The 57671-nt window shown below is 74.4% G+C and carries 48 protein-coding genes (1 of these 48 running past the window's edge); 28 read left to right on the top strand and 20 right to left on the bottom strand.

What is annotated here, in order from left to right; genetic code table 11:
• Window positions 1-808, bottom strand: the 5' portion of a protein-coding gene (locus ACQP60_RS15700) for an FAD-binding oxidoreductase (RefSeq protein ID WP_429734473.1). The gene continues 587 nt to the left of window position 1, outside the view; the window shows 808 of its 1395 coding nt (coding positions 1-808); it begins with the start codon at window positions 806-808; its stop codon lies off the left edge, out of view.
• A gap of 105 nt (window positions 809-913) precedes the next feature.
• Between ACQP60_RS15700 and ACQP60_RS15695 the strand changes: the two genes are divergently transcribed.
• The 3 genes from ACQP60_RS15695 to ACQP60_RS15685 all read left to right on the top strand — a co-directional run bounded on the left by ACQP60_RS15695 (window position 914) and on the right by ACQP60_RS15685 (window position 3936).
• Window positions 914-1843, top strand: coding sequence for a sigma-70 family RNA polymerase sigma factor (locus ACQP60_RS15695; protein ID WP_429734471.1), 930 nt, complete (start codon window positions 914-916; stop codon window positions 1841-1843).
• Window positions 1844-1966: 123 nt separating this feature from the next.
• Window positions 1967-2206 carry a hypothetical protein gene (locus ACQP60_RS15690; protein ID WP_429734469.1) on the top strand — a complete coding sequence of 80 codons (240 nt, stop codon included), beginning with the start codon at window positions 1967-1969 and terminating at the stop codon, window positions 2204-2206.
• Complete coding sequence (locus ACQP60_RS15685) at window positions 2203-3936, top strand: hypothetical protein (protein ID WP_429734467.1); 1734 nt, start codon at window positions 2203-2205, stop codon at window positions 3934-3936. Before ACQP60_RS15690 ends, ACQP60_RS15685 begins: the two co-directional genes overlap by 4 nt.
• A 19-nt stretch (window positions 3937-3955) precedes the next feature.
• Here the strand turns inward: ACQP60_RS15685 and ACQP60_RS15680 are convergent, their stop codons facing one another.
• Window positions 3956-4354 carry a phage holin family protein gene (locus tag ACQP60_RS15680; RefSeq protein ID WP_429734465.1) on the bottom strand — a complete coding sequence of 133 codons (399 nt, stop codon included), beginning with the start codon at window positions 4352-4354 and terminating at the stop codon, window positions 3956-3958.
• 141 nt (window positions 4355-4495) lie between these two features.
• Here ACQP60_RS15680 and hisC point away from each other — a divergent pair, with 141 nt between their 5' ends.
• Window positions 4496-5548: a histidinol-phosphate transaminase gene (hisC, locus tag ACQP60_RS15675; RefSeq protein ID WP_429734946.1), complete on the top strand. Its 1053-nt coding sequence runs from the start codon at window positions 4496-4498 to the stop codon at window positions 5546-5548.
• 22 nt (window positions 5549-5570) lie between these two features.
• Here hisC and ACQP60_RS15670 read toward each other — a convergent pair whose 3' ends face one another.
• Window positions 5571-7310: a pyruvate dehydrogenase gene (locus ACQP60_RS15670; protein WP_429734463.1), complete on the bottom strand. Its 1740-nt coding sequence runs from the start codon at window positions 7308-7310 to the stop codon at window positions 5571-5573.
• Between the two features lie 151 nt (window positions 7311-7461).
• Here ACQP60_RS15670 and ACQP60_RS15665 point away from each other — a divergent pair, with 151 nt between their 5' ends.
• From ACQP60_RS15665 to ACQP60_RS15650, 4 genes are read left to right on the top strand one after another with little or no spacing between them, the layout of a single operon-like run.
• A complete protein-coding gene (locus tag ACQP60_RS15665) occupies window positions 7462-8181 on the top strand; it encodes a thiamine pyrophosphate-dependent enzyme (protein ID WP_429734461.1) in 720 nt (239 codons plus the stop codon).
• Entirely contained in the window at window positions 8178-9104 is a 927-nt protein-coding gene (locus tag ACQP60_RS15660) for a transketolase family protein (RefSeq protein WP_429734459.1), read from the top strand. The genes ACQP60_RS15665 and ACQP60_RS15660 overlap by 4 nt, the downstream gene beginning before the upstream one ends.
• A 43-nt stretch (window positions 9105-9147) precedes the next feature.
• On the top strand, window positions 9148-9519 hold the full coding sequence (locus tag ACQP60_RS15655; RefSeq protein WP_429734457.1) for a cupin domain-containing protein: 372 nt from the start codon (window positions 9148-9150) through the stop codon (window positions 9517-9519).
• Window positions 9516-10232, top strand: coding sequence for a class I SAM-dependent methyltransferase (locus tag ACQP60_RS15650; protein ID WP_429734455.1), 717 nt, complete (start codon window positions 9516-9518; stop codon window positions 10230-10232). The genes ACQP60_RS15655 and ACQP60_RS15650 overlap by 4 nt, the downstream gene beginning before the upstream one ends.
• 4 nt (window positions 10233-10236) lie before the next feature.
• On the opposite strand, the gene ACQP60_RS15645 is transcribed toward ACQP60_RS15650, so the two are convergent.
• The 4 genes from ACQP60_RS15645 to ACQP60_RS15630 form a co-directional block, all read right to left on the bottom strand.
• On the bottom strand, window positions 10237-11442 hold the full coding sequence (locus ACQP60_RS15645; protein WP_429734453.1) for a Fic family protein: 1206 nt from the start codon (window positions 11440-11442) through the stop codon (window positions 10237-10239).
• A gap of 51 nt (window positions 11443-11493) precedes the next feature.
• Window positions 11494-12174: an NAD(P)H-binding protein gene (locus ACQP60_RS15640; protein ID WP_429734451.1), complete on the bottom strand. Its 681-nt coding sequence runs from the start codon at window positions 12172-12174 to the stop codon at window positions 11494-11496.
• Between the two features lie 82 nt (window positions 12175-12256).
• Complete coding sequence (locus tag ACQP60_RS15635; protein ID WP_429734449.1) at window positions 12257-14752, bottom strand: hypothetical protein; 2496 nt, start codon at window positions 14750-14752, stop codon at window positions 12257-12259.
• A gap of 38 nt (window positions 14753-14790) precedes the next feature.
• Complete coding sequence (locus tag ACQP60_RS15630; protein WP_429734447.1) at window positions 14791-16272, bottom strand: MFS transporter; 1482 nt, start codon at window positions 16270-16272, stop codon at window positions 14791-14793.
• 102 nt (window positions 16273-16374) lie between these two features.
• On the opposite strand from ACQP60_RS15630, the gene ACQP60_RS15625 reads away from it, so the two are divergent.
• Window positions 16375-17268 carry a helix-turn-helix transcriptional regulator gene (locus tag ACQP60_RS15625; protein WP_429734445.1) on the top strand — a complete coding sequence of 298 codons (894 nt, stop codon included), beginning with the start codon at window positions 16375-16377 and terminating at the stop codon, window positions 17266-17268.
• Here the strand turns inward: ACQP60_RS15625 and ACQP60_RS15620 are convergent.
• Complete coding sequence (locus ACQP60_RS15620) at window positions 17175-18476, bottom strand: multidrug effflux MFS transporter (protein ID WP_429734443.1); 1302 nt, start codon at window positions 18474-18476, stop codon at window positions 17175-17177. The genes ACQP60_RS15625 and ACQP60_RS15620 overlap by 94 nt on opposite strands.
• A gap of 63 nt (window positions 18477-18539) precedes the next feature.
• On the opposite strand from ACQP60_RS15620, the gene ACQP60_RS15615 reads away from it, so the two are divergent.
• From ACQP60_RS15615 to ACQP60_RS15590, 6 genes are all read left to right on the top strand, one after another.
• On the top strand, window positions 18540-19004 hold the full coding sequence (locus ACQP60_RS15615; protein ID WP_429734441.1) for a MarR family winged helix-turn-helix transcriptional regulator: 465 nt from the start codon (window positions 18540-18542) through the stop codon (window positions 19002-19004).
• Window positions 19005-19095: 91 nt separating this feature from the next.
• Entirely contained in the window at window positions 19096-20313 is a 1218-nt protein-coding gene (locus ACQP60_RS15610) for a pyridoxal phosphate-dependent aminotransferase (RefSeq protein WP_429734439.1), read from the top strand.
• Window positions 20314-20399: 86 nt separating this feature from the next.
• Window positions 20400-20870 carry an SRPBCC family protein gene (locus ACQP60_RS15605; protein ID WP_429734437.1) on the top strand — a complete coding sequence of 157 codons (471 nt, stop codon included), beginning with the start codon at window positions 20400-20402 and terminating at the stop codon, window positions 20868-20870.
• On the top strand, window positions 20867-21226 hold the full coding sequence (locus tag ACQP60_RS15600; protein ID WP_429734435.1) for an ArsR/SmtB family transcription factor: 360 nt from the start codon (window positions 20867-20869) through the stop codon (window positions 21224-21226). Before ACQP60_RS15605 ends, ACQP60_RS15600 begins: the two co-directional genes overlap by 4 nt.
• 5 nt (window positions 21227-21231) lie before the next feature.
• On the top strand, window positions 21232-21675 hold the full coding sequence (locus ACQP60_RS15595) for an SRPBCC family protein (protein WP_429734433.1): 444 nt from the start codon (window positions 21232-21234) through the stop codon (window positions 21673-21675).
• Window positions 21676-21775: 100 nt separating this feature from the next.
• Window positions 21776-24724 (top strand): DUF2264 domain-containing protein, encoded by a 2949-nt coding sequence (locus ACQP60_RS15590; RefSeq protein ID WP_429734431.1) that lies wholly within the window; start codon window positions 21776-21778, stop codon window positions 24722-24724.
• An 8-nt stretch (window positions 24725-24732) separates the two neighbouring features.
• Here the strand turns inward: ACQP60_RS15590 and ACQP60_RS15585 are convergent, their stop codons facing one another.
• Window positions 24733-27855 (bottom strand): family 78 glycoside hydrolase catalytic domain, encoded by a 3123-nt coding sequence (locus ACQP60_RS15585; protein WP_429734429.1) that lies wholly within the window; start codon window positions 27853-27855, stop codon window positions 24733-24735.
• Window positions 27856-28065: 210 nt separating this feature from the next.
• Here ACQP60_RS15585 and ACQP60_RS15580 point away from each other — a divergent pair, with 210 nt between their 5' ends.
• From ACQP60_RS15580 to ACQP60_RS15550, 7 genes are all read left to right on the top strand, one after another.
• A complete protein-coding gene (locus ACQP60_RS15580) occupies window positions 28066-29022 on the top strand; it encodes a carbohydrate ABC transporter permease (protein WP_429734427.1) in 957 nt (318 codons plus the stop codon).
• A 23-nt stretch (window positions 29023-29045) separates the two neighbouring features.
• Window positions 29046-29918, top strand: coding sequence for a carbohydrate ABC transporter permease (locus ACQP60_RS15575; protein ID WP_429734425.1), 873 nt, complete (start codon window positions 29046-29048; stop codon window positions 29916-29918).
• A gap of 82 nt (window positions 29919-30000) precedes the next feature.
• Entirely contained in the window at window positions 30001-31434 is a 1434-nt protein-coding gene (locus ACQP60_RS15570) for an ABC transporter substrate-binding protein (protein WP_429734423.1), read from the top strand.
• Window positions 31435-31489: 55 nt separating this feature from the next.
• Window positions 31490-34717, top strand: coding sequence for a right-handed parallel beta-helix repeat-containing protein (locus tag ACQP60_RS15565; RefSeq protein WP_429734421.1), 3228 nt, complete (start codon window positions 31490-31492; stop codon window positions 34715-34717).
• Complete coding sequence (locus ACQP60_RS15560) at window positions 34714-35709, top strand: LacI family DNA-binding transcriptional regulator (RefSeq protein ID WP_429734419.1); 996 nt, start codon at window positions 34714-34716, stop codon at window positions 35707-35709. Before ACQP60_RS15565 ends, ACQP60_RS15560 begins: the two co-directional genes overlap by 4 nt.
• Window positions 35706-37529, top strand: coding sequence for a heparinase II/III domain-containing protein (locus ACQP60_RS15555; protein WP_429734417.1), 1824 nt, complete (start codon window positions 35706-35708; stop codon window positions 37527-37529). The genes ACQP60_RS15560 and ACQP60_RS15555 overlap by 4 nt, the downstream gene beginning before the upstream one ends.
• A gap of 29 nt (window positions 37530-37558) precedes the next feature.
• A complete protein-coding gene (locus ACQP60_RS15550) occupies window positions 37559-39895 on the top strand; it encodes a beta-galactosidase (RefSeq protein ID WP_429734415.1) in 2337 nt (778 codons plus the stop codon).
• Here the strand turns inward: ACQP60_RS15550 and ACQP60_RS15545 are convergent.
• The gene (locus tag ACQP60_RS15545) at window positions 39876-40907 is read right to left on the bottom strand and encodes an acetylxylan esterase (RefSeq protein WP_429734413.1); all 1032 of its coding nucleotides are present in this window, start codon (window positions 40905-40907) and stop codon (window positions 39876-39878) included. The genes ACQP60_RS15550 and ACQP60_RS15545 overlap by 20 nt on opposite strands.
• Before the next feature lie 81 nt (window positions 40908-40988).
• Between ACQP60_RS15545 and ACQP60_RS15540 the strand changes: the two genes are divergently transcribed.
• Complete coding sequence (locus tag ACQP60_RS15540) at window positions 40989-41786, top strand: DeoR/GlpR family DNA-binding transcription regulator (protein WP_429734411.1); 798 nt, start codon at window positions 40989-40991, stop codon at window positions 41784-41786.
• 53 nt (window positions 41787-41839) lie between these two features.
• Complete coding sequence (locus ACQP60_RS15535; RefSeq protein WP_429734409.1) at window positions 41840-42232, top strand: VOC family protein; 393 nt, start codon at window positions 41840-41842, stop codon at window positions 42230-42232.
• 3 nt (window positions 42233-42235) lie between these two features.
• On the opposite strand, the gene ACQP60_RS15530 is transcribed toward ACQP60_RS15535, so the two are convergent.
• The 10 genes from ACQP60_RS15530 to ACQP60_RS15485 all read right to left on the bottom strand — a co-directional run bounded on the left by ACQP60_RS15530 (window position 42236) and on the right by ACQP60_RS15485 (window position 54462).
• Window positions 42236-43090 (bottom strand): LacI family DNA-binding transcriptional regulator, encoded by an 855-nt coding sequence (locus tag ACQP60_RS15530; RefSeq protein WP_429734407.1) that lies wholly within the window; start codon window positions 43088-43090, stop codon window positions 42236-42238.
• A gap of 80 nt (window positions 43091-43170) precedes the next feature.
• Complete coding sequence (locus ACQP60_RS15525) at window positions 43171-45465, bottom strand: FAD-dependent oxidoreductase (RefSeq protein WP_429734405.1); 2295 nt, start codon at window positions 45463-45465, stop codon at window positions 43171-43173.
• Window positions 45466-45538: 73 nt separating this feature from the next.
• Window positions 45539-46978, bottom strand: a complete 1440-nt coding sequence (locus ACQP60_RS15520) for a BNR-4 repeat-containing protein (protein ID WP_429734403.1) — start codon at window positions 46976-46978, stop codon at window positions 45539-45541.
• Window positions 46978-48297 (bottom strand): extracellular solute-binding protein, encoded by a 1320-nt coding sequence (locus tag ACQP60_RS15515; RefSeq protein WP_429734401.1) that lies wholly within the window; start codon window positions 48295-48297, stop codon window positions 46978-46980. Before ACQP60_RS15515 ends, ACQP60_RS15520 begins: the two co-directional genes overlap by 1 nt.
• Before the next feature lie 68 nt (window positions 48298-48365).
• A complete protein-coding gene (locus ACQP60_RS15510) occupies window positions 48366-49298 on the bottom strand; it encodes a carbohydrate ABC transporter permease (RefSeq protein ID WP_429734399.1) in 933 nt (310 codons plus the stop codon).
• On the bottom strand, window positions 49295-50242 hold the full coding sequence (locus tag ACQP60_RS15505) for a carbohydrate ABC transporter permease (protein ID WP_429734397.1): 948 nt from the start codon (window positions 50240-50242) through the stop codon (window positions 49295-49297). Before ACQP60_RS15505 ends, ACQP60_RS15510 begins: the two co-directional genes overlap by 4 nt.
• Window positions 50243-50454: 212 nt before the next feature.
• Entirely contained in the window at window positions 50455-51453 is a 999-nt protein-coding gene (locus ACQP60_RS15500) for a hydroxyacid dehydrogenase (RefSeq protein ID WP_429734395.1), read from the bottom strand.
• A 33-nt stretch (window positions 51454-51486) separates the two neighbouring features.
• The gene (locus ACQP60_RS15495; RefSeq protein WP_429734393.1) at window positions 51487-53697 is read right to left on the bottom strand and encodes an alpha-galactosidase; all 2211 of its coding nucleotides are present in this window, start codon (window positions 53695-53697) and stop codon (window positions 51487-51489) included.
• A 37-nt stretch (window positions 53698-53734) separates the two neighbouring features.
• Window positions 53735-53989: a hypothetical protein gene (locus ACQP60_RS15490; protein WP_429734391.1), complete on the bottom strand. Its 255-nt coding sequence runs from the start codon at window positions 53987-53989 to the stop codon at window positions 53735-53737.
• Window positions 53990-54021: 32 nt separating this feature from the next.
• Entirely contained in the window at window positions 54022-54462 is a 441-nt protein-coding gene (locus tag ACQP60_RS15485; RefSeq protein ID WP_429734389.1) for a RidA family protein, read from the bottom strand.
• Window positions 54463-54530: 68 nt separating this feature from the next.
• Here ACQP60_RS15485 and ACQP60_RS15480 point away from each other — a divergent pair, with 68 nt between their 5' ends.
• From ACQP60_RS15480 to ACQP60_RS15465, 4 genes are all read left to right on the top strand, one after another.
• A complete protein-coding gene (locus ACQP60_RS15480; protein WP_429734387.1) occupies window positions 54531-54797 on the top strand; it encodes a DUF805 domain-containing protein in 267 nt (88 codons plus the stop codon).
• 266 nt (window positions 54798-55063) lie between these two features.
• Window positions 55064-56218, top strand: coding sequence for a pyruvate dehydrogenase (acetyl-transferring) E1 component subunit alpha (gene pdhA, locus ACQP60_RS15475; protein ID WP_429734944.1), 1155 nt, complete (start codon window positions 55064-55066; stop codon window positions 56216-56218).
• Window positions 56215-57228, top strand: a complete 1014-nt coding sequence (locus ACQP60_RS15470; protein ID WP_429734385.1) for an alpha-ketoacid dehydrogenase subunit beta — start codon at window positions 56215-56217, stop codon at window positions 57226-57228. The genes pdhA and ACQP60_RS15470 overlap by 4 nt, the downstream gene beginning before the upstream one ends.
• 20 nt (window positions 57229-57248) lie before the next feature.
• A partial coding sequence (locus tag ACQP60_RS15465; RefSeq protein ID WP_429734383.1) for a biotin/lipoyl-containing protein occupies window positions 57249-57671 on the top strand: 423 nt, incomplete at its 3' end.

Below are 57671 nucleotides of genomic sequence, written 5' to 3'. Positions count from 1 at the left end.
GCGCGCCCGGCGCCTCGATCCGCGAGAGCCAGACGCTCAGCTCGGGCGGGGCCGCGGCGGTGACCTCGCGGAAGACGGCGAGGAGCTCGGCGGCGCGCTCGGCCGGCCAGGCGACCTTGCCGCCCGAGAACGCGGGCACCGGCTCCAGGTCGATCTCCATCGCCGTCACGACGGCCAGGTCTCCGCCCCCGCCGCGCAGGGCCCAGAACAGCTCCGGGTCGGAGGCGGCGGTGACGGTGACCTGCTCCCCGGCGGGGGTGACGACGTCGAACGACCGCACGTGGTCGGCCGCCAGCCCGTGCACGCGGCTGAACCAGCCCAGCCCCCCTCCGAGGGTGTAGCCGACGGCGCCGACGCCGGGGGCGCTGCCGAGCAGGGTCGTGAGGCCGTGCGGCGCGGCGGCGGCCTGCACCGCGCCCCACGACGCCCCGGCGCCGACGCGGGCGGTGCGGCGCGCCGCGTCGACCTCGACGGCGTCGAGCGTGCGGGTGCGCAGCAGGACGGTTCCGGCCACGTCCCCCGACGCGCCGTGGCCGGTGGACTGGGCCGCGACGGTGAGCCCGGCGGCCGCCGCGTGCCGCACCGTGGCGGCGACGTCGTCGGCGTCGGCGGCCTCGACGACGGCCGCGACGGGCTGCCGGACGGCGAGGTTCCACGGCGTGGCGGCCGCGTCGAAGCCGTCGTCGCCGGGGAGCAGCAGCCGGCCGCCGAGGTCGTGGCCGAGGGCCTGGGCGAAGGCGTCGACGGTGGCCGGATCGTTCGAGGTCAGATCGATCGAGGTCGGACGGGTCGAGTTCAGGCGGGTCATGCGGGCTCCTGGTCGGAAGGGCCGGTGTCGCACTCTCGTGGTTCGGTGGCACCGGCAGCGTGCGCTGTCACCTCTCTGACACGGCCCGACGAAGGAGTGTGACCGGTGAGCACGGAGCAGTTCGCAGCAGGTCAGTTCGCGGCAGGCTCGCTCACGGCGGACCAGTTCGAGGCGTTCCGGCCGCACCTGCGTTCGGTGGCGTACCGGGTGCTGGGGTCCACCGCCGACGCCGAGGACGCCGTGCAGGACGCCTGGGTGCGCGCGCACGCCGCCGGGACGGCGGGGGTGGAGAACCTCGGCGGCTGGCTCACGACGATCGTCGGCCGGGTGGCGCTCAACCTGCTGCGGTCGCGGGCCGCGCGCCGGGAGGCGGCGTGGGGCGGGCCGGCGGGGGACGGGCCGGGCTGGGACGGGCACCTGCCGGACCTGGTCGTGACGCCGCTGGACGAGCCGGACGACCCCGAGCGGCGGGCGGTCGAGCAGGACGAGCTCGGCGCCGCGCTGATGGTCGTGCTGGACACCCTGGCCCCCGCCGAGCGGGTCGCGTTCGTGCTGCACGACCAGTTCGCGGTGCCGTTCGAGGAGATCGCGCCGCTCGTGGACCGGTCGCTGCCCGCCACGCGCCAGCTCGCCAGCCGGGCTCGGCGCAAGGTACGCGACGGCGTCCCCGCGCAGGACGACGTCGCGCGGCGCCGTGAGGTCGTGGCGGCGTACCTGGCGGCGTCGCAGGCGGGGGACTTCGACGGTCTGATGGCGCTGCTGGACCCGGACGTCGTGGTGCGCCTGGACTACGGGCCGGGCGACCTGTCCCGCGTGCTGCGCGGCGCGGTGGCGGTGGGCGAGCAGGCCCGGCTGCACTTCGGGACGGCGCGCTTCTCGCGTCTCGCGCTGGTGTCGGGGTCGCCCGGGCTGGTCACGGTGCTCGACGACGGCACGGTCTACTCGCTGCTCGCGTTCACGGTCCGCGACGGCCGGGTGGCCGGCATCGACATCCTCTCCGACGCGGACCGGCTGGCCGGGGTGCTCGCCGGCTGACAGGCCTCGCGGGGGACGCGGGCGCGGAGCCGTGCCTTGCGGAGCCTGTCCCCAGGGCGGCGCCGTCCACAGCGCGCGACGGCGTGGGACGCCGCTGCCGGGGCGCGGCCTAGCGTCACGGGCATGACCTCGCCTGCCCCGCCCTTCTCGTCCCCGGCACCCGACCCCCACGCGGCGCGGGACGTCGTCCTCGCGGCACGGCGCGACGTCGACGACGCCGCCGCGACCGCCCGCCGCACCCTCGCGGTGGTGTGGGAGTCGCCGGCGGCCGACCGCTTCCGGGACGACGTCGCGGCCCTGCTCGCCGACCTCGACGCCGACCTGCGCCTCCTGGAGGAGGCCGCCGAGGTGCTGGCCCGGTGACCCGGGGGCTGCCGCCGGAGGAGACGCTGGACGTCGTGGGCGGGCGGAGCGTCTCGCGGGTCGACGCGGAGGCGGTGCAGGGCGCGGCGGTGCTGCTCGACGACGCGGCGGGGCGGCTGCGGCAGGCGTCGCAGCGGTGCCTCGGCGCGGCCGGGACCCTGCGCGGGGCGGTGTGGGCGCCGCGCCCGTTCGGGGCGCCGTCGCTCGCGCTGCCTGCGACGCCGGAGGACTCCGCGGCCCAGGCCACCCGGGCCGCGCTCCGGGAGCTGGCGGCCGCCCACCTGGACGAGGCGAGCACCCGGCTCGGCGCCCGGACCGGCGCCGTGGAGCGCTGCTCGCGGCGCCTGCGCTTCGCCGCCGGCCTGTACCGGGAGGCCGAGACCGTGGCGCAGCGCGTCGCTGACGGGGCGGTCACGGTGCTGTCGGGGGTGGCGGGGGCGTGGCTCGGGCTGCGCGTGCTGCCGGCACTCTCCGCCGGGTCGGGGACGGCCGGGCTGCTGCGTGCCTGGTGGCCCGGTCGTGCGGGCGGCACCGACCCCGCCGCAGGGCCGCCCTCGGCGCGGCGACCTCCCGAGCCGCCGTCGGCGCCCGTGACGACCAGCCCCGACGGACCCCTTGCGGACGCCTGGCGCGTCCTGGCACCGGTGTCGGACGAGGCGGTCGCGGGGCTCGCGACAGGGCTGAGTGCCACCCGGCCGCTGACCTGGCGGGACCTGCGACGCGTGGTCGACGAGGGGCCGGCCGCGCTGGACCCCGTCACGCGGGGCGCGGCCTTGCTGTCCGACGTCGTCGCCGCGCTGCTGCCGGACGCCGTGCCGCAGGTGGTGGCCCTGGCCGACGACGACGTCGCCGGGCCTCCGCCCCCGTGGGCCGCCCGTCCGGCGGGCACCGTCGCGGAGGCGCTCGCCCGCACCGCGGACCTCTACCCCCAGGGCAGCGGCGTCGTGGACCGGCCCGCGGCGGGCGTGCCCACGGGGACGCTCGCGGTGGAGGAGGTCACGCACGCGGACGGCAGCACGTCGTGGACAGTGCTGATCCCCGGCACGCAGAGCTTCCTGTCGACGGCGAACCCGTTCGACGCGGCGACCGACCTGAGCCTCATGGCCCACGAGACGGCGGACGTGTCCGTGGCGGTGGAGCAGGCCCTCGACGCGGCGGGCGCCGGCGAGGACGAGCCGGTGGTGCTGGTGGGCCACAGCCTCGGCGGGATCGCGGCGACGGCGCTCGCGGCGTCGCCGCAGTTCCGCGAGCGGCACCCCGTCGGAGGGGTGGTGACCGCGGGGTCGCCGACGGCGACGTTCGCGGTCCCCGCGGGGGTGCCGGTGCTGCACGTGGAGAACGAGGAGAGCCTGGTCGAGAACGTGGACGGCCGGTCCCGGGAGGAGGGGCCGGCCACGGCGGACCGGGTGACCGTCGGGCGCCGGCTCCTGGACTCGTCGGACCCGGCCGACGCCGCCGCCGCCGGCAGCATCGCCCTCGCCCATGCCATGCCCACGCACCTGCGCACCCTGGCGGCCGCGCAGCGGTCCGGGAACGTGCAGGTGGCGGGGGTGACGGCGCGGCTCGAGCGGCTGCTCGCGGGCACCCGGGGGCGCACCCGGTTCTTCGTGGCGCGTCGCGTGGACCCGGCCCCGCCGCTGGTGCTGGCTCCCGGCCCGGGGACGCTCGGCACCGTGCCCGGGACGACGTCGCCCCCGCCGGGGAACCCGACGGGGGCGATGCCCTGCTGAACGTGCTGATCGCGAGTGGTCAGCCCTTCTTCGGCGCGAACGCGCCGATGATCGCCTGCAGCACGGCGAGGATGAGGGCGATCCAGACGAACCACCAGAAGCCGCCGGACACCTCGACGCCCCAGTCGCCGAACCACCCCTGATCGGTGATCCACGTGGTGAGCCACAGCACGAAGGCGTTGATGACGAGGTAGAAGAGGCCCAGCGTGAGGATGAGCAACGGGATCGAGATGATGCTGACGATCGGCTTCACGAAGCTGCTGATGATCGTGAACACCAGCGCCACGCCGAGCAGCGCCAGGATGTACTCGAGCACGTTGTCGCCGTCGTACGGCGGCAGGATCTCGAGGTTGGTGAAGATCAGGTCGCTCAGCCACAGCGCCACGGCCGTGACGAGGGTGCGGACGATGAAGTTCATGCCGCCATCGTGGCACGTCAGCGCCCTCGACGGTGGGAGGGTGCGGCGCAGGTGGCATCCTTGAGCGCTGTGACCACGCCTGCTGACCCCACGGCTGTCCCTGACCCCGCCGTTCCTGTCGCCCCTGACCTCGCCGTCCCCCTGCGCGCCGCCGTCGCCGCGCTGCCCGCGTACGTGCCGGGCGCGCGGCCCGCCGAGGGCGCGAAGCTGTGGAAGCTGTCGTCGAACGAGAACCCGTACCCGCCGCTGCCGTCCGTCCTCGAGGCGATCACGCGCGCCGCGGAGGAGACCAACCGCTACCCCGACATGTACGCCACGGAGCTGGTCGAGGCGCTCGCGGCGCACGTCGGCGTCCCGGCCGACCAGGTCGTGGTGGGCAACGGGTCGGTGGCGGTCCTCGGGCACGTGCTGCAGGCCGTCGTCGAGCACGGCGACGAGGTCGTGTTCCCGTGGCGGTCCTTCGAGGCGTACCCGATCGTCGTCGCCGTCGCGGGCGGCACCGCCGTGACCGTGCCGGTGCGTGCGGACGGCCGGTTGGACCTGCCCGCCATGGCCGCCGCCGTCACGCCGCGCACGCGCGTCGTCATGGTCTGCACGCCGAACAACCCCACCGGGCCCGTGGTGCACGCGGACGAGCTGGAGGAGCTCCTCGCGGCCGTCCCGCGCGACGTGCTCGTGATCGTCGACGAGGCGTACCTCGAGTTCGTGCGCGACCCGCAGGCGCCCGAGGGTGTCGACCTGCTGCGCCGGCACCCGAACGTCGTCCTGCTGCGCACGCTGTCCAAGGCGTACGGGTTGGCGGGCCTGCGCGTCGGGTACGCCGTCGCGGAGCCGCGTCTCGCCGCCGGCATCCGGGCGGTCTCGACGCCGTTCGGGGTCAACCACGTCGCCCAGCGCGCGGCGCTCGCCTCCCTCGAGCCGGTGGCCCAGGACGAGCTGCGGCAGCGGGTGGAGGCCCTGGTCGCCGAGCGTCAGCGCGTCACCGCCGCGCTGCGCGAGCAGGGCTGGGACCTGCCCGAGACGCACGCGAACTTCGTCTGGTTCCCGCTCGGCGAGGAGACCGTGGCGCGTGCCGCCGAGGCGACCGCCGCCGGCGTCCTCGTGCGCCCCTTCGCCGGCGATGGCCTGCGCGTCAGCATCGGCGAGGTCGAGGCGAACGACGCCTTCCTCGCCGTGGCCGCCACCTGGCGCTGACGGCGGCACAACGACGGGCGGGTCAGCGGGGCAGGTTGCGCAGGTTGGAGCGGGCCATGGACATGACCTCGCCCATGCCGCCGCCGAAGATCTGCTTCGTCATGGCGGTGGCGAACCCGCGGATCTGCCCGGACGTGATGGACGGCGGGATCGACAGCGCGTTGGGGTCGGTGACGACCTCGATGAGCGCCGGGCCCTTGCGGTCGAGGCCGTCGGCGAGGGCGCGGCGCAGGTCCTTCGGCCGCTCCACGCGGACGGACGGGATGCCGACGGCGAGCCCGATGTTGCGGTAGTCCACGGGCGGGGAGTCGGTGCCGTACGACGGCAGCCCCTCGACCAGCATCTCCAGCTTCACCATGCCGAGCGTCGCGTTGTTGAACACGACGACCTTCACCGGCAGGTCGTAGGTGCGCACGGTGATGAGCTCGCCCAGCAGCATGGACAGGCCGCCGTCGCCGGCGAGGGCCACGACCTGCCGCCCGGGCTGCGCGAACGCAGCGCCGATGGCGTGCGGCAGGGCGTTCGCCATCGACCCGTGGAGGAACGACCCGATGACGCGCCGTTTCCCGTTGGGCGTGAGGTACCGGGCGGCCCACACGTTGTTCATGCCGGTGTCGACGGTGAACACGGCGTCGTCGGCTGCCGTCTCGTCGAGCTGCACGGCCGCGTACTCCGGGTGGATCGGCGTGTGCTTCTCCACGTTGCGGGTGTACGCGCCCACGACCTTGGTCATGAGCCCGGCGTGCTTGTCGACCATCGAGCGCAGGAACTTGCGGTCCTTCTTGCGCTTGATCAGCGGGTTGAGCAGCTTCAGGGTCTCGCCGACGTCGCCGTGCACCGGCAGGTCGAGCCGGGTGCGGCGGCCGAGGTGGGAGGCGTCGACGTCGATCTGCGCGGTGCGGACGTCGGCGGGCAGGAACGAGTCGTACGGGAAGTCGGTGCCGACGAGGATCAGCAGGTCCGCCGAGTGCATCGCCTCGTGGCAGGAGCCGTACCCCAGCAGGCCGGACATGCCGACGTCGTGCGGGTTCTCGTACTGGATGATCTCCTTGCCGCGCAGGGAGTGGCCGACGGGTGCGGCCGCCAGGTCCGCGAGCTCCAGGACGGCGTCGCGGGCGTCGCGCGCCCCGGCACCGACGAACAGCGTGACCTTCTTGGCCTGGTTGATCGCGTCGGCGAGGGCCTCGACGTCGGCGTCGTTCGGCACGACGCGCGCCGGGCACGCGCCGGGCACGAGGATCGGGGCGTCGTCGTCGGGCACGCGCTCGTCCGCGACGTCGCCCGGCAGGGTGAGCACGGCGACGCCGGGGGCGGCGAGCGCGTGCTGGATGGCGGACCGTGTGACGCGGGGCAGCTGGGCCGCCGTCGAGATCATCTCCGAGAACACGGACGCCTCGGTGAAGATCCGGTCCGGGTGCGTCTCCTGGAAGAACTGCGTGCCGATCTGCGCGCTCGGGATGTGCGACGCGATGGCGAGCACGGGCAGCCTGGAGCGGTTCGCGTCGTAGAGACCGTTGATGAGATGCAGGTTGCCCGGCCCGCACGACCCGGCGCAGACGGCGAGCTCGCCCGTCACCTCCGCGTCGGCGGCGGCCGCGAACGCGGCCGCCTCCTCGTGGCGCACGTGCACCCAGTCGATGCCGTCGGTGCGGCGGACGGCGTCGACGACGGGGTTCAGGGAGTCCCCGACGATCCCGTAGATGCGCTTGACGCCGGCGGCGACGAGCTGGTCGACGAGGTGTTCGGCGACGGTGCGGGCCATGACGAGACCTCCTGAGGACGGCGGCTGGTCCGTCTCGATCCTGCCTCCGACGCCGTGTTTCCGCAGGACGTCGGGACGTGAGGTGGCGCACCCGCTCGCCTCGTCCACCTGCTGTTGACCTCAACCTTGGTTCAGGTCGCACGATCGGGGCATGACGACGACCACGCCGGCGCACGCCGTCCCCACGAGCGTCCCGCAGCACGTCCGCGACCTCGTCGCGCGCGTCACGGGCGACGAGAAGCACGACCCGAGCGCGCACTCGACCCTCGACGTCGTGTGGACCCTGTACGACCGGGTGCTCCGCGTCGACCCCGCCCGCCCCGACGACCCCGACCGCGACCGGTTCCTGCTCTCCAAGGGCCACGGCCCGGCGTCCACGTACGCCGTGCTGGCGGCGAAGGGGTTCTTCCCGGCGTCGTGGCTGGACGACGTCGCGTCGTTCGACTCGCCGCTGGGCCACCATCCCGACCGCACGCTGGTGCCGGGCGTGGAGATCGGCAGCGGCTCGCTGGGGCACGGGCTGCCGCTCGCCGTCGGCCTGGCGCTCGGGCTGCGCGGCCGCTCGACCGCGCGCGTCGTCGTCCTCGTGGGCGACGCCGAGCTCGACGAGGGCAGCAACGCGGAGGCGATCCAGGTCGCGGGCCGGTTCGGGCTCGGCAACCTCACCTGCGTCGTCGTCGACAACCACAGCGACACCCTGGGCTGGCCCGGCGGCATCGCGCCGCGCTTCGCCCTCGAGGGCTGGGCGGCGGCCGAGGTGCGCACCCACGACCAGCCCCGCCTGACCGCCGCGCTGCGGCGCACCGAGACCGACCGGCCCACGGTCGTCGTCGTCGACACGACCGGCACGACCACCCAGGAGGCGGCATGACCACCCTCGCGACCGCGCCCGCGCTCGACCTGCGCACCCGCTTCTACGACGAGCTGGACCCGCTGCTCGACGCACACCCGGACGTCGACGTCGTCCTGGCCGTGATCGGCTCCGGCTACATGGGCCGCGCGATCGCGCGCCACCCCGGCCGCGTCATCGACATCGGCATCCGTGAGCAGGCGCTGATCGGCGTGGCCGGCGGCCTGGCGCTGGCCGGGCGGCGGCCGATCGTGCACACGTTCGCGTCGTTCCTCGTGGAGCGCCCCTACGAGCAGGTGAAGCTCGACCTCGGGCACCAGGACGTCGGCGCCGTGCTGGTCAGCGCGGGCGCGTCCTATGACGTCTCCGCCGGCGGCCGCACCCACCAGTCGCCCGCGGACGTCGCGCTGATCTCCGCGCTGCCGGGCTGGACCGTGCACGTGCCGGGCCACGCCGACGAGGTCGCCGAGCTGCTGCACCGCGAGGCCGCCGGCACCGGCCGGACCTACCTCCGGCTCTCCGGGCAGCGCAACGCCCGGCCCGGGCCCGTGGACGGGCGGCTGCACCTGGTGCGCGACGGCGCGATCGCAGCGGGCGGGCCGCTCGTCGTCGCCGTCGGCCCGATGCTCGACAGCGTGCTCGCGGCCACCGCCGACCTGCCCGTGCGCGTCGCGTGGACCGCCACCCCGCACCCGCTCGACGCCGAGGGACTGCGCGCGCTCGCCGGCCCGGCGCCGGTGCTCGCCGTCGTCGAGCCGTACCTCGAGGGCACGAGCGCCGCGCCCGTCGCGGCCGCGCTGGCCGACCGGCCCAGCCGCGTGCTGCACGTCGGCGTGCCCGGCGAGGCGGAGCTGCGCCGGTACGGCACGCCGCGCGAGCACGCCGCCGCGCACGGCCTCGACGCGGCGGGGGTCCGGCGGCGGGTGTCGGCGTTCCTCGGCTGACCGTCTCCGCCCGGCGGTGGGACCGCGCGCCTACGCTGACGGGGTGAGCACCGACGTGAGGAACATCCGGACCGCGCTCGAGAGCATCCCCGAGCCGTGGCAGCCGCACCTGCTGGCGAGCGTCAACGACTACGCGGTGAAGGTGGTCAAGCTCGACGGTGAGTTCGTGTGGCACACGCACGACGACACCGACGAGCTGTTCCTCGTGCTCAGCGGGCGGCTCACCATCCAGCTCCGGGACCGCGACGTCGTCCTCGGCCCGCAGGACGTGTTCGTCGTGCCGCGCGGCGTCGAGCACTGCCCGCGGGCGGACGGCGAGGTGCACGCGCTGCTCGTCGAGCCGACCGCCACGGTCAACACGGGGGACGCGGGCGGCGAGCGGACCGCGCCGCTGCGCGAGCTGGGCGGAGCGTGACGCACCCGAGCGTGGCCTATGCCGCGCGGGCCGACGAGTACACGGCGCTGTTCGGGTCGATGGACGCGGTGCACGACGACGACCGCGACCTCGTCGCGCGGTGGGTCGCCGGGCTGACGGGCCGCGTCGTGGACGCCGGCTGCGGGCCGGGCCACTGGACGGACTTCCTCTCCCGCCTGGGCCTGGACGCGGAGGGCGTGGACCTCGCGGAGCCGTTCCTGGCGCGCGCCCGGGCCGCGTATCCCGGCGTCCCGTTCCGCCGCGCCGCGCTCGACGACCTGGGTGTGCCCGACGGCGGCCTCGGCGGCGTGCTCGCCTGGTACTCGGTCATCCACACCCCGCCGGAGCAGCTGGCGGGCGTGCTCGCGGAGCTCGCCCGCGCCGTCGCGCCGGGCGGCGGGCTGCTGCTCGGGTTCTGCCGCGGCCCGCGGGTCGAGCCGTTCGACCACGCGGTGGCGACCGCCTGGTTCTGGCCCGTAGACGAGCTGGCGGCGCAGGTCGAGCGGGCGGGGTTCGACGTCGAGGAGACGGCCGAGCGCGACGACCCGGGCGTCCGCCCGCACGGCGCGATCAGCGCGCGGCGTCGGGCGGCCGGTCGTCAGGTGCGATCGTCAGGTGCCGGCTCCAGCGTGGCGCGCCCGCCCGCGAGCGGGTCGTCGGGCACGAGCTCCACGAGCTCGGCGACCGGCCCCGCGCCGGTCCGACCCCACTGACGCCCTATCGGCGCAGCAGGCTCTGGGCGTACTGGTCGAGGACGGTCAGAACGCCCGGGTGCTCCCATACCCGGTTGCGGCGCAGCCCGGTCCGCTCGATCAAGACGCCGGCGTCGGCGAGCTGGGCGAGGGCGTTCTGCGCCGTCTGCCCCTTCATGCCCAGGTGATCGGCGAGGAAGCGGGCGTTCACGACGGGGTGGGACACCAGGTGCGGCACCACCCGCCATGCCGCGGCCTGTCGCCGGAGCCCGCTGAGCTGGGCGCGGGCGGCGTCGACCTGCGCGGCGAGGTCGTCGACGAGACGGGAGCCTGACGAGGCCGCGAAGCGTGCGGCGTCGGCGAACCGCTCCACGATCGGCTGCGTGTCGCCGTCGCGATAGGCGGTCAGTGCCGCGAAGTACTGCTCGGTCTGCGTGAGCAGGCCTGCGGACACCGGTGCCGTAATGGCGGTCAGGATGCCCTTCGCCCTCAGGACGGAGTGCACCATGGCGCGGCCCGTCCGTCCGTTGCCGTCGACGAACGGGTGGACGGTCTCGAACTGCGCGTGCGCGACGGCCGCCTGGAGCAGGACGGGCACGTCGTCGCGGCGGACGAACTCGACCAGGTCCGCCATCGCAGCCGGCACGAGCGGCGCCTGGGGTGCGACGTGCGACGCGCCCCGAGGGCTGATCGCGCTCGTCCCGATCCACACGAGCTGGTCGCGCCAGCGCCCCGCGTGGTCCTCCCGGCCGCGCTGTCCCGACAGGAGTGCGCGGTGCATCTCCAGGGTCGCGTCGGTGTCGAGTCGGTCCGCCAGCGCGAGTGCGGCTTCCATGGCGCGGACGTTCGCGACGACGGTCCGGGCGTTCGCCGAGGTCGACTGCTCGATCTCGGCGAGGGCGAGCTGTCGGGGCCCGACGGTGAGGTCCTCGATCTGGGACGACGACGCGGATTCCGTGCGCAGGAGGATCGAGCACATCGGGCCGAGCGTCGGGCTCGTCGTCCCGAGGACCTTGGCCGCGTACTCGTCGAAGCGGCTGAGGGCAGCGGTGGCCTCCTCGACGTTCGCGGACAGGTCCGCGGGGATGTCCGGCACCCAGCCGGCGATCGTCGCCGGGATGGTCGAACGGTAGGGCCCGGAGGCAGCAGCGCGCGCGGACCGGCTCGTCATCCCGTCGGAGTCGGCAACCCAGTACTCGTCGACGTACCCGAGGGCGGGGACCCTGACCATGAGTGGCATCTTAATCAAAGTTTCGGCGAAAACTTGATTAAGGCCGCCCGGCTAGTCCAGGTTGCGCAGGGCCGTCGGGATCGCCGTGTCCCCGGCGGAGAAGCGGACGAAGCGGCCGACGGTCGCGGGCTCGCGCAGCGCGGCGGCCACGACCTGCGCGACGTCGGCGCGCGGCACGCTCGTGTCCGTCCCTGCGGGCACGGCGCCGGTCTCGGGCAGGACGGTGATGCGGCCGGTGGGCGGCTCGTCCGTCAGCGTGCCGGGGCCGAGGATCGTCCAGTCCAGGTCGGTGGTGCGCAGGTGGTCGTCGGCAGCGAGCTTCGCGTCCGCGTAGGGGAAGAAGCCGGCACTCTCGTGGACGCCGTGCTCCGGCGTCGAGCCCACCCACGAGACCATCACGTACCGGGGCACGCCGGCGCTCGCGGCGGCGTCCATGGACCGGATCGCCGCGTCGCGGTCGACGGCGTAGGTGCGCTCCTTGTCACCGCCGCCCGCCCCGGCCGACCACACGACGGCGTCCGCCCCGGCCAGCGCGGCGGCGATCTCGTCGGTGCTCGCGTGCTGGACGTCCAGCAGGAGGGGCTCGGCGCCGAGGTCGGCGACCCGGTCGACCTGCTCGGGCTTGCGCACCACCCCGACGACGTCGACCACCGGCCCGGTGCCGCCGTCGGCCAGCAGCGGGACGAGCTGGCGCGCGACCTTGCCGAGCGCGCCGATGACGACGACCTTCATGACGACCTCCGAACGGGAGCGGCGGGACCAGACGTCCACCGTCGCCCACCACGGGCTCGGACGCCACCCCGTGAAGACCGCGTCAGGAGGCGTCGCGGCGCCGCACCGCCGCGACGACCGCCCACCCGGCGAGGCCCAGCAGCACCGCGGCGGACAGCAGCCCGGCGACGCCCGCGCCCGTGGTGGGCAGCACCCCTGGGCCGCCTGGCGCGGCAGGACCACCCGGCGCCGCCGGACCGCCGGGGCCGCCTGGCCCGGGGACGTCCGGACCCGGGGCGCCGGTCGGGCCCGAGGTCGGCGTGGCCGTCGGGCTCGGCGTGGGCGTCGGTCCCGCGACGTCGTCGTTGGTCACGGTGCAGGTGACCGCGTCCTCGGCCCCGACGCTCACGACGTCGTCGGCCACCTCCACGTCGTCGCCCGTGACGTCGTCGACGCACACCCAGCCGAGCGAGTCATAGCCCTCCGGCCCGTCCTCGGCGAGGGCGTAGTCCCCGGCCTCGACCGGGGCGAACGTGACGGCGTCGTCCCCGGTCGCGCCGGCGATCTCGACGGGGCCGGCCGCCGACAGCGTCCAGTCGCCGACCTCGGCCGTGCCGCCGTCGTCGTTGACGACCTCCTTGACCAGGGTGAGCATCGGCGGGCACGTCACCCGGTTGGTCACCTCGACCTCCCGGACGGGGAACGCCGCGGCCGTGTCGAACGGCAACGGCGCGGGGTCCACCGCGTCGCCGTCCACGGACGTCACCTCCGCGTCCGCCAGCACGCACCCGTCCGGGACGGACGTGGTCTCGTCGACGGTGACCGCCTCAGGGCCCTGGTACCCGTCGCGCCGGTCGCTCCAGTCCTGGTCGGTCGCCCCCGTGCCACCCGGTCCCGTCAGCGACAGCTGCGCCGTGAAGCCGTCCGGCTGCTCCCCCTCGGGGAGCTCGACGCCGTCGATCACCCAGGTCTTGTCCACCACGATGCTGCTGAGCGGCTGGTTGTACACCGTGCAGCTCACGAAGCCCGAGGCCGGCAGCGTCACGGTGAACCCGGTCTCGCCGTCGCTCGCCGCCGGCACCGGGGCGTCGTCGTCGAGCTTGTCGACGCAGGCGGCGTTCTGCCCGTCGACGGGCACCAGCGTGTAGCCGCCCTGCTGGGTCTCGGACAGCGACACGTCGGCGTCCTCCGGGACGCCCGCGTAGTCGACGTCGAAGGCGACGCTGCCGGTGCCGTCGTCCGACGTGGTCGCCGACGAGGGGTCGAGCGTGACGCCCGGGGCGGACGTGGTGGCGTCGAACTGCCAGCCCTCGCCGGCGGGGGTGGCGCCCGAGACGTCCCCGGCCTCGTTCCCCGCGGGAACGATCGCCTTGGTCACGTTGATCCGGCCCTCGCAGCCCCCCAGGAGGACGTCGCGCAGCGCCGAGCCGGCGGCCTCGAAGTCGTCGAGGTCGAAGTAGTCGGCCTCCGCGGGGTCGCCGCCCGCGTAGAACGTCTCACCGGAGAGCGCGCGCAGGTTGAGCCGGGTGACGTCGTCGATCCCCGAGCCGACGCCGAGCACCAGCAGCCGGGAACCCTCCGCCTTGACCGCGTTCGCCGAGTAGATGCCGTTCTCGACGTCGCGGAGGTGCGTGGTGCCGCCGGTGCCCCCGCTGCCCGTGGCGCCGAACCGGGTCGGGTTGCCGTCGGTGATCATCACGACGATCTCGTACTCCGGGGCCGCGTCCGCGACGACCCGCAGCCCCTGGTCCCAGTTCGTGCCGGAGCCGGTGGTCCAGTCGGCGTACTGCGCCTTGAAGGCGTCGGCGCCCTGCTGGGTGGCCACGCTCACGAGGTCAGGGTGGTTCCCGTCCGACCCGGAGCTGGGCGAGAAGCGGTCGAAGGAGAAGACGGCGAGGCGGGACGGGGTGCCGACCAGGGCGTCGGCCACGGAGTCGGTCGCCGCCTTGAGGTTGGCCACCTGGCTGCCCAGCGACGACGACAGGTCGAGCACGAACGCGATGTCGGCGCCGCACTGCGCCGCCAGCCCGGGGTTGGTCCGCGACTGCTGCCAGATCCCCTCCGAGTCGGTCACCGGCCGGCCGCTCGACGCGGGACCGGCCATGAAGTCGATGCTCGTGTCGAGCGACGAGTACGTCTGCCCGCCGGCGAGCGCCGGGGTCGTGAAGGCGTAGGGCTCCGCCGTCGAGCTCGACCCGCTGCCCGGGCCGACCCGCAGCGTGGGGTTGACGAACCAGCCGCCGGGGGCCGAGATCTGCTTGACCACGTACTGCTCGCCGGCGTTCTGGCCGCCCGCGGCGGTGTCCGGCACCGTGAAGGAGCAGTCGCCGTCGTCGTCCGAGACGCAGACGCCCCAGGCGTCGTCGACGACCGCGGTCGAGTCCACGTCCTCGTACAGGCCCAGCGTCACGCCCGGCAGCGGCGCCACCCCGCCCGCCGCGGTCCGGTCGCCCCCGACGCGCACCGTGACGACGGACTCACCGGCCCCGGGCGTCGGCACGTCGGCCGAGGCCACCTGCGCGGCGGCCACCAGCCCGGACCCGGCGACCAGCGCCCCGCACACCACGGCCGCGCGGCGGCGACCGACCACACCGCCCATCCTGCACCCCTGTCGTGACGGGTATGTCCCGGCACACGCTATGCCGAGGGGGTGGGGTCCGCATCGCGGCTCGTGCGGCCCGCAGCGATCCGGGCGGCCAGCGCGGCGAACGCGAGTGCGAGACCCGCCTGCACGACGACGGCGACGACGAACCCGCGCGGCAGGCCGCCGGCGTCGGGTACCCCGGCGCGCGCCGCGACCGCCTGGAACAGCCCGCCCAGCACGGCGACGCCGAGGCCGAGGCCGAGCTGTTGCAGCGTGGTGAACAGCCCGCCCGCGACGCCGGCGGCCCACGTCGGCGTCCGCGACAGGACGGTGCGCAGCACCGGCCCGTACATGAGCGCCTGCGCGGCGCCGAGCGCCATGAGCAGCGGCTGCAGGGCCGCCGTCGTCCCGGAGTGCCCGCTGCCGACGACGAGGGCGAGCCCGACCAGCACGACGGCCTGCGCGACGGCGGCGCCGGTCATCGTCCAGCGCCCGGTGCGCCGCTCGATCGCGGGCGTGGCGAGGGCTGTCGCGACGAACGCGCCGCCGAAGCCGAGCAGCAGCACGACCGTCCCCCAGGCGTCGGCGCCCAGCGCCCCCTGCGCGAGCGCCGAGAACTCGTACAGGAACGCGCCGTAGCCGGTGAAGAACAGCAGCGTCATGACGAGCCCGTCGCGCACGACGCGGGTGCGCAGCACGCTCGGCGGCACGACCGGCAGCTCGCCGCGCCGCTCGGCCGCGCGCTGCGACCGGGCGAACAGGGCCAGCACGACGCCGGCCGTGGCGAGCATCCCGAGCAGCGCGGGCGGCCATCCGGCGGAGGCCCCGAGCGTCAGGGGCACCACGAGCAGCAGCAGGCCGGCGGCCAGGAGGGTGGCGCCGCGCAGGTCCAGCGCGAGGGGCGCCGTCGAGCGCGACTCCGGGACCGTGCGCAGCGCGAGCAGGGCCGCGACGGCGATCGCCCCGGTGGCGGCCTGCACCTCGCGCCAGCCCAGGTGGTCGCCGGCGACGCCGGCCACCGCGCCCGCGAGGACCTGCCCGGCGATGGTCGCGACGCCGCTGACGGCCGTGAACAGGGTGACGCCGAGCGTGCGCAGGCGGTCGGGCGCGGTGGCCTGGATGGTGGACAGCACCTGCGGGGTGAACAGCCCCGCGCCGACGCCGAGGCCGGCGCGCAGCGCCACGAGCACGGGCAGCGACGGGGCGAACGCCGCCAGCACGGACAGCGCGGCGAACGCCGCGAGGCCCACGGCGAGCAGCCGCCGTCGTCCGTAGCGGTCGCCCAGCCGCCCGGCCACGACGAGCGTCGCGGCGAACGTCGTCGTGTACGCGGACAGGACGAGCTGGCCGCCCGACGCCCTGACGCCGAGGTCGGCGGTGATGGCCGGGGCGAGCAGGTTGACCGACCCGAACGTCATGTTGACGGGCAGGTAGGCGACGAGCAGGACGGCGAGGCCGAGGCCGGTGAGCGCGCCCGGCGACGCCGTCACGGGTCGCGCGACGCGTCGTGCGGGCGGGGTGGTGGTCGTGGTCATGACGACGACGGTGCGCCGGCGCTCATCCTGGTACCAGGAGCCTGCCGATCGTGGTACCGCCACCACCTGGTTCCCCTCCCGGCCGCGGGTGACACTGGGGCGGTGACCTCCACGACCCCCGACCGTGCCGCCCTCGGCGTCTTCCTGCGCGAGCGTCGCGGGCGCGTCACCCCCGGTGACGTCGGGCTGCCCGCCGGAGGCCGGCGCCGCACGCCCGGCCTGCGCCGCGAGGAGGTGGCGCAGCTCGCCGGGGTGGGGGTCACCTGGTACACGTGGCTCGAGCAGGGGCGGGCCAGGAACGTCTCGGACCAGGTGCTCGGGGCCGTCGCCCGCGTGCTGCGGCTCGACGACGCCGAGCGCCGCCACCTCATGGTGCTCGCGGGCCGCGAGGTCGCCGTCGCCCCCGGGCCGCCGCCGGGGGTGCGGCCGGAGCAGCTCGCCGTGCTCGCCGGCCTGCTCCCGTACCCGGCGGCCGTGCAGACCGACGCCTACGACCTGCTCGCCGCGAACCGGGCGTACCGGTACCTGTTCGACGACCTCGACGCCCGGCCGCCGGAGGACCGCAACTGCGCCTGGCTGATGTTCACCGAGCCGCGCTGGCGCGGGGCGCTCGGCGACGCGGAGGAGGTCGTGCTGCACAACATCGCCGCCCGGCTGCGCGCACGCGAGCCCGAGCACCGCGACGACCCCCGCTGGTCGGCGCTGCTGGCGCGGCTGCGGGCGTCGTCGGCGGACTTCGTGCGGCACTGGGAGTCGTACGACGTGGCCGGGGACGGCACCCAGCTGCGGCGCTACACCTCGGCGCGCGCCGGCCGGCTCGACGTGCACTTCCAGAGCCTGTGGCTCGACCGGGCCCGCGGCGACCGGATCATCGTCATGACGCCGGCCGACGAGGACTCCCGTCAGCGGCTGGAGCGGCTCGACGCCCTGGTCGGCGCCGCGCCCTCGGTGACGACGGCGGACGACGCGGTGCCGGAGCGGCTCGCGACGAGGTAGCACGCCCCGGCGACGAGGGCCGCGGCCGTCATCGTGAGGCCCAGCGGCAGGGCGGTGTCCTCGCCGCCGAGGCTGACGAGCGGGCTCGCGACGGCGGCGAGCCCGAACTGCAGCGCGCCGAGGACGGCGGACGCCGACCCGGCGGCGCCGGTCACGGCGCCGAGGGCCAGGCCGGTGGCGTTGCCGAGCACGAGGCCCACGGACAGGGCGACGAGGAAGAACGGCGCGACGAGCCACCAGGCCGACACGGGCATCAGCGCGAGGACCAGCACCGCGAGCGAGCCGACGAGCACGCCGGCGAGCCCGGTCCCGAGCAGCCGGTGCGCCCCGACGGCCGGCACGAGCCTCGCCGACACGGCGCTCCCGACGGCGATCGTGACGGCGTTGACGGCGAAGAGCAGCCCGTACACGGCCTCGGACACGCCCATCATCGACTGGTACACGAACGGCGACGCGGAGATGTAGGCCATGAGCACGGTGAAGCCGAACGCGAACGCGCCGGTGTAGCCGAGGTAGCGGCGCGAGCGCAGCGCCCGGAGCCCACCGCGTGGGCCCGAGCTCCCGCGCCGGGAGCGGGGGAGCGTCTCGGGCACCGCGGCGAGCACGCCGACGAGCATGACGACGGCCAGCACGAGCACGACGGCGAGGATCCCGCGCCAGCCCAGGGCGTCGGCGAGGAGGCCGCCCGCGACCGGAGCGACCACGGGGGCGACGCCGCCGATGATCATCATGAGGCTGAAGGCCTTGGCCGCCGCGGTGCCCTCGACCAGGTCGGAGATGACGGCGCGGCCGATCACCATGCCGGCGGCGCCCGCGAAGCCCTGCGCGACCCGCCCGACGGTGAGCACCTCGACGGTGGGGGCGAACACGGTGACGGCGCTCGCGACGACGCACAGCACGGAGCCGAGGACCAGCGGCCCACGGCGCCCGAAGCGGTCGGAGAGCGGCCCGAAGGCGAGCTGGCCGACCGCCGAGCCCAGCAGGAAGCCCGTCAGCGAGAGCTGCACCGCGGTGGCGGTCGCGCCCAGGTCGGAGGTCATCTGCGGGAACGCCGGCAGGTACAGGTCGGTGGCCAGCGGTGCGATGGCGGACAGCAGGGCGAGGACGACGAGCAGGCCGCCGGTGAGGCGGTCGCCGGGCCGCTCGGGGGCGGCGGGTGCGGCGTCAGAAGTGGGCGCAGCGTCCTGAGCGGGCAGGGCGGAGGGCATGGCGAGGCTCCAAAACAGTTGTGGGGACACAACTATTGTGCCACGACCACTAGCGTGGTCCCCATGACCGACGCCGACCGGCCGCGCGACGCGCTTCTCGGGTCCCTCGTGGACGCCGTGCTCGACGTCGAGCGGGAGCTCCAGCACAGCCACCGCGACGTGCCCGGCGTCATCCCGCTCAACGACACCGAGCGCCTGGTCATGCGGTACGTCGACAGGCATCCCGGCGCGCCGGCCGGCGTCGTCGCCGCCGGCACGCGGCTGCTGCGCAGCAACCTCAGCCATGCGCTGCGCGGGCTCGAGGCCAAAGGCCTCGTCGTGCGGACGCCGGACCCGGACGACGCCCGGTCGTCCCGCCTGCACCCGACGCCGCTCGCCGCGACCAACCTCGCGCGCCTCCGGCGGGTGTGGTCGGACGCCGTCGCGGGTGCGCTGCCGCCCGGCTCCGACGACGACGTCACCGCCGCGGTACGACTGCTCGAGGGGGTCGCCACGAGCCTGGCCGCCGCTCGGGCGGAGGCCGGATGACCGCTCGCCGGTGCCTCCCCGCGCCGAAGGGGGCCGCCCGTGACGGAATGGCCGTGTCGGGCACGGGGCGCGCGGGGGGATGATGGACCCCGTGCGCACCATCCGACAGAGCCGCAAGCTCCGCGGCGTCCGCTACGACGTCCGCGGTCCCATCCTCGTCGAGGCCCAGCGCCTCGAGGCCGAGGGCCACCGCATCCTCAAGCTGAACATCGGCAACACGGCACCGTTCGGCTTCGAGGCACCGGCGGCCATCCAGGCCGACGTCGTGCACCACCTGCCGGAGGCGCAGGGGTACAGCGACTCGCGCGGCATCTACGAGGCGCGCACCGCGGTGGCGCAGTACTACCAGTCGCGCGGGCTGCGCGACACGAGCGTGGACGACGTCTTCATCGGCAACGGCGTCTCGGAGCTCATCTCGATGGTGCTGCAGGCGTTCGTCGACGAGGGGAACGAGATTCTCGTCCCCGCGCCGGACTACCCGCTGTGGACGGGCGCCGTCACGCTGTGCGGCGGCACCGCCGTGCACTACCGGTGCGACGAGGAGAACGGCTGGATGCCGGACCTCGAGGACCTCGAGTCGAAGATCACCGAGAACACGCACGCCATGGTGATCATCAACCCGAACAACCCCACCGGCGCCGTGTACAGCAAGGAGATGGTGGAGGCGATGGTCGACATCGCCCGTCGCCACGACCTCGTCGTCCTCACCGACGAGATCTACGAGAAGATCCTGTTCGACGGCGCCACGCACCACCACGCCGCGGCCGCCGCGGGCGACGACGTGCTGTGCCTGACGTTCAGCGGCCTGTCCAAGGCGTACCGCGTGTGCGGGTACCGCGCCGGGTGGGTCATGGTGTCGGGCCCCAAGGAGAACGCCACCGAGTTCCTCGAGGGCCTCACCCTGCTGGCGAACATGCGCATGTGCGCCAACGTGCCCGCGCAGCACGCCATCCAGACGGCGCTGGGCGGCTACCAGTCGATCGACGAGCTCATCGTGCCCGGCGGCCGGTTCTACGACCAGGCGATGCTGGCCGACAAGCTGCTCAACGAGATCCCGGGCGTCACGTCCGTGCGGCCGAAGGGCGCGCTGTACTGCTTCCCGCGCCTCGACCCGGAGATGTACCCGATCGAGGACGACGAGGCGTTCGTCATCGACCTGCTGCGCGCCAAGAAGATCCTGGTCACCCACGGCACCGGGTTCAACTGGTTCGAGCCCGACCACTTCCGCCTCGTCACCCTGCCCGACGAGGAGGTCCTCACCGAGGCCATCGGCCGCATCGGGGAGTTCCTGGCGACACGCCGGCGGTAGCTCGCCCACCCATTCTGCAACTAGTGGTTGCACATCCTCGGCCCGCGGGCTAGCGTGATGTGCAACCACTAGTTGCAGGAGGGGTCATGGGGTCGACGAGCGAGCTGGGCAGCATCGAGCGGGAGATCTATGTCGAGGCGACGCCGGAGGTCGTCTTCGAGGTGGTGAGCCGCCCGGAGCACGTGCGGCGGTGGTGGCCGGACGACGCGGACTTCGACCCGGAGCCCGGCGCGGCGGGGTCGATCACGTTCGGCGAGGGCCCGGAGAGGACGGTCGAGTCGTTCACGGTGGTCGAGTCGCTGCCGCCGCACACGTTCTCGTTCCGCTGGACGCATCCGGCCGGCGAGGACGCGCGAGCGGGCAACTCGCTGCTCGTCACCTTCGAGCTCGTGCCGTCGGGAGACGGGACGCTGCTGCGGATGACCGAGACCGGCTTCCGCGAGCAGGGCTGGGAGGTCGCGGTCCTCGAGCAGCACTACCGCGAGCACGTCGACGGGTGGGCCTACTACCTGCCGCGGCTGGTGACCTACGCCGGGTCGCTGGGGGTGCGGCCGTGACCGCGTCGCCGGGCGTCGACGACGCCCTCTGGTCCGCGATCGGCGACCCCACCCGGCGCCGCATCCTCGACCTGCTGCTGGCCGACGGCGGCGGCAGCGCGTCGTCGCTGAGCCGGCAGCTGCCGGTGACCCGGCAGGCCGTGGCGAAGCACCTGGACGTGCTCGACCGCGCCGGCCTCGTCCGGTCCACGACGGCGGGGCGGGAGAAGCGGTGCGAGGTCGACGCCGCCCAGCTCGAGCGCGCCGCCGAGCAGCTCGCCGCCGTCGGCCGCACCTGGGACCGGCGCCTGCAGCGCATCAAGACGATCGCCGAGGCGATCGAGACCACCCGGAAGACCGACACGACGAGGAGCTGATCACGATGGTGGACATCCTGCACAGGATCGCGACGACGACCGCGACGCCCGAGAAGCTGTACGACGCGCTGACGACCGTCGAGGGCCTGGCCGGCTGGTGGACCGAGAAGACCACCGGCGACGCCGGCCTCGGCGGGAAGGTCGAGTTCCGCTTTCCCGACGGCGGCTTCGTGATGGAGGTCGAGGAGCTGCGCCCGAGCGAGCGTGTGGTGTGGCGCGTCGTCGACGGTCCCGAGGAGTGGGTCGGCACGACGGTCGAGTGGGACCTGCGCCAGGACGGGGACTGGACGGTCCTGCTGTTCGCGCACCGCGGCTGGCGCGAGCCCGTCGAGTTCATGCACCACTGCAGCACCAAGTGGGCCACGTTCCTGCAGAGCCTCAAGGCCCTGGTCGAGGGCGGCGACGCAGCGCCCTCGCCCCGCGACGTGAAGATCGACGACTGGAACTGACCGGGTGCCACGGGCCGCGTGAGGAATCGATACACTCCCGGAAATTCCCTGACCTCGGGCGTCACGGCCGGAGCGTCGATGAATCGATTCTGGGAGACCGATGCTCGCCGACGAGCCGTACGACCCGTCCCCGTACACCGGTTGGACTCGGCGTACCTGGGAGGACCACGCCGACCTGATGCTGCGTTCCGCGAGGGCGTTCGGGTCGTCGGGACACGCCCGCGTGCGCCTGCCCGGTCCGGAGAGCGCGAGCGGGCGCGACAGCGACGAGCTGGAGGGCTTCGCGCGCACGTTCCTGCTCGCCGCGTTCCGGCTGCGCGGCGCCGGCGGGCAGGACCCTCTCGACCTGACGGGCTGGTACGCGGCCGGCCTGGACGCCGGCACCGACCCCCGGTCTCCGGAGCGGTGGCCCGCGCTGGACGGCTCGACGACGCAGTCGCGGGTGGAGGCCGCCTCGATCGCGCTCGGCCTGGCCCTGTCGCGCGAACAGCTGTGGGACCGGCTCGACCCGCGCGTCCAGGGCCAGGTGGTCGACTGGCTCTCGGGCGCCGTCGACGCCCGGTACCTGGAGCACAACTGGCTCTGGTTCCAGATGGTGACCGAGGCGTTCCTGCGCAGCGTAGGGGCGCCGGCCAGCGACGCGGACCGGGCCTGGGGCCTGCGCCGCAACGAGCTCCTGTATCGCGCGGACGGCTGGTACAGCGACGGTGACGGGCGCGAGTTCGACCACTACAACGGATGGGCTTTCCACCTCTACCCGCTGCTGTGGACGGTGATCGAGCCCGACCGTGAGCTGGCGGCGGCGTACCGCGACCGGTACGAGGCCCGGCTGCGACGGTACCTGGACGACGCCGTGCACCTGGTCGGCGCCGACGGGTCGCCGCTGATCCAGGGGCGGTCGCTCATCTACCGGTTCGCCGCCGCCGCGCCGTTCTGGATGGGTGCGCTGACGGGCGCCACCGACCTGGCGCCCGGCCTGCTGCGGCGGGCCGCCTCGGGGATGGTGGCGCACTTCGCCGACCGGGGAGCGCCCGACGAGCGGGGCCTGCTCACCCTGGGCTGGCACCACGACTGGCCGGCGATGCGCCAGAACTACAGCGGGTCCGGCTCCCCGTACTGGGCGTCGAAGGGGATGCTGGGCCTCGCGCTCCCGGCGTCGCACCCGGTCTGGACGGCGCAGGAGGAGCCGCTCCCCGTCGAGCGGGGGGACGTGCTCCGCACCGTCGAGGCCCCGGGATGGGTGGTGAGCGGGACCCGCGCCGACGGCGTCGTGCGTATCGCCAACCATGGCACCGACCTCGCGCCCCGGGGCGCGCGCGAGCCGGAGCACCCCCTCTACGCGCGCCTCGCCTACTCGACGGCGACGTTCCCGCCGCCCGTCGGGCCAGAGCTCGCCTCGCCGCTCGCGAACGCCGTCGCGCTGCTCGACGCGGACGGCCGCGCCAGCCATCGGACCCGCTTCGAACCGCTCGGCGCGGCCGGCGACGGCGTCGTCGCCGTGGCGGGTTCGCGACACCGGGCGTTCTGGTTGCGCGACGGCGGAACCCGAGACGCGCCCGCGGACGGGGGGTTCGTGGGCGTCACTTCCGTGCTGCGCGGCGCGTGGGAGGTCCGGGTCGTCGAGGCCGATCTCCGCGCGGCGTCGCGCGTGCGTGTCGGCGGGTGGCCGCTGGCCGCGGACGCCGAGCCCTCCGAGGCACCCGGTACTCCGGCGGGAGCCGGCGCCGTCGACGCGAGCGGGCTGCGCAGCACGCTCACCGTGCTCCACGGTGGGGCCGGCGTCGAGGCGGGGCTCGCGCGCGACCGCGGCACCAGCCCGCTCGGCCTGCACACGGCCGTGCCGTGGGTCGCCTCGGGGCCTGCCGACGGTCCGCTCGTCGTCGCGGTCGGGCTCGGCCGGGCAGGGCTCGACCGTCCGCCGACGGCCACGGCGGACCGCGAGCGGCTGACCGTCGTGTGGCCCGACGGCGAGCGGACCGTGCTCGACCGGCAGGCCGCCGACCCCGGCACGGTTGCGGTGTGGCGGCTCGCCTCCGGGACGCACGCCGCGCCCGTGCCGGCCGCGGCCGCCCGGCCACGGGTCGTCGTCGCGATCCCCGCTCCGATGGCGGACAGGCTCTTTGGCGCCGAGGAGCGGTCGCGGCTCGCCGGGCTCGCAGACGTGGTCGACAGTCCGGCCGGCGGGGACCTCTCCACCTCGGCGGCGCGCCGTGCGCTGCACGACGCCGACGTCGTCCTGACCGGCTGGGGGAGCGGGCCGCTCGAGGGCTCGATGCGCGATCTCGCCCCCCGCGCCCGGTTGCTCGTGCACGCGGCCGGGAGCATCCGGCCGGTCGTCGACGAGGCGTCCCTGCGCGCAGGTCTGGCGGTCTCCACGATGGCCGACGTCAACGCGCTCCCCGTGGCCGAGTACACGCTCGCCGCGATCACGTTCGCGGCCAAGCGTCTGCTGGTGGCAGCACGCGATGGCCAGGCGGCCATCGGCGCCGACGACGGCGGATACGGTCTCACGGTCGGCGTGGTCGGTGCGTCGCGGATCGGCCGGCAGGTGCTCGCCGGCCTCCGCGAGCGCGACCTGCACCTCCTCGTCACCGACCCGTTCGTGGACGAGGACGACGCGGACGATCTGGGCGCCGAGCGGGTCGGCCTCGACGAGCTGTTCCGCCGCAGCCGGGTGGTCACGCTGCACGCGCCCCTGCTGGAGTCCACGCGCCGCATGGTGACCGCCGAGCTCCTCGCCGCGCTGCCCGACGGGGCGACCCTCGTCAACACGGCCCGGGGCGGCCTCGTCGACGAGGCGGCCCTGGTGGCCGAGCTGGCCACGGGGAGGATTGACGCCGTCCTCGACGTCGCGGACGAGGAACCGCCGTCGTCCGGGTCGCCCCTGGGACGGCTGCCGAACGTCCTGCTCACGCCGCACGTCGCCGGCACCGCGGGCAATGAGGTGCGGCGCGTGGGTCGCGCCGTCGTGGACGAGCTGGAGCGGTACGTGCTCGGGCGGCGGCTGCGGCACGAGGTGGCGCCCGACGACTACGCCCGCATGGCCTGAGGCTCCGGCTACCAGGTACGGGGACGTCGGCTCGCACCGACGTCGCCGAGGTGGAAGCCGTCCCGGACGGCCACGCCCGTGCCGTGCAGGGCGAGCGGGTCGGCCCCCGCGCCGTCGGGCCGCAGGCCCACCTCGACCTCGACGACCTGCGCGGCGCCGGGCCAGCCGGCGAGGTCGACGGCCACGCGGTTCCAGCTCGCCGGCCAGGCGCGCGCGGTCGCCTCGCGCTTGGAGCCGTCGGCCGCGCGCACCCGGAGCCACAGGCTCGCCGCGGTGTCCGGGCGCTCGCGGCACAGGTCGACGAGCGCGTACACGAACGCCGCGCCGGACAGGTCCGTCGCCTCGCCGAGCGGGAGGACGACGGTCGGCGCGACCCCGGGGGTCGTGGCCTCGACGTCGACGACGCCCGCCGGTACCTGGGCGTGCGGCACCGGCATGCAGCGCAGCCGGCCGCGAGGGGTGAGCGCCGGGGCGCCGGCCCCGGGGCGGAGCGCGGCGAGGTCGAACGCCGGCAGGTCGACGTCGGCGGCGACGGGCGCCAGGGCGGGCGGCGACCACGCGGGGGCGGGGGCCGGCACGACGGCGACCGGTGGCTCGACGACGGCCTCGTGGTGGTGCGAACCCGGCCCGAGCGTCGTCGGCACGTGGCCCGGCAGGTGGAGCGTGCCGGTGCTCCCGGTCGGGACGGTCACGTCCACGCGCAGGCGGCGGCCGGTGCGCCGGACGGCGACGGAGAGCTCGCCGCCCGGCAGCCGCGTCGTCACACCGAGCCGGCCGACGCCGTCCACGAGGTGGGGCGCGAGGTCGAAGGTGCGGTACCCGGCCCCGGTGGGGCGCAGACCGAGCAGCCCCTCCCAGACCCAGGCCGCGAACGGGCCGCCGAGCCCCACGTGGTCCAGCGAGCCGGTGCCCGTGTTCGCGGGGTCGACCCACCAGCACTCCCAGAACGTGCCGGGCCCTCCCGCGAGCATCGCCCCGATCCCGGGCTCGGCGGGCTGGGCGAGCGCGTCGTAGACCGCCTGGTGGTGCCCGTGCGCGGCGAGCGCGCGGACCACGGAGCGGACGGCGCCGAAGCCGGCCGACACCCGGTTGCCCCGCCGGCGGACGTCCGCCATGATCCGCCGGGCGGCCTCGGCGGCCTCGGCATCGTCGAGCAGGCCCGCCTCGATCGCGGCGGCGTAAGAGCCCTGCGACCCGTTCCCGACCACGCCGCGGTCCGCGTCGACGAACCGGCGCCGCGCCGCGGCGACCAGCCGGCACGCCTGGGTCTCGCGCCGGGCGGCCTCGGCGGGGTCTCCCGCGTCGGCCTCGAGCCGCGCCAGCGCCTGCAGGCACTCGATCGTCGCGGCCGTGTGGAGGAGGGGGGCCGGGGTCTGCTCCAGCGCGAGCCAGTCCTGCCCGTAGCTGATCGGCGAGCGGGCGACCACGCCGTCGTCGTCCCGGCACCCGAGCTGGAAGTCGGCCCACCGGCGCAGCGTCGGCAGGGCGCGGCGCACCAGCGCCTCGTCGCCGTGGTGCAGCCAGTGGCCGAGCAGCACGCGGTGCAGGGCCGCGCCCCACACGGGCTCCCCACGCAGCCGGTCGGGACGCACGTCCGGGGACACGGCGGGCAGCTCGCCCGAGGGCAGGGCGCTCGTGACGAGGTCGTCGACCCACTTGCCCAGGAACGCCTCGGCGTCGAACGCGGCCAGCTCGTACTCCGCGACCGAGGCTGTGTCGCCGGTCCACGCCGCCTGCTCGCGGGTGGGGCAGTCCTCCGGCACGCCGTGGAGGTTGTTGAGGAGCGTGCGCTCGGCGCGCTCGAGCAGCGTGGCGAGGACCGGGGAGTCGGTCTCGACCGTGCCCGCGCGGCGCAGGTCGGTGTGCAGCACGTGGACCTCGACCCGCGCCCACGTGCCGGCCGGGACGCCGGTCACCTCGACGTACCGGAACCCGTAGTAGGCGAACCACGGCTCGACCTGGCGCGAGGTGCCGTCGCCCTGCCACTCGAGCACCTGCCGCGCGCGCCCGCCGTCGTAGGGCATGGTCAGGTTGGTCGTGTCGATGCGCCCGGCGCCGTCGAGGTGCTCGCCGTGCGTGACGCGGACCTCGGCCCCGCGCGGCAGCGGCCGGTCCAGCACGATGCGTGCACGGCCCGCGACGTTGACCCCGGCGTCGAAGAGCCGGACCCCGGACGGCCCCTCGGCCAGCGGGGTCGCGACGACCGTCCGGACCACGCGGGCGGGTGGCGTCGGGTCGGGGCGCACCGACCGGGGGAGGGGTGGCAGCGCGTCGGCGGGCACCTCCCGCACCCCCGTGACGGCCGTCCCGGGGGCGCGGGTGGCGTGCCGCTCCCGGTAGAAGGGCTCGTCCACCACGACCTGGCTGGGCCGCGCCACCGAGCGACGGGACGGAGTCACGCGCGCGAGGGCGCCGTCGTGGTCGCGGACCACGAGCTCGACCAGGAACCGCGGGTCCTCGCCGGTGCGGTCCCACTCCCCGGCGCCGACCGTGACGGCCAGCTCGGACGCGCCCGCGGCCACCAGGTCGGTGACGTCGTAGCAGCGGGAGAGGGCGCGGGACGTGTCGGTCCGGGTCGGGTCGAGACGCCCGGGGTTGACCACCTCGGTGCCGAGCCGGGCCCGCACCAGGCCCTGCCCGGTCACGAGGAGCCACGCGCGGGAGGCGCGGGGGAACGGTGGCACCGGTGTGACGACCGTCGTGCCGCGCGGCGCGGACAGCCACGTCGCCGTCCAGTCGGCCTCGGTGAGCGCGGCGGTCTCCAGCGCCCCGGACGCGACCGCCGGGGACCAGGCCTCGCCGTCGTGCGTCTGCACGGTCCACGTGTACGAGCCGAACGGCTCGAGCGGTGCGCCGACCTGCGCCGCCGTCGGTGCGCCCGGCACGAGCGTGGTTTCCCAGTGCGTGCTGCCCTCCGGGCCGAGCACCCGCACCCGCGTGCGGGGGGACCGGGCGGCCGTGCCCGTCAGCGACCAGGTGAGGCGCGGGCGGCCGGTGACGGCCACCGGGAGGTCACGACCGACGCCGTCGCCGGGTGCGGTCCCGTCGACCCGGAGGCGCACGGGGACGCACCCCGTCGTCGTGGCCGGGGCTGCGGAGACGGCGTGGTCGTCGGTGACTCGTAGGGCCATGAGTAAATGGTTTCACTCCGTGCCACCTCGAAGCAAGTCATCAGGACTGCCGTGGTCGGGCGGCGAGTTTTCGCATGAACCGGGCGCCTCAGGCGCTCTCGGCGTATCCCGATCGTCGGACGGGGTTGACAGGCCGTCGGCGCCGCCTGCATGATCCGGTGAATGGATTTATCCACGGTGGATGGGTCCCCGCATCATCGAGGAGGATGGATGCCCGCGATCAAGGAACGGCCGGCGCCGGCCGAGGCCACGGTGCCTCCGCCTGCGCCCGCGGCGCCCGTCCGGCAGCGTCGTCGACGGATCCCTCTGGGTGCGTACCTGGCGCTCGTGCCCGTCTTCCTGATGCTCGGGGCGTTCCAGTACTACCCGGCGGTCAACGGGATCGTGCACTCGTTCTTCGACTGGAAGCCGGCTGCCGCGTCGGAGTTCCTGGGCTGGCAGAACTTCGCGACGATGCTCGACGACCAGATCTGGTGGGACTCGTTCCGCAACCTGGGGATCATCTTCGTCTTCGGTGTCGTGACGTGGGTCATCCCGTTGACCGCGGCCGAGCTGTTGGTGAGCTTGCGCAGCAAGCGCGCGGCGTTCGCGTACCGGACGTTGCTCATCGTGCCGATGGCGTTCCCGGGCATGGTGACGGCGCTGGTGTGGCAGTTCTTCTACCACCCGAACAACGGCGTCATCAACGTGCTGCTGGAGCAGCTGGGGCTCGGGGCGCTGGCGCACAACTGGGTGGGCGACCCGGACACGGCCATGCTCGCCCTGCTGTTCGTGGGTTTCCCGTTCATCGCGGGGCTGCCGTTCCTCATCTTCTACTCCACGCTGCAGAACATCCCGACCGAGGTGCTCGAGGCCGCCGAGCTCGACGGCGTCGGGCGGATCGCGCGCGTGTGGCGGATCGACCTGCCGCTGATGGCGGGGCAGATCAAGATCCTGTTCTTCCTCGCGATCGTGGGGACGTTGCAGTACGGGTTCACGGCGTACGTGGTGACGGGTGGCGGGCCTGATGATGCGACGGTCGTGCCGATCCTGCGGATCCTCAACGTCGCGTACCAGGGGCAGGACTGGGGCTACGCCGCTGCCCTGTCGACCACCCTGTTCGCCATCACCCTCGTGCTCAGCTGCTTCGTCGTGTTCGCGCGGCGCCGCAACCGGGCTGCGGCCTGACGACCGGTCTGAGAGGACCTGACATGACTTCTGTTGCCGCGCCCGTGGGCGCACCGACCGTCGCCGCGGCGCCGCTGCGTCGCCCTCGATCGCAGGTCGGGGTGCACACCGGGCTGGTGCTGCTGGTCGCCGCGAGCCTCGCGCCGTACGTGTTCATGCTCGTGACGTCGCTGAAGGACAACCAGCAGTACCACGAGAACTTCTGGGCTCCGGTGCTGCCGTTCCACTGGGAGAACTACGCCACGGCGTGGGCGCAGGTGCAGCCGTACCTGATGGCGTCGGTGATCGTGGCGGCGGCGTCGGTGGTCGGGATCGTGGCCGTGTCGCTGCTGGCGGCGTTCGTGTTCGCGCGGTTCGAGTTCCCGGGCCGCAACGCGCTGTTCGCGCTCATCGCCGCGCTGATGATGGTGCCGTCGATCGCGAGCCTCATCCCATTGTTCGTGATGATGCGGGACCTGGACCTGCTGAACACGTACTGGGTGCTGATCATCCCGCACATCGCCACCGGTGCGGTGCTGGGCACGATCATCATGCGCACGTTCATCGCGGGGATCCCGCAGACCATCTTCGACGCGGCGCAGATCGACGGTGCCTCCCACCTGCGGATCTTCCGCTCGATCATGATGCCGCTGTCGCTGCCGGTGATCGGCACCGTCGCGCTGGTGAACGTGCAGGGCGTGTGGAACGACTTCTTCTGGCCGCTGCTGACGATCAGCGAGAACGACCTGCGCACGATGTCGGTCGGGCTGCTGTTCTTCCAGGGGCAGTCGGGCACGGAGTTCGGGCCCCTGTTCGCCGGGTATCTCATCGCGAGCCTGCCGCTGCTGCTGCTGTTCGTCTTCTTCTCCAAGTACTTCCTCGCCGGGGTCCAGGGCGGCATCCCCGGCTCCCACTGACCGCGACCAGGACGCCGGGCAGACCGCCGCTCCTGGCCAGATCCGCTTTATCTCAACCATCCAGCACGTCGAAGGAGACGTCATGCCCAACCGACACTCGCGCCCCTGGGCGATCACCGCGGCGACCGCCGCGTGCCTCGGCCTCGTCGCCGCCTGCTCCGGCGGCGGCAACGGCGACAGCGACGCCGCGGTGACCATCACGCTGGCCGGCCCGAACCAGTGGAACAACCAGGCCGACTCGTTCGGCGAGCCCTGGGAGGACCTGGTCGCCCGGTTCGAGAAGGCCGAGCCCGACATCCACGTCGAGACCACCGTGCTGCCGCTCGCCAGCTTCGGCGACACGCTCTCCACGCAGCTCGCCGCGGGCACCGCGCCGGACCTGATCTTCGCGCAGACCTCCCACACCCCGGACCAGATCACGCCGCTGACCGACTACCTCGACAAGCCCAACCCGTACGTCGAGGGCAACGAGCGCTGGCTGGACATCTTCGACGAGAACTACTTCGGCGACGCGCAGCGCAACGGCGCGGGCGACTTCGAGTCGGTGCCGCTCAACCTCGTCATCGCCGGCGTCTTCTACAACGAGGACGCGTTCGCGAAGGCCGGCGTCGAGGAGCCGCCGGCCACCTTCGACGAGCTCATCACGGCGTGCGGCAAGCTCTCCGACGCCGGCTACACCCCGATGGCGATGGACAACGGCTCGCTGGGCGCCGGGTGGATCAGCGAGAGCATCTACGCGATGCTGCTCGACAAGTACGCGGACGACTGGGACGTGTTCGCCACCGACGGGACCCCGGGCACCTCCGGGTCCGTCTCGCAGAAGAGCCAGGCGCGCGCGATCCTCACGGGCGAGCTCGACGCCGAGAAGACCCCTGAGGTGGCCGAGGCGGTGGAGCTGACCAAGAAGGTCTACGACGCCTGCGCGACCCCCAACTGGTCCGGCATCGCGTCCTCGGCGTCGTTCGTCGGCGCCGACGAGTTCCTCGCCGGTGACGCGGCGATGGCGTGGGGCACGAACTTCGCGACGGACGCCCTCGGGGACGTGAGCTGGGACTGGTCGAGCTTCGGCTTCCCGACCGTCACGAAGGACACGACGCCGCTGTCCACGGACGCCCCGGCGCGATTCGGCGCGGCCGCCGGCGGCACCAGCTACATGATCCCGTCGACCACCAGCGACGAGGAGCTGGACGCCGCCGTCAAGTTCCTGCAGTTCGCGACGAGCCCTGAGGGCAGCCAGGACTGGCTCGCCGCCAGCGGTGGCATCCCCTCGACCGTGGACGCGGAGCCCGCCCCCGGCCTCGAGGACCTCATGGCCGGCGAGTGGGCGGAGAAGCGCCGGATCAACCTCACCGGACGGTCGGCCGCCAGCGCGGGGAAGAACCTGCTCGAGGGGTACCTCCTCGGGTCGAAGACCCTCGACGAGCAGCTCGCCTCGCTCGAGGGCGAGTGGACCACGTGGGCCCAGGAGACCGCGGAGAAGTCCGGCTGGACGGAGGACTGGGCGACGCAGAAGTAGCCGCACCGATCGGACGCACGACGCACGACGACACTCGACGATGAGGACCTCGACCATGCGTGAACGACCACGACGGCTGTTGGCCGCGACCACCGCCACCCTGACCCTCGTGACCTGGGGCGCCTTCGCCGTCGCCCCGGCCCAGGCCCAGGACGGCACGACCTACTACGTGGACGGCCGCGACCCCGCGGCCTGCTCCGACACCGGGCCGGGTACCGACCCGGCCGCGCCGTGGTGCGGCTTCGGCCCGGTGAAGGGGCTCGAGCTCGGCCCCGGCGACCGGCTGCTGCTCGCCCGCGGGGCGTCGTTCGACGAGCAGCTCGTCGTCGACGCGCCGCACGGCGAGGCCGGCAACCCCGCCCGGATCGGCGCGTACGGCGAGGGCGACAGGCCGCGGCTCGTCGCCAACGGGACCAACACGGCGGCGGTGGTGCGGAACGCGAACCACACCGTGGTGAGCGACCTCGACATCGGCCAGAAGGACGAGAAGACCGGCCGCGGGGTGTTCCAGTACGGGGTGCGGTTCGACTACTCGTCGATCGGGCACGAGGGCCTGACGGTCGAGCGCCTGAACGTGCACGACAGCCGTGTCGTGGGGATCTTCGTGCGCAGCACCGGCGCCGTGAAGATCGCCGACACCGTGATCGACGGCGTCACGCTGCGGGACATCGACACCACGCACAACGCGCACGGCATCACGTTCTCCCACCAGGGCAGCGTGACCGACGCGAGTGGCGGCGGCACGGTCGAGACGACCGCGAACCGCGTGTTCCGGCACGTGCTGGTCGACGGCATCCGGCAGAAGGACGACGACAACAACAACCCGCCGCCCGACGACGTGCCCTCGCAGATCGACGCGGGCTGCCCGGACAGCCTCGCGATCTCCCAGGCGTCGGACGTCATGGTCCGGGACTCGGTCCTCGACGGGTCCGCCGGCTGCCGCACGAACTACGGCACGGCGGCGCTCTACCTGGGCAGCGTCCGGGACGTGGTGGTGGCGAACAACATGTTCGTCAACACACCGAACACGCAGAACCCGGACATGGTCGCCATCGACCACGAGGCGCGCACCCACCACGTGGTCATCGCGGGGAACTACTTCGCGGACAACTACGGCGGCGGCATCGAGTACCTCGCCATCCACGGCGCGAACGACTACTCGACCGACAACGAGATCCGCGCGAACACCTTCGTGCGGAACGGGTACCACAGCTACATCCCGTATCCCGGGGGCGGGTCGATCTCGCAGGTGGGCAGCGGCCCGGCGCCCGAGGCGCTCGTCTCGGACAACCTCGCGTCCGAGCCGAACGGCTTCCTCACCGCACACCTCGGCGGCACGACGTCCGCGATCACGAGCGAGAACAACCTCCAGCTCGAGGAGGACTGGATCAGCCACTCCGCCGCGGACCTCGGCGCCGACGGCAGCGCGTGGACCCAGGAGCGGAAGGTCGCGGGCGCCTGGCGGTCCCTCGCGAAGGGCGGCGACTCGGCCTCCGGGTCCGCGACGCGGTTCGCGCTCACGCCGGGCAGCGCCGCGGACGTCGCGCTCGCCTGGACCGCCCCGCGCGACGGCGTCGTCGCGGTGCGCGGGTACCCGATCGCCACCTCCGGGACCGCGCCGGTGCGGGTCACGGTCGACGGCGAGATCGTCGCGGAGGCGACGGTCGACGAGCTCGGGGCCGTGCTGACGGCGGACGACGTCGAGGTCAGCGCGGGCCAGGTCGTGCGGTTCGAGGTCCCGGCGGGCGGGCCTGCCGTGAGCTGGACCCCGGCCGTGTCCTACGTGGGCGCCGCGTCCGCCGACGGCCCCGGCGAGTGGCGCTTCTCCACCGCCGGCGACGCGCAGGGGTGGACGTCGTCCACCGAGGCCACGGTGACGGCCGGAGCGCTCAGCGCGCCGAACTCGGCCGACGGGCTCTCGCTGACGTCCCCGGACGGGCTCGGGCTCGAGCCGGCCGACGTGGTGCGCCTCCAGCTGTGGAACGCCAGCGACGCCACCACGGGCACGCTGCGCCTGCGCGACGCCGTCGGCGAGTTCGACGACGCCCACGCGGTCGAGTTCCAGGTCAACGGGCACGAGGTGAAGGGCCTGGCGCAGGGGTTCACCGACGTCGTGGTCCCGATCGACGACGTCGACCTCGCGTCGATCGACCAGCTGCGCGTCGACCTCGACGCCGGCGAGGGCACCGTAACCGTCGGGTCGGTCGAGGTGACGGACACCGCGGGGCCGCGCTGGGACTTCACCGACTCCGGTGAGGGCTGGACGATCAACCCGGACATCTCCTGCCCGAGCGCGGGCGTGCCCGCCGAGGACACGGTGATCGACGTCGACAACACGAAGAGCACCTTCTCCAAGGTGTCGGACGTCGCCTGGAACTTCCAGCGCCGCCAGACCTTCCAGGTCCGCACGGGCACGCTGGCTCAGCTCGACGTGTGGGTGACGAAGAGGGACGACCCGCAGGGGTGCCTGCGCCTCAGCGTCTCCGGCCCCGACGGCGAGGAGCTGTTCGAGGGCACGGTCCCGGCCGACCAGGTGACGGCGGAGGGCGGCTACGTCAGCGTCTACCCCGGCCTGACCGGGCTGGACCCGGAGGCGACGTACTCCTTCGAGATCTCGAACCCGCACACGACGCCGGACGCCGGGACGTACGGCATCGGCTACAACGATCAGGGGAACTACCTCGAGGGCACGGAGTTCTACAGCGTCGACGCCGGCGGGTCGTGGCACGGGCCGGAGGCCTCGGGGCTGCGCGCCCTGAACTTCCGGACCTTCTCGGCGCCGGAGGTCTCCCAGGTGCCCGCCGACGAAGGCTACGAGCCCGTCACGGTCTCGCGCGGCACCGTCACCGCGTCGACCGGCTACGAGCCGGCGCTGGTGTCGCCGGACGGGCTCGGCGTCGACGCGGACACGGTGGACACCGTGCACGTGCGGATGTCGAACCCCGACAACCGGCAGGTCGCGTACGTCCTGTTCGCCACCACGGACGACCCGAAGTTCGACCGGCCCGGCACCGGGACCCCGCCGGGCAACGAGCCGGGCCGCCGCGGCGTCGCCGTCCCGCTCGTGCCGGGCGCCGACTTCCACGACTACGAGGTCGATATGTCCGCGATCCCCGGTTGGTCGGGCACGATCGACCGCATCATGGTCCAGCCGTCCTACCGTTGGAACTACCGGATCGGCCCGCTGACCAACACCTGGCACGGTGCGATCGGCTGGGTCTACCTGGACGAGGGCTCCGGGCCCGACGAGACGTCGGCCCCCGGCGCCGGAGGAGAAGAATGACGACGACGATGCAACAGGTGGCGGTGCGCGCGAGCGTGTCGCCGGCCACCGTCTCGAAGTTCCTCAACACGCCGCACCGGGTCGCACCGCTCACCGGGCAGCGGATCGCCGCGGCGATCGAGGAGCTCGGGTACGTGCGGAACGACGCCGCACGGCAGCTGCGGGCCGGGAACAGCACCACGATCGGGCTCCTCGCGTTCGACGTCGGCAACCCCTTCTTCGTGGACCTCGCCCGCCGGGTGGAGGGCTACGCCGCGAGCCGCGGGCTGTCGGTGCTGCTGGCCAACAGCGACGGGAGCAACGAGCGCGAGCGCGGCTACCTCGAGCTGTTCGAGCAGCAGCGCGTGCACGGCGTCCTCGTCTCCCCGATCGGCGACGTGGAGCGTCAGCTGGAGCGCCTGCACCGGCGCGAGATCCCCGTCGTCGTCGTCGACAAGCAGGTGCGTCCCGACCTCAACGCGTCCGTGTCGATCGACGACGTCCAGGGTGGGTACACCGCCGCCGCGCACCTCATCTCCCGCGGGTGCCGCCGACTGATGTTCGTCGGCGGCCCCACGGGGCTGCGCCAGGCGGACGACCGGCTCGCGGGGGCGCGTCGCGCCGTCGCCGACCGCGAGGGCGTGACGATCGAGACGGTGGACGTGTCCGACCGCTCCGTCGACGCCGGCCGCATGATCGGCGAGCGAATCCTCATCCGCCCGCCGGCCGACCGGCCCGACGGCGTGTTCGCGATGAACGACCGGCTGGCGTTCGGGCTGCTGCAGACGCTGGTCGTGGAGGGCCGGGTGCGGGTCCCCGACGAGATCGCGGTGATCGGGTACGACGACATCGAGTTCGCCGCGGCGGCGGTCGTGCCGCTGAGCTCGATCCGCCAGCCCCGGGCGGAGTTCGCCCGCACGGCGGTGGAGCTCCTGGAGGAGCCGTCCCCGGAGCCGCGGCAGGTCGTGCTGGAGCCCGAGCTCGTCGTGCGCGAGAGCACGCGCGTCCGATGACCGCGCCGACCCACCCCGCGCCCGCCTGGGCGGGCGCGGGGGCCGGCCTCGACGACCCGGAGCGGTGGCAGGACGTCCGCACCCGTGCGGCGACGGCGGACGCCGCGGCCGAGATCCTGGCGCGCGCGGACGCCCACGAGCGCGAGCCCGTCCCGCCGGCGTCGTTCGGCGCGTACGCCGAGTTCGGGCGCACCGGCGACCGCACGGCCTTCGAGGCGGCGTTCCGGGCCCGGCGGAACCGGCTGGCCGACCTCGCGCTCGCGGCGCTGCTCGACCCGGCCCGCGACGTCGGGCCGCTCGCCGACGTCGTCTGGGCGATCTGCGACGAGTACCAGTGGGCGCACCCCGCGAACGTCGACGGGCTGCTCGATCCGCAGCCGCCGCTGCCGCACGACGAGCAGGTCGACCTGTGCGCGGCGGAGACGGCGGCGGCGCTCGTCGAGATCACGGGCCTGCTCGCGGACCGGCTGCCGGCCCTGGTCATCCACCGGGCCCGGGCGGAGGCGCGGCGTCGGGTGCTCGAGCCGTTCCTGGCACGCGACCACTGGTGGGAGCGGGCACCCACCAACTGGGCCGCCGTCTGCGCGGGTTCCCTGCTCCTCGCGGGCCTGCCCCTCCTGGAGGACGGCGCGGGCGGCGCGGGCGGCGTGGACGGCGGCGACCGCGACCGGCTCGTGGCCCGCGCGCTCGCCGCGCTCGACACCTACCTCGACGGCTTCGACGAGGACGGGGTGTGCGCCGAGGGGGTCGACTACTGGCACTACGGCTTCGGCTACTTCGCCGCCGCCGCCGAGGCGCTGCGCGAGCGCTCGGGCGGCGCCGTCGACCTGTGGGACGACGCGGCGGGCCGCCCCGCCCGTGTCGCGCGGTTCCCCCAGCAGGTGCGCCTCACGGGCGACGTCGTCGCGTCGTTCGCGGACACCCGCCCCCGGGCGCGCCTGGACCGCGGCCTGCTCGCGCTGCTCGCCGCGCGGGTGCCCGGGGTGGAGGTGCCGGCGGGTCCCGACCTGCCGGAGCCGGGCGACCAGCGGTACGGCCGCTGGGTGCTCGCGTCCCGCAGCCTGGTGTGGGGCACCCTCCGGCCCGACGACGCGTCCGTCCCCGAGCGGTCCGCCTCGACGTACCTCGCGCACGCGCAGTGGCTCGCGGTGCGCGACCGCGAGGACGGGCGCGACGTCGGCCTGGCCGCCCGCGGCGGGCACAACGACGAGCTCCACAACCACAACGACGTCGGCAGCTTCGTCCTGGCGGCGGACGGCGAGATCCTGCTCGCCGACCCGGGCGTCGGCGTCTACGACCGCGACTACTTCTCCGACCGGCGGTACGAGAACCCGGCGACGGGCTCGCACGGCCACTCCGTGCCGCTCGTGGACGGCGTGCGCCAGCACGGCTGGTCGGCCGACGCCGCGGCGCGGGTGCTCGACGTCGCCCGTGCCCCCGACGCGCCCGGCCGGGCGCGGTTCTCGATCGAGTACGCGGCCGCGTACGACCACCCCGACCTGCGGAGCCTCACCCGCACCTGGACCTACGCCGACGGGCGGCTCGACGTCGACGACGCCTTCACCGCCGCCCGGCCGCTGCCGGTCGTGCTGCGCCTCGTCGGCCTCCTGCCGTTCCGCCTCCTCGGCGACGGCCGCGCCGCGGTGGTGGGCGACCGCGTCCGGCTGGACGTCGAGCTGCCGGCCGGGGCCCGCGCCGCGACGGGCGTGCTCGACGTCGCCCACGGGCTGCGTGCGCCGATCCACCTGCTCGACCTCACCCTCCCGAGCGCGGCCCAGGCCGCCGTGCGCACGACGTTCCGGGTCGCCCGCACCGCCTGACCCCCCGTACCGACCGAAGAGAGCGAGACATGACCTCCTCCGACGCTCCCGTGCGCCCCGATCCCGTGAGGAACGCCCCGACGGGCATCGCGCTCGACGCGCGCTCCGCCCTGCTGCCGCTCGAGGGCCGCCCGATCCGCGGCGGCGGCACCGACCCGCAGGGCCGGCGGCTCGACGTCAACCCGTGGTTCCTCACGCTCGACGGCGAGCCGTTCCCTGTCGTCTCGGGCGAGCTGTTGCCGCAGCGCTACCCCGAGGCGGAGTGGGAGGACGCGGTGCGGGCGCTGCGCGACGCCGGCTGCACGGCCGTGAGCTCGTACGTGTTCTGGGGCTTGGTCGAGCCCGAGCCGGGGCGGTTCGACTTCACCGGGCCGAACGACGTCCGGCGGTTCGCGCAGATCTGTGCGGACCTCGGCATGCTGTTCTTCCCGCGCATCGGGCCGTTCACCAACTCCGAGTACCTGGTGGGCGGCCTGCCGCCGTGGCTGTTCGGGATGGGCGTCGTGGAGCGGTCGAACGACCCGGGATACCTCGCGCTCGTGCGGCGCTACTTCGAGGCCCTGTCCCGCGAGCTCGAGGGGATGTACTTCGACGACGGCGGGCACATCCTCGTGGTGCAGCTGGAGAACGAGCTGTCGCACGCCCCGAACGACTGGGGCACCCTGTTCGGCTACACCGCCTCGGAGCACCGCGGGCCCACGGGCGAGGAGTTCACGGAGCACATGTCGGCGCTGCGCCGCATCGCCGTGGAGTCGGGCATCACCCCGCCCTACTTCTCCATGACCGGGTGGCGGACGGCGGGCGAGGTGCCCGAAGGCGAGTTCCTGCCCACTTACGGCGCGTACCTGGACCTGCACCCGCGCTCCGGCCCGAACGCCCGGCTGACCACCTTCGTGCCGGGCGACTACCCGTACCGGGGCCGGTACCCCGTCGCCTTCTGCGAGCTCGGCACCGGGTCGCCGCACCGTGCCGCGTACCGCTCGCGCACCCCTGCCGACATGACGGTGACGACGGCCGCGACCGCGATCGGCGGCACGGAGTCGATCTTCCTCGGGTACTACCTCTTCCACGGGGGCACCAACCCGGTGCGCGGCGACGGCTTCGGCTGGACGCCGAAGGAGACGACGTTCACGCAGCGTTCCTACGACTTCTGGGCGCCCGTCAGCGAGTTCGGCGAGCGGCGCGAGTCGTTCTACGCCCTCGCGCCCCTCAACCACCTGGTGCGCGAGTTCGGGACCGACCTCGCGGGGCTGCCCGTGGTCGCCGCGGACGACCCCGTGACCGACCCCGACGAGGACCGCCTGCGCGCCGTCCTGCGCGGCGGCGACGGCCGCGGGTTCGTCTTCCTCGCCAACTACGGCAACAACACCCCGATGTCGGCGCGCGAGGACGTGCGGCTCACGGTGCGGCGGTCCGACGGCGAGATCGAGGTGCCACGCCGCACGCGGCTCGCCGTCCGGTCGGGGGCGAACGTCGCGCTGCCGGTCGGGCTCGACCTCGGCGCCGGCGTCACCCTGCTCTCCGCCACCGCGCAGCCGGTGGTCCGCCTCGGCACGCCCGACGCGCCGGTGGTGGTGTTCGCGGCCGTCGGCGCCGAGGCCGAGTACGTGCTCGCGGCAGGCGCCGAGGTGGTGGCGCCGACGGGCGACGCGGTGCGGGCCGAGCCCGACGGCACGAGCGTGGTCGTCCGGGCGGGGGCCGACGAGCCCCTCCTGGTGCGGGGACCCGGCGGCACGGTGCGCGTCGTGACGCTCACGTGGGCCGAGGCGGAGCACAGCCAGGTCAGGGGCTCCGGCGCCGCGAAGCGGCTCGTCACCTCGGCGGACGACTTCACGCTCGACGGCGACGGTCCGGACGGCGGCACCGTCACCGTGTGGCGGCTGCGGCCGCTCGGCGAGACCGAGGCCGCGGCGGCGGAGGTGCGGGTGGTGTCGGCCGACGGCGACGCCCGCCTGCGCGTCCCGCTGCCCGCGCCGTCGCTGCGCGCCGAGGCGGTGGTGACGGACGAGATCTCGCCCAGCCGCGTCGTGCTGCGGGCGACAGGGCCGGGGGAGTGGGCGGACCTGTGGGTCGACGTCGACTACACGGGCGACCTGTGCCGGGTCTTCGACGCCGGCACCGGGCTGCTCGTGGCCGACGACTTCCACAGCGGCGCGTGGCGCGTGCGGGCGGGCCGGTTCGCCGGCGCGCTCACCGGCGCCGGGCTGCAGCTGCGGGTGGAGCCGAAGGGCCGCAAGGAGTCCGTGGACGACCCCGACGGCATCCTCCTGGACAGCGTGCTGCGCACGGACGGCGTCGCCCGCGTGGGCGACCTAGAGTTCGCCCAGCGGGTGACCGGCGCGGCGGTCATCCGTCGACGCGGCTGACCGACCGCGCGACGTGCTCGCGCGTGGCCGCGAACGCCGCCGCCATCTCGCGCGCCTGGCCGGGGTACTCCGCGTGCCCGGCGGCGTGCATCGCCAGCTCCAGCTCGGCCCCGGCCCCGGCCAGCTCGGCAACCCGGACCCCGGCGGCGACGCCGAACTGGCCGGGCGGCGGCACGTGGGTGTCCCACAGGGCGCACTCGACGCGCGTGGGCACGCGCAGGTACGTGGCCGCCACGGACGCGTCGGTGAGGGCGAGGACGTCGCGGGCCTCGGGGTGCGCGGCCACGTGCGCGCGCTGCGCCTCGCCGCTGCCGGTGCAGGGCACGGCCAGGCGCTCGTCGTACTGGCCGAAGCTCGGCACCTCGAGCGTGGCGCCCACGAACCGGTCGTCCCACGGCACGGCCAGGGCGCCGACGCCGCCGCCGAAGCTGGTGCCCACGTAGTACAGCGGCAGGCCCGCGGGCACCCCCGCCACCCCGGCGAGCGCCTCCTGCAGCGCGGTCGCGGCGTGCCACAGGTCGACCGCGCAGCGGCCCAGCACGTACGTCTCCACGCGCTCGATCCCGGCGAGCACGTGCGCGCTGCTCACGTCCGGGGCGCCCAGCCCGGCGTTGAGCGCCCCCAGCCCGCGCGCCACGGGGAAGATCACCGCCGCGTCGCGCGGCACCCGCTCGAACGACGGCGCCTCACGGCCGCCGTACCCGTGGCCATGCACGATCCCGACGCGGACGGGCGCGTCCACGGGCAGGGCGAGCCACGCGCGCAGCCGCAGCCCGCCGTCGGCGGTGAACGTCACGACCGACACGTCGTGCGCGCCCTGCCGCCCCAGCGGCTCCGCCACGACGTCGGCCGGCACGGCGCGCGCGGCGGCGTGCCACGACCGCCACAGGTCGGCGAACCCCTCGGGCTCGGCGGCGGGCGGCACGGCGAGCAGGCCGTCCCGGTCGTACCCGTACGTGCCGTCGATGGGGCTGTCGGGGAACCAGGCGTCGTAGGGGGCGGGCAGGGTCACGGGATCTCCAGGCTCGTCAGGTCCGGGCATCCGGGCGGCAGGCTGCGTGACAGACTGTGCCGCGGATCGAAAGGGGAGCGGGTGCTCGTCGCAGAACGCAGGTCGCGGATCGTGGCCGAGGTGCGCCGTCGGGGCGCCGCGAGCGTCACCGAGCTGGCGCAGGAGCTGGGCGTCAGCGCGATGACGGTGCGCCGGGACATCGAGGCGCTCGCGGACGCGGGCGAGCTCGACCGGGTGCGCGGCGGCGCGACGACGCGCGGGGACGCCGGCGCGGTGCAGGAGCACGGGTTCGCGTCGCGGGTGCAGCAGCAGGTCGGGGCCAAGCGAGCCATCGCCGGCCGGGCCGCGCAGCTCGTGGAGCCGGGCATGGCTGTGGGCCTCTCGGGCGGCACGACGGCGTGGGTCCTCGCGCAGGAGCTGCGCGCCGTCCCCGACCTCACCGTGGTGACCAACTCGCTGCCGGTGGCGGAGGTGTTCCGCCGTCCCGACCGCGCCGACGAGCCGTACACGCAGTCCGTGGTGCTCACGGGCGGGGTCCGCACGCCGTCCGACGCGCTCGTGGGCCCGGTGGCGGTGCGGTCGCTGGAGCACCTGCACCTCGACGTCGCGTTCCTCGGCGTGCACGGCGTGGACCTGCACGCGGGGCTCACGACGCCCAACCTGCTCGAGGCGGAGACGGACCGCGCGCTGCTGGCCTCCGGGCAGGACGCCGTCGTGCTGGCCGACCACACCAAGTGGGGCGTCGTCGGCCTCACGACGATCGTCGACCTGCACGAGGTGGAGCACCTGGTCACGGACGACGGCCTGGACGACGACGCGCGCGAGCTGCTCGAGGCGCACGTCGGCGAGCTGTGGGTCGTGCCGGTCGACGCGGGCTGAGCCACCGACCGAGCCACTGCCCCGTGTCGGCGGGCGCCGCTACCGTCGGCGCCATGCCCACTGGAGCGGCGCCGTCGGCCGGCGCGTCCCCGCTGACCAACCGCGTCGGTCAGGTCTTCGTCCCCGTCCGTGACATGCCCGCGGCGATCGCCTGGTACAGCCGGCTGCTCGGCCTGCCGCCGGGCGAGCCGACACACGAGGGCACGATCCACGACCTGCCCGCCGTCGGCGAGGTCGGCCTGGCGCTCGACGCGAACCGGCCCGACTTCACCGCCGACGGCCCGCCCCGGTTCTTCTGGTGGGTCGAGGACCTCGAAGCGGTGCGGGCACATCTCGACGCCCTCGACGTCGAGGTCGTGGGCGACGTCCAGGACATCGGCACCGTCTCGATCCTGCAGTTCCGCGACCCGGACGGGAACCTGCTCATGGCCTGCGCGCGGCACTGACGCTCAGCGGGCGGTGCTCGCGCGCGGCACGACGCGCGCGTCGACGACCACGTGCTGGACGGGCAGGTTGGCGCCCGGCGGCGTGGCGATCTGCCGCTCCAGCTCGCTCAGCGCGCGCTCGACGAGGGCCTCCTTGTCGGGGGAGACGGACGTGAGCGACGGCGTCGCGAACTGCGCGCCGCGCACGTCGTCGATCCCCACGACGGCGACGTCCTCCGGGACGCGCCGCCCGGCCTCGTGCAGGGCGGGCAGCGCCCCGAACGCGACGGAGTCGTTGGAGCAGACGATGCCGTCGAGCTCGACGCCGCGCTCCAGCAGGTCGCGGACGGCGCGCCGCCCCTCGGCGGGGGTGAACGACTCGACCTGGGCGACGAGGTCCGGGTCGTCCGCGAGCCCGAGCGCGGCCACGGCCTCCCGGTAGCCGGCGTACCGGCGGTCGGCGGCGTCCGACGGGCGGGCGTCCCGCGGGCCGACGAAGGCGACCCGCCGGCACCCGACCGACGCCAGGTGCTCCGTGGCGGCGTACGACGCGGCCCGGTTGTCGATCGTCACGTGCGTGAACGGGCTGACGAGGATGTGCTCGCCGAGCAGCACGAGCGGCCCGGGGGAGGTGCGCCGCGTCAGGTCGGCCACCGACAGGGCGCGCGGGATGTGGATGAGCCCGTCGGTCGGGGGCAGCCCGATGCCGTTGGCGACGTCCACCTCGCGCTCGTGGTCGCCCGCGGTCTGCTGGATGAGGATCGACAGCCCGCGCTCGTCGGCGCGCCGCACCAGCAGCGCGGTGAGCTCGGCGAAGTACGGCTCCTCGAGGTCCGGCACGGCGAGCGCCACGATGCCGGTGCGCTCCTTCCTGTGCACGGCGGTCAGCGTAGCCCGGTCCGCCGTCCGGGACACCGTCGCGGCGCCGCGCGCGGGCCGGGTGAGAGCGTGCGGCACGGTCACTCCTGCACGCGCAGCGCGACCACGCGGGCCTGCGCCGAGCCGTTCGTGGCGGCGACGACGAGCCGCGCGGCCCGCAGCGGGCCGAGGTCGGACGGCAGCGGGTGGGTGCGCAGCCGCCACCGGTTGTCGGTCTCGTCGGCGACGGTCACCCAGCCGTCCCCGGTCTCGGCGCGGCCCACCGGCAGCACCTCGACCCGGTAGTCCTTCACCAGGGTCGGCATGATCTCGTCGGGCGTGCGGTGGTGGTGCAGGGTGTTGAGCTCGACGTCGAGGTCGTCGTCGAACACCACGCGCACCTCGCGCCCGGTGACGGGCTCGTCCCAGTCGAGACGGAGCCACTCGTCGCGGCCGGGCACCATCGGCGACGACGCCCACAGGTGCGGGCCGCCGTGGTTGCGGTGGTACCCGCTCGTGGCGCGCTCGGGCGCCAGGGCCCGGGTGTCCGGCCCGGCGCGGAACACGACGGACCGGCCGCGCAGCGGCTTGGTGGGCCACTGCACCAGCAGCTCCTCGGAGCTGATCTGCACGTTCTGGTCGTCGTTGTCGACGCGGTGCACCAGCGTGAGCACCCCGGCCGGGAGCGGGGAGGTGAGGCGGACGGCGACGTCGGGGTTGGCGCGCAGCACGACGACGGCGTTCTGCGGGACCTCGGGGGCGAAGGGCACGTGGGCGGTGACCCAGCGCTCGTCGCCGGCGGGCACGACCACGTCCGTCTTGGTCTCCAGGTGCGCCGGCACCACGTTCTGCGGCTTGCCGGTGGAGAACACCTCGACCGACAGCGTGGTGTCGCGGCGCGCGGAGACGAGCAGCTCGACGGTGTCGAGGCGCGGGTCGACGGGGAGCACGATGCCGAGGTCGACGTCCAGGTCGTGGACGTCGTACGCGTCGTAGGGGTCGCCGTCGGCCGGCTCCGTGACGGGCGCGGCGATCCGCGTCGTCGTGCTGGAGGCGGTGACGGCGGCGCGGCGGGCGAGGTCGTGCGGGTCCGTGTTCGCGATGCCGACGGCGGGCGCGTCCCAGCGCAGCAGCGTCTGTCGCAGCTCGTCGAGGTGGTCGGTGTAGATGCCGCGCGGGGTGGTGCCGTGCTCCACGCACAGGGCCGCGGCGGTGCCGGCGGCCTGGCCCATCGCGCCGCAGGTCGCCATGACGCGCGCGGCGCCGAAGGCGATGTGCGTGGCGGAGACGTCGCGCCCGGCGAAGAGCAGGTTCTCCACGTTCACCGAGTACAGCGAGCGGTAGGGGATCTCGAAGACGCCGTCGGAGAAGCGCTGCAGCGCGCCCGCGCCCTCGGCGTACATGCCCTGGGCGGGGTGCAGGTCGATGGACCAGCCGCCGAACGCGACGCCGTCGTCGAAGACGGTCTGGTCGATCACGTCGCCCTGGTGCAGCGTGTAGTCGCCGACGAGGCGGCGGTACTCGCGCTTTCCGGGCACGTTGCCGATCCACTCCAGCGTGAGGTTGTCGGCGTCGAACTTCCCGGAGTTCTTGATGTAGTCCCAGATGCCGAGGATGACGCCCCGCAGCTCGTCGCGGATGCGCTCGTTGTCGTCGACGATGTCGAGCTCGCCGCCCCACTCGATCCACCAGTAGTGGGCGCCGGAGTCGCCGCTGCGGATGACGCGGTTCATCGGGATGGGCGTGCGGGTGATGTCGATGGCGGACTCCGGCGCCACGTACTTCACGGGGTGGCCGAGGTCCTTGGTGTAGAAGAGCAGCGTGGAGCCGAGGAACTCGCGCACCGGCTCCGGCGGCGCCCACTCCTCCCCGAACTCGGCCTGCGACTCCTTGCCGAGTCTGTAGCGCGCGCCGGCCAGGTGGCCGACCAGCCCGTCGCCCGTGCAGTCGAGGAACACCGGCGCGACGAACGTCGTGAGGATCTCCGAGCCCATCGTCCAACCCGTGACGGACTCGATCCGGCGCGCGTCGTCGGGGCCGGTCGCGGCCACCTCGCGCACGTCCGTGTTGAGGAACAGCCGCAGGTTCTCCTCGCGGCGCACGGTGTCCAGCACGACGTCGTCCCAGTACACCGGGTTGCCCTCGGGGTTGCGGTACTGGTTCTCCACGTACATCTCGCCGACGATCCCGGTCTCCCGGGCCCAGCGCTGGTTGCCGTGCGCGGTGGCGCCGCACACCCACACCCGCACCTCGGAGGAGGAGTTGCCGCCGAGCACGGGCCGGTTGTTCACCAGCACCACCTGGCGGCCCAGCCGCGCGGCGGCGACCGCCGCGCTGACGCCGGCGAGCCCCCCTCCGACGACGACGACGTCCGCCTCGACGGTCTGCGTGCGCATGATCTCTCAGTCCTCGATCCGGTGGTTCTGGTGCATCTGGTGGAACAGGGGTGGGTGTGCGGCGCGGGGCCGGTCAGCCGCGCAGGCCGGCGACGACGTCCTCGAGCGGGCTGCCGGCGATCGGTCCGCCGGTGCGCGGCACGCGGGCGTGGAACAGCGTGCCCGTGGCCGGTCCGGACTCGGCGGCGCTCACGTACAGCACGTCCGTGCCGGACGCCGGGCCGGTGCCGATCGTGCGCGCGGCGAGGCGCTGCTGCCCCGGCTGCACGTCGCCGAGCCCGGCGAACCGCCAGTCGCCGCCGTCGAGCGCGCGCTCCGCGCGGACCACCTGCGTGCGGACCCGGCCGTCGACCGTGCCCTGCACGACGGCGTACGCGCGGGTGACCCCGGCCGCCGACGTGGCGTCCAGCGCGGCGACGGTGTCGACGCCGGTGCCCAGCGACTCGGCGTCGATCACGGTCTCGCGCTGCCACGACGTCCCGTCGAAGCGCGCGAACCGCACGTCGAAGCGGTCGGCCGTGCCGTCGTCCTTCGCCCCCGCGTACCGGTAGACGACGCCGGCCAGGGTGTCGCCGTGCACGGCCAGCTTGGCCGTCTGCACGGTCGGGGCGTCGGTCGCGAGCGACTCGCCGTCCGCGAACGGCTGGTAGACGACCGCCCCGCCCGCGGACGGGGAGATCGGCGTGGTCAGGGCGTTGCCGGCCGCGTCGTGCCACGAGTCGTCAGCCGGGTCGTAGACCGCGTAGGAGCCGAGGTGCCGGTACGGCCCGGCGGCCCAGCGGTGCCACTCCCACAGCACGTGGAGCCGCCCGTCCGTGCCGACCTCGAGGTCGTCCGGGTAGACCGACGCCCCCACGCCCGATGCGAAGACCGCGACGCGCGACCAGGCGCCCGTGGCCGTGTCGAAGCGGTACAGGCGCCCGTCGCGCACGGTGGCCTCGTCGCGGCCGCCGCGCACCATGACGTACGCGTCGCCGTCGGCGCCGCGCGCCGTGACCGGGTAGGTCATGGGCACGCCCTGGTCGGGCAGGTCGGCGCTCGCGTCGACCAGCGACGTGACGTCGCCGGGCGTCGTCGAGCGGTAGTACTGCCACGGCACGTGGTGCATGGACACGAACGCGTGGATCGTGCCCTCGCCGTCCACGACGATCGACGGCTGGTCGTGCCCGCTGTCGTCGAGGAACGTCGCGCACGAGCCGTCGTCGGCGCGCAGGCAGCCGACGGTCCAGGCGCCGTCGACGCCCTTCGCCGCGACGTGCACCTCGTGGCGCGACGCCTCCGCGGCGGGGGAGTCGAACGCCATGTAGGTCACGCCGTCCACGACGTCGAGCGGCGTCCACCAGCCGGCGTTGTTCGAGCGGTCCACAGGGTAGGGGAGCTGCTCGATGGTCTCGGCGTGCTTCGCCTGCCCGGTCGGCCCGGACGGCGCCGCCGTGGCGGCGAGGGAGGTCCCGGCGACCAGGGCGACCGCCGCCGTCGCGAGGGCGACCCCGCGGGCGCTCCGGCGCGCCATCAGCCGACCAGCTTCTGCGCGGCCTCGCCGGCCTTCTGCATGGCGGTCTTGGCGTCCGTCTTGCCGACCAGCACGGCCTGCACCTGCTCGGCGACGACCGTCTCGATCTGCGAGTACGCGGTGAACTTCCAGAAGGGGTTGCTGGTCGACGTCGCGGTGATGCGCTCGTTGAACAGCGAGCCGAAGGTGTCGGCGGCGACGACGTCGGACTGCTGCGCCTCGGTGGTGACGGGCGGCAGGCCGCGCACCTCGTAGTCGGCCAGCACGGTGTCGAGGTCCGACGTCGCGAACTGGGCGAAGTCGGCGGCGGTCGCGGCACCCTCGCCGTCGACGACGGCGATCGCGCCGCCCCAGACCAGCGCGCGGGGCGTCTCGCCGGCCTTGAGGACGGGGCGGGACAGCGGCACGAGCTTGCTGCCGAGGTCCTTGTCCGGCGACTCCTCCTGGACGGCGTTGCGGCCCACCGGGGCGTCGTCGTAGATCGCGGCACGACCCTGCGCGAACAGGGAGCGGGCGTCGAAGCGGTCGACGTCGGCGGCGATGAGCTTCTGGTCGTACAGCGACTTGTACCAGGTCACGGCCTCGACGGACGCGTCGTCGCCGATGGTCACGGTGTCGCCGTCGACGAGCGGGCTGCCGAACGTCTCCATCCAGATGAGGATGTCCTTGAGCTGCGCGGCCTTGGTGGACGCGGCGTAGGGGATCATCCCGCCGCCGAGGCCCTTGAGGTCCTTGAGCGCCTTCTCGAACTCGTCGATCGTGGCGGGGAAGGCGTCGGGGTCGATGCCCGCCTCCTGCAGGATCTCGGAGTTCCCGACGAGGCCGATCGCGCCGATGGTCCACGGCAGGCCGTACTGCACGCCGTCGAACTGGGCGGCCGCCAGCGCCGCGTCGGTGTACCCGCGGCCCTCGGTCAGGGCCGAGAGGTCCTGCAGCTTGCCCATGGCGGCGAGCGAGCCGAGCCACGCGACGTCGACGTGCGCGGCGCCCGTGAACTGGCCGCCCTTCACCTGCAGCGTGAGCTGGTTGATGTACTCGTTGTAGGGGAACGAGACGTCCTTGATCGCGACGTCGTTCGCGTCCTGGTAGGCCTTGACGATCGCCTCGAGGGCGGGCGCGGCGGCCTCCTCCGTGAACGACCACGACGAGAACGCGAAGTCGGTCTTGGCGCCGCCGGCGGCCGCGGCCGAGGCGGCGGCCCCGGTCGACGACGGCGCGGACGGCGCGCAGGCGGCGAGGGCGGCGGTGCCGGCGCCGATGCCGAGCAGCTGGAGCACGCGACGTCGCGACACCGCGCTCTGGGGAAGGGTGAGAGACATGGGGATCCTCCGCATCGAGGGTCGTTCGGGGTGGGGAAGGGGTGGAGACGTGGAGCGGGGTGGGCCGGTCAGCCCTTGACGGCGCCGGCGGTGAGCCCGCCGACCAGGTACTTCTGCAGGGCGATGAAGGCGATCGCGACGGGGAGCGAGACGACGAGGGACGCCGCCATGAGCTCCGGCCACGCCGTCGAGGCCTCGCCGATGAACGTGTTGACCAGGCCGGGCGGCAGGGTCTGCTTCTCCGGGCCGGCGAGGGTGAGGGCGAAGACGAAGTCGTTCCAGCCGCGGACGAAGGCGAACAGCCCGGCGGCGATGAGGCCTGGCGCCGCGAGCGGCAGCACGATGGAGTGGATGATCCGCAGGCGGGACGCGCCGTCGACGCGCGCCGCCTCGACGAGCTCGTCCGGGATGGTGTCGAAGAAGCCCTTGAGCATCCACACGCACAGCGGCAGCGTGAACGTGGTGAAGCTCAGCACCAGCGCGGTGTAGGTGTTCAGCAGGTTGTAGGCGCTGAACACGCTGTACAGCGTCACCAGCAGCAGGGCCTGGGGGAACATCTGCGACGCCAGCACCAGGTACATCAGCGAGCGGCGGCCGCGGTAGCGGAACTTGGAGAACGAGTACCCCATGTACGCCGAGACCAGCACCGACAGCACCGCGGTGATCACCGAGACGATGACGCTGTTGCGGAGGTAGCCGAACAGCTGGTCGTTCGAGGCGAGCGCGGCGAACGCGTCCAGCGTGGGCGCCGACGGGAAGAACTTCGGCGGGTAGGCGAACACCTGGTCGCGCGGCGTCAGGGACGTGGCGAGCAGCCAGTAGACCGGCAGCAGGCCGAAGCCGCCGCACACGACCACCGTGGCCCAGGCGGCGAACCGCACGCCGGGTCGCTCGGACCGCAGCGCGCCGCGACGCAGGCGCTGGGGCTGGCGGGGCGCCTCCGCCGGGGACCAGGCCGAGGGCGGGGTGGGCGCGGCGGGGAGCTGCGTCGTCGCGCTCATCGCTCCTCTCCCTTCTCCGAGAAGCGGACGTACACGACGACGAGCGCCATGAGCAGCACCATCCACAGCAGGCCGAGCGCGCCGGCCTTGCCGAGGTCGTAGCCCTGGAAGGCGGTCTCGTACACGGCGGTGGCGAACGTCTGGGTGGCACCCGCGGGGCCGCCGCCGGTGAGCACGTAGATGATGTCGAAGTGCTGGAAGTTCCAGATGAACTCCAGCAGCAGCACGAGGCCGACGATGCCCTTGAGGTGCGGCAGCGTGATGGCGAAGAAGCGACGGACCGTGCCCGCGCCGTCCATCTCGGCGGCCTCGTGCAGCTCGACCGGCACGGTCTGGAGGCCGGCCAGGAGCATGACCATCATCCAGGGGAACGACTGCCACGTCTTCGCCAGGACGACGGCGCCCATCGCGGTGCCCGGCTGGGCGAGCCAGGCCTGCGGGTCGTCGATCAGGCCGACCGACTGCAGCAGCGCGTTCATCACGCCGTAGTTGGCGTTGAAGATCCACATCCACAGGAACGACACGACGACGCCGGGCACGAGCCAGGGGATGAGCATGAGGCCCCGCAGCACCTTGGCGCCACGGATCTTCGTGTTCAGCGCCAGCGCGAGGGCGAACCCGATGACGAACGGCAGCAGGGTGGTGCCGAGCGTGAAGACGAGCGTCTGGCGCAGCAGGCGCAGGAAGTCGCCCTGCAGCACGTCCACGAGGTTCTGCAGCCCGACGAACGTGCGCCCGGGGAGCACGAGGCTCTGCTCGAAGAACGCCGTGACCAGAGCCGCGATCAGCGGGTAGAGCACGACGCCGGCCAGCAGAGCGACGCCCGGCAGGAGCAGCAGGACGGCGAACTGTCCGTCGCTGAGCCGACGCGGTGTCGTCTGTGACTTTCTGTGTTCAAGAGTGTGAGTTTGTGAACTCGTCATGTCCACGTCCCTGTGGGTCATCCTCGGCAACGAGGGCGATGAGCTGGTGTCCGCGACACACTCTGGCCGATCTTCACCGATCTGGTCAAACGCCTGCGGTCTCGGTGCGATAACAACTCAGCGACGTAGTGAACAACTACGAACACAACATCACACCTTCATGAACACGAGAGAGGCCGCCGAGCCGACGTCGTCGGGCTCGCCGGCCTCTCGGGCGCGCGCCGGGGTGGTGCTCAGGCGGTGAAGGGCAGCTGCTCGGGCCGCACCTCGTGCCGCGGCGGCTCGCCGGCGGCCCACCGGTCGACCTCGTCCGCGGCGGCGTGGCCCAGCCGCGCCTCCTCGGTGCCCAACGAGCCGGCGACGTGCGGGGTGAGGAAGGCGTTGCCCAGGGTGAGCAGCGGGTGCCCGTCCGGCAGCGGCTCGGGGTCGGTCACGTCCAGGACGGCGAACAGGTCGGGCCGGTCCGCGAGCGTGCGGGCGAGCGCGTCGTGGTCGACCAGCCCGCCGCGCGCGGTGTTGAGCAGGGTGGCCGACGGCGCGAGCAGGCCGAGCTCGGCGGCGCCGAGCATGCCGCGCGTGCCGTCGGTGAGCGGAGCGTGCACGGAGACGACGTCGCACGACGTGAGCAGGTCGGGCAGGCCGACGAGCTCGACGCCCGCCCGGCGCGCGTCGTCGGCGTCGTAGTACGGGTCGTGCACCAGCAGGCGCACGTCGAGCGGTCGCAGTGCCTCGGCGACGAGGCGCGCGATGAGCCCGAACCCGACCAGGCCGACGACGGCGCCGTCGAGCCCGCGGACCCCGTCGCGCCCGGGCATCGCGTGCTCCCGCGCGGCCGTGAGGCCCAGCCGCAGCACGTTCTTCACGGCCAGGTGCACCATCGACACGGTGAAGTCCGCGACCGCCCGCGCGTTGGCGTGCGCCGCCGACGTGACGCGCACCCCGCGCGCCCACACCTCGGGGGTCACCATGCCCCACACCGAGCCGGCGGCGTGCGCCACCAGCTCCAGGCGCGGCAGGCGGTCGAGCAGCGCGGCGTCCAGCGCCGGGGTGCCCCAGCCGGTGACGAGCACGCGCGCCGCGGCGAGCGCGTCGTCGTCGGCGGACGCGAGGCCGACGACCGGGCCGTGCGCCGACAGCCGGTCGCGCACCGCGGCGTCGAGGACGGAGCTCGCCCACTCCTCGCCGACGGCGGTGAGGATCGGGGTGGGCGGGGCAGGGGTCGGCGTCGGCATGGCGCCGACCTTAGCCGGGCCGCGCCCGGCGTCTCAGTCCACGGCCTCCACCCGCAGCACGAGCGACGTCTCGGGCGCGGACTCGGGCGTCTGCACGCCGGCGACGGCGAGCGCGCGCCCGGTGAGCACGACGCCGCGGGGCGCGTCGTCGGACGGCCGCCCGAACCATGCCGGGACGTTCCAGGCGCCGAACGCCTCCCGGCTCAGCGGCAGGGGCGTGACGCGATACCGGCGCTCCGGGTCCAGGCCGCGCAGGGTCAGGCGGCCGGGCGGCGCGGTGGCGGGCCGGGTCAGGGTCGTGACCTGGAACAGGGCGGCCGAGCGGTCCGGCGCGACGACGCCCCACGACTGCCGGCCGTCGTCCGCGGGGAGGTCCAGGCGCACGAGCGTGCCGGTGTGCAGCAGGCCGCGCTCGGCCTTGTAGAGCGCGATCCAGCCGGCCAGGTCGGCGAGCTGCTCGGGCGTCGAGCGGGTGAGGTCCCACTCGATCCCGAAGTGCCCGAACAGGGCCGTCGCCGCACGGAACGCGAGCGAGTGCGCGCGGCCCGTCTGGTGGCTGACGTCCGCGGCCACGTGCGAGCCCAGGTACTCCAGCGGCAGCAGCTGCGCCGTCCAGGGCTGCATCTGCTGGCGCTCCAGCGGGTCGGTGCAGTCCGACACCCACACGCGCTGGGTGTGCTCGACGACGCCGAGGTCCACCCGGCCGCCGCCCGACGAGCACGACTCGATCTCCAGCCCGGGGTGACGTCGCCGCAGCTCGGCCATGATCCCGTAAGCGGTGAGGGTCTGGGCGTGCACGACGGGGCGCCCGTCCAGGCCGGAGCCCGGGTCGACGAGGTCGCGGTTGTGGTCCCACTTCACGTAGTCGACGCCGTAGCGGCCGATGACGTCGCTCATCCGCTCGAGCACGAAGGCCGCGGCGTCCGGGTTCGACAGGTCGAGCACGTGCTGGTGCCGCGACGGCACGGGCACGCGGCCGCCGGCACCCATGACCCACTCGGGGTGGGCGCGCGCCAGGTCCGAGTCGAGGTTGACCATCTCGGGCTCGAACCACAGCCCGAACTGCATGCCGAGGCCGTGCACGTGGTCCGCGATCGGGTCCAGGCCGTCGGGCCAGACCTTCTCGTCGACGTACCAGTCGCCCAGGCCGCGCGTGTCGTCCCGGCGGCCGCGGAACCAGCCGTCGTCGAGCACGTACCGCTCGACGCCGAGCTCCGCCGCGGCGTCGGCCAGCGCGGTGAGCCGCGTCAGGTCGTGGTCGAAGTAGACGGCCTCCCACACGTTGAGGGTCACGGGGCGCGGGCCGTGCGGGTGCGCGGTGCGCCGGCGGAGCATCCGGTGCAGGCGTGCGGCCTGCGCGTCGAGCCCGTGGCCGTGCACGCCGTACACCCACGGCGTCTCGTACTCCTCGCCCGGCGCGAGCGTCACCTCGCCGGGCAGCAGCAGCTCGCTGCCGCCCAGCACGTGCTCGCCCGTGGGGAGGCGCTCGGCCCAGTGCCGGTGGTTGCCCGACCAGCCCACGTGCAGGCCCCACACCTCGCCGTGGCCGAAGCCGAAGCCCGGGACGCCCGCGGTCAGCACGGTCGCGGCGTCGAAGCCCGTGCGGCCGCGGCGCCCCTCGCGCAGGTGCGTGCCCACCGTGAGGTCGTGCCGCTGCGGCACCCGCTCCTTGCCCCACCGGCCCGTGAGGTCGAGGACCTCGCGCGCTCGCGGCGGCACCGGCAGGACGACGGCGAGCTCGTGCAGGCGGTACGGGGCGCCGTCGTTGCGGAGCGTGGCCCGCGCCTTCAGGACGCCGTCGACGGTGAGCTCGACGTCGAGGACGAGCGTGAGCCCCGCGGCCGGGTCCGTCGCCTCGACGCGCAGCGCCCCGGCGCCGGCCTCCGTGAGCCCGGCGGGCAGGGTGCCGCCGCACAGCGTCGCGACCCTGGCCGTGAACCGGGGCGACCAGCCGTCGCCGTCGCGCTCGCCCACGATGCCCGGGCGGCCGAGCCAGCCCGTGCGGGGCTCCGGCACCAGCGCGAGCCGTGTCGGCTCGTCCGGGCCGCTGTTCACGAGCGGGGCGGCCGCGGCCTCGACGACGGCGGCCGCGTCGTCGGCGGTCAGCGGGCCGAGGTCGTCGCCCCAGTGGACGACGGCGGGCAGCTCGCCGTCGCGGGCGTCGACGAGCACGCTGACGCCGTCCGCGCGCAGGTGGACGAGGGCGTCGACGGCGGGCAGGGCGGGGTCGGCTGTGACGGTCACGGCCAGAGCCTGCCACCCTCCGGCCTGATGACCGACCTCACGAGGCCGGAACGACCCGCAGGCGCCACCCGATGACGGCCGCCGCGACGGCGACGGCGAGCCAGAGCAGCCCGTGCACCAGGGCGTCGTGGGCCTTCGCCAGGATCTCCAGGGAGTACAGGGCGTCGTCGGGGTCGTCGAACATGGTCGAGACGTACCACCGGTTCCCCCAGCGGAAGCCGTCCGCCACCGCAAGGAGCGCGGCCACCACGGCGACCGCCTGGAAGAGCCCGCGGCCCCGACGCCTGCGCACGTCGCCCACCCTAGGGCGACCGGCCGTGGCGGTCAGCCCTCGGGGACGGTGGCGACGGCCTCGACCTCGACGAGCGCGCCGGGGCGGGCGGGCGCGACGGCGAGGACGGTGACGGCGGTCCGCGCCCGCCAGACCTTGCCGGACGCGGCGTAGGCGGCGTTCGGGTCGACGGACGGGTCCAGGTAGATCGTCAGCTTCGCGACGTGCTCCACGTCGGTGCCGGCCTCCTCGAGGACGGCGATCACGTTGCGCAGCGCCTGCTCGGTCTGCGGGCCGAGGCCGCCGTCGACGATCGCTCCGTCGGGGCCGGTGCCGTTCTGGCCGCCCACGTAGAGCGTGCGCCCGGCGGGCAGGATCATGCCCCACGCGAACGCGGGGTTCTGGTGCAGCGAGGGCGGGTTGACGGGAGTCGGCGTCGACTGCGCGGCCATGGGGTGTCCCTTCGTCCAGGTGAGCACCGAGGAGGTGTGCACCGATCCTCCCGCCCGCCACCGACACGCCTCCGGTTGCGGCGGCGCCGGGCGGCGGAAGACTCCCCGCCATGGAGAACGTGGACTACGACCAGCTCGTCGACGACTACGGGTGGGCCTTCGGCACCGCCGCGATCGTCGTCTACCTCGCGATCGCGGTGATCTTCCTGATCGCGTACATCCGGATCATCCAGAAGGCCGGCTACTCGGGCTGGTGGATCCTCGTCGGCATCGTGCCGATCCTCAACGTGGTGATGTTCCTCGTGTTCGCGTTCTCGCGGTGGCCCGTGCTGCGCGAGCGGGACGCCCTGCGGGCCGGGCAGGGCTACCCGCGCTGACCGCCGGGGCGTCGCCGGCGGGCAACCGGTGGAGCATGACCCTTGGAGGAAACCTCCAAAACGATCGGGGGGACATTGGCACCCCCGTCGGGGGGTCTGCCCCCTGGACGGCAACCTACGCTGGCGTAGGCTACGAAGGCGTAGGTTCCGGTGGGCACCGCTCGGTGCGCCGGGACCTCCCCCGTGCCGGAGCAGCCCAGCCCCGTCCAGGGGCCGTCAGCGAAGGAGACCGCGTGCCGCAGCCCACCACCGGCGAGCCCGACCAGATGCCCGTCGACGTGCCCGACGTCGCGCCCGCTGCCGTCGACCCCCTGGTCCAGCTCGTCTCGCCCACCGGCGAGCGTGTCGTCGAACCCGACAACGCGACCTACCGCTCGCGTGTCGACCACCTCACCTCCGAGGACCTGCGCGCCCTGTACCGCGACATGGTGCTGACGCGACGGTTCGACGACGAGGCCACGGCCCTGCAGCGGCAGGGCGAGCTCGCGCTGTACGCGCAGGGCCGTGGCCAGGAGGCCGCCCAGGTCGGATCGGCCTACGCCCTGTCGCCGCAGGACTACGTGTTCCCCTCCTACCGTGAGCACGGCGTGCTCCAGGCGCGCGGCGTCGACCCGATCGACCGCCTCCGCCTGTACCGCGGCGAGGACCACGGCGGCTGGGACCCGGCCGAGCACAACGTGCACCTGTACACGCTCGTCATCGGTTCCCACGTGCTGCACGCGACGGGCTACGCCATGGGCGTGCAGCGCGACGGCGCGGTCGGCACCGGCGACGCCGCGCGCGACGCCGCCGTCGTCACCTACTTCGGCGACGGCGCCACCAGCCAGGGCGACGTCAGCGAGGCGCTCGTCTTCGCGGCGGTGAACAACGCGCCCGTCGTGTTCTTCCTGCAGAACAACCAGTGGGCGATCTCCGAGCCGACCTCGCGCCAGTCGCGCGCGCCGCTCTACCAGCGCGGCGAGGGGTTCGGCATCCCCAGCGTCCGGGTGGACGGCAACGACGTCCTCGCCTGCTACGCCGTGACGGCGGAGGCGCTGGAGCGCGCCCGCACCGGCGGCGGCCCCACCTTCGTCGAGGCGTACACGTACCGGATGGGCGCGCACACCACCTCCGACGACCCGAGCCGCTACCGGGCCCGCGCCGAGGAGGACCACTGGGCCCGCCGCGACCCGATCGACCGCCTCGCCGCGCTGCTGCGCGCCGAGGCCGGCTGGGACGACGGTTGGGCGGCCGGCGTCGAGCGCGAGGCCGACGCCCTCGGCGAGCGCCTGCGCACCGAGGTGCGCGAGCTGGGCGCGCCGCCCACCAGCGCGATGTTCGAGCACGTCTACGCCACCGAGCACGCCCAGGTGCAGGCCGAGCGGGCGTGGTTCGAGCAGTACGAGAACGAGACGACCGAGACGACGGGGGCGGCCCGATGACCACGACGACCCCGCAGACCCTGACGTTCGCGAAGGCCATCACCGAGGGCCTGCGCTCGGCGCTCGAGTCGGACGGCAAGGTGCTCGTCATGGGCGAGGACGTCGGCCGCAACGGCGGCGTCTTCCGCGTCACCGACGGGCTGCAGAAGGACTTCGGCGAGGACCGCGTGGTCGACACGCCGCTCGCGGAGTCCGGCATCGTCGGCACCGCGATCGGCATGGCGCTGCGCGGCTACCGGCCGGTGTGCGAGATCCAGTTCGACGGGTTCGTCTTCCCGGCGTACGACCAGATCACGACGCAGCTCGCGAAGATGCACTACCGGTCGCGCGGCCGGCTCCAGGTGCCCGTCGTCATCCGCATCCCCTACGGCGGCGGCATCGGCGCGGTGGAGCACCACTCGGAGAGCCCGGAGGCGCTGTTCGCGCACACGCCCGGCCTGCGAGTCGTCTCGCCGTCCACCCCGCAGGACGCCTACGACATGATCCGCGCGGCCGTCGCGTCGCCGGACCCGGTGCTGTTCTTCGAGCCGAAGGGCCGCTACTGGTCCAAGGGCGAGGTCACGACCAGCCCCTACCCGACGGTGGCCGCGGCCGGCGGCGCCGACGTGCTCAACCGGGCGCGCGTCGCCCGGCAGGGCAGCGACGTCACGCTCGTGGCCTACGGCCCGACGGTCGCCACCGCGCTCAAGGCCGCCGACACGCTGGCCGCCGAGGGCACCAGCGCCGAGGTGATCGACCTCCGTGCGATCTCGCCGCTCGACGTGACCGCCGTCGCGGAGTCGGTGAAGCGGACCGGGCGCTGCGTCGTCGTGCACGAGGCGCCGACGTTCCTGGGCTCGGGCGCCGAGGTCGCGGCGCGCGTCAGCGAGGAGTGCTTCTACTCGCTCGAGGCCCCCGTCCTGCGGGTGGGCGGCTTCCACGCGCCGTACCCCGTCGCGAAGCTGGAGCACGAGTACCTGCCGAGCGTCGACCGCGTCGTGGACGCCGTCGACCGCGTGCTGGCCCACTGAGAGCGGAGCCGAGGAGAACGATGAGCACCCAGCGTTTCCCCCTGCCCGACGTGGGCGAGGGCCTCACCGAGGCCGAGATCGTCGAGTGGCGCGTCGCCGTCGGCGACACCGTCGCCGTCAACCAGGTGATCGTGGAGATCGAGAGCGCCAAGTCGCTGGTCGAGCTGCCGTCGCCGTGGGCCGGCACCGTCACGGCGCTGCTCGCCGAGGAGGGCACCACCGTCGACGTCGGCACCGCGATCATCGAGATCAGCACCGGCGCCGAGGCGGCCCCCGCCGCGCCCGGCGACGCCGCCGCCGAGACCGCCGGCGAGGGCTCCGGCTCGGTGCTGGTCGGGTACGGCACGGGCGACGGTGCGGGCGGTGGCCGTCGCCGTCGCCGTCGCGGCGCGGCGTCGGAGGCCCCGAGCCCCGCCCCCGCCCCCGCCCCCGCCCCCGCGCCC

It is taken from the genome of Isoptericola variabilis (genome assembly GCF_050311655.1).
Classification (GTDB): Bacteria; Actinomycetota; Actinomycetes; order Actinomycetales; family Cellulomonadaceae; genus Isoptericola; species Isoptericola variabilis.
Note: the sequence above shows the minus strand (reverse complement) of the source record. Positions and strands in the feature narration are given on the sequence as shown.

Bases quoted from the DNA above. Each gene is read 5' to 3' on its own strand.
- ACQP60_RS15690 (WP_429734469.1), top strand. From the start codon at position 1,967: ATGACCTCGCCTGCCCCGCCCTTCTCGTCCCCGGCACCCGACCCCCAC.
- ACQP60_RS15680 (WP_429734465.1), bottom strand. From the start codon at position 4,354: ATGAACTTCATCGTCCGCACCCTCGTCACGGCCGTGGCGCTGTGGCTG.
- ACQP60_RS15670 (WP_429734463.1), bottom strand. From the start codon at position 7,310: ATGGCCCGCACCGTCGCCGAACACCTCGTCGACCAGCTCGTCGCCGCC.
- ACQP60_RS15665 (WP_429734461.1), top strand. From the start codon at position 7,462: ATGACGACGACCACGCCGGCGCACGCCGTCCCCACGAGCGTCCCGCAG.
- ACQP60_RS15660 (WP_429734459.1), top strand. From the start codon at position 8,178: ATGACCACCCTCGCGACCGCGCCCGCGCTCGACCTGCGCACCCGCTTC.
- ACQP60_RS15645 (WP_429734453.1), bottom strand. From the start codon at position 11,442: ATGGTCAGGGTCCCCGCCCTCGGGTACGTCGACGAGTACTGGGTTGCC.
- ACQP60_RS15640 (WP_429734451.1), bottom strand. From the start codon at position 12,174: ATGAAGGTCGTCGTCATCGGCGCGCTCGGCAAGGTCGCGCGCCAGCTC.
- ACQP60_RS15635 (WP_429734449.1), bottom strand. From the start codon at position 14,752: ATGGGCGGTGTGGTCGGTCGCCGCCGCGCGGCCGTGGTGTGCGGGGCG.
- ACQP60_RS15630 (WP_429734447.1), bottom strand. From the start codon at position 16,272: ATGACCACGACCACCACCCCGCCCGCACGACGCGTCGCGCGACCCGTG.
- ACQP60_RS15620 (WP_429734443.1), bottom strand. From the start codon at position 18,476: ATGCCCTCCGCCCTGCCCGCTCAGGACGCTGCGCCCACTTCTGACGCC.
- ACQP60_RS15615 (WP_429734441.1), top strand. From the start codon at position 18,540: ATGACCGACGCCGACCGGCCGCGCGACGCGCTTCTCGGGTCCCTCGTG.
- ACQP60_RS15605 (WP_429734437.1), top strand. From the start codon at position 20,400: ATGGGGTCGACGAGCGAGCTGGGCAGCATCGAGCGGGAGATCTATGTC.
- ACQP60_RS15595 (WP_429734433.1), top strand. From the start codon at position 21,232: ATGGTGGACATCCTGCACAGGATCGCGACGACGACCGCGACGCCCGAG.
- ACQP60_RS15590 (WP_429734431.1), top strand. From the start codon at position 21,776: ATGCTCGCCGACGAGCCGTACGACCCGTCCCCGTACACCGGTTGGACT.
- ACQP60_RS15585 (WP_429734429.1), bottom strand. From the start codon at position 27,855: ATGGCCCTACGAGTCACCGACGACCACGCCGTCTCCGCAGCCCCGGCC.
- ACQP60_RS15580 (WP_429734427.1), top strand. From the start codon at position 28,066: ATGCCCGCGATCAAGGAACGGCCGGCGCCGGCCGAGGCCACGGTGCCT.
- ACQP60_RS15575 (WP_429734425.1), top strand. From the start codon at position 29,046: ATGACTTCTGTTGCCGCGCCCGTGGGCGCACCGACCGTCGCCGCGGCG.
- ACQP60_RS15570 (WP_429734423.1), top strand. From the start codon at position 30,001: ATGCCCAACCGACACTCGCGCCCCTGGGCGATCACCGCGGCGACCGCC.
- ACQP60_RS15565 (WP_429734421.1), top strand. From the start codon at position 31,490: ATGCGTGAACGACCACGACGGCTGTTGGCCGCGACCACCGCCACCCTG.
- ACQP60_RS15560 (WP_429734419.1), top strand. From the start codon at position 34,714: ATGACGACGACGATGCAACAGGTGGCGGTGCGCGCGAGCGTGTCGCCG.
- ACQP60_RS15555 (WP_429734417.1), top strand. From the start codon at position 35,706: ATGACCGCGCCGACCCACCCCGCGCCCGCCTGGGCGGGCGCGGGGGCC.
- ACQP60_RS15550 (WP_429734415.1), top strand. From the start codon at position 37,559: ATGACCTCCTCCGACGCTCCCGTGCGCCCCGATCCCGTGAGGAACGCC.
- ACQP60_RS15535 (WP_429734409.1), top strand. From the start codon at position 41,840: ATGCCCACTGGAGCGGCGCCGTCGGCCGGCGCGTCCCCGCTGACCAAC.
- ACQP60_RS15525 (WP_429734405.1), bottom strand. From the start codon at position 45,465: ATGCGCACGCAGACCGTCGAGGCGGACGTCGTCGTCGTCGGAGGGGGG.
- ACQP60_RS15520 (WP_429734403.1), bottom strand. From the start codon at position 46,978: ATGGCGCGCCGGAGCGCCCGCGGGGTCGCCCTCGCGACGGCGGCGGTC.
- ACQP60_RS15515 (WP_429734401.1), bottom strand. From the start codon at position 48,297: ATGTCTCTCACCCTTCCCCAGAGCGCGGTGTCGCGACGTCGCGTGCTC.
- ACQP60_RS15510 (WP_429734399.1), bottom strand. From the start codon at position 49,298: ATGAGCGCGACGACGCAGCTCCCCGCCGCGCCCACCCCGCCCTCGGCC.
- ACQP60_RS15505 (WP_429734397.1), bottom strand. From the start codon at position 50,242: ATGACCCACAGGGACGTGGACATGACGAGTTCACAAACTCACACTCTT.
- ACQP60_RS15500 (WP_429734395.1), bottom strand. From the start codon at position 51,453: ATGCCGACGCCGACCCCTGCCCCGCCCACCCCGATCCTCACCGCCGTC.
- ACQP60_RS15480 (WP_429734387.1), top strand. From the start codon at position 54,531: ATGGAGAACGTGGACTACGACCAGCTCGTCGACGACTACGGGTGGGCC.
- pdhA (WP_429734944.1), top strand. From the start codon at position 55,064: ATGCCCGTCGACGTGCCCGACGTCGCGCCCGCTGCCGTCGACCCCCTG.
- ACQP60_RS15470 (WP_429734385.1), top strand. From the start codon at position 56,215: ATGACCACGACGACCCCGCAGACCCTGACGTTCGCGAAGGCCATCACC.